Source organism: Leptospira neocaledonica, assembly GCF_002812205.1.
GTDB classification, from domain to species: domain Bacteria; phylum Spirochaetota; class Leptospiria; order Leptospirales; family Leptospiraceae; genus Leptospira_B; species Leptospira_B neocaledonica.
This window is the reverse complement of sequence record NZ_NPEA01000009.1, coordinates 115,343-170,802: the sequence shown is the minus strand read 5'-3', so window position 1 is coordinate 170,802 and position 55,460 is coordinate 115,343. Positions and strand designations below refer to the sequence as shown.

65 protein-coding genes (2 of these 65 running past the window's edge) are annotated in these 55,460 nt (G+C 41.1%); 15 read left to right on the top strand and 50 right to left on the bottom strand.

Annotation, left to right across the window (positions count from 1 at the left end):
* The 6 genes from CH365_RS16665 to CH365_RS16640 form a co-directional block, all read right to left on the bottom strand.
* Positions 1 to 436, bottom strand: partial view of a C40 family peptidase gene (locus CH365_RS16665; RefSeq protein WP_100769668.1) — the 5' portion only. The gene continues 119 nt to the left of window position 1, outside the view; the window shows 436 of its 555 coding nt (coding positions 1-436); its start codon is at positions 434 to 436; its stop codon lies off the left edge, out of view.
* Positions 437 to 505: 69 nt separating this feature from the next.
* The gene (locus tag CH365_RS16660; protein ID WP_100769667.1) at positions 506 to 1,450 is read right to left on the bottom strand and encodes an alpha/beta fold hydrolase; all 945 of its coding nucleotides are present in this window, start codon (positions 1,448 to 1,450) and stop codon (positions 506 to 508) included.
* A gap of 17 nt (positions 1,451 to 1,467) precedes the next feature.
* Positions 1,468 to 2,268 (bottom strand): SDR family NAD(P)-dependent oxidoreductase, encoded by an 801-nt coding sequence (locus tag CH365_RS16655; RefSeq protein ID WP_100769666.1) that lies wholly within the window; start codon positions 2,266 to 2,268, stop codon positions 1,468 to 1,470.
* The gene (locus CH365_RS16650) at positions 2,265 to 3,116 is read right to left on the bottom strand and encodes a metal-dependent hydrolase (protein WP_100769665.1); all 852 of its coding nucleotides are present in this window, start codon (positions 3,114 to 3,116) and stop codon (positions 2,265 to 2,267) included. The genes CH365_RS16655 and CH365_RS16650 overlap by 4 nt, the downstream gene beginning before the upstream one ends.
* Before the next feature lie 46 nt (positions 3,117 to 3,162).
* Positions 3,163 to 4,110, bottom strand: coding sequence for a M24 family metallopeptidase (locus CH365_RS16645; protein WP_100769716.1), 948 nt, complete (start codon positions 4,108 to 4,110; stop codon positions 3,163 to 3,165).
* A 77-nt stretch (positions 4,111 to 4,187) separates the two neighbouring features.
* Positions 4,188 to 5,282 carry an AraC family transcriptional regulator gene (locus CH365_RS16640; protein WP_100769664.1) on the bottom strand — a complete coding sequence of 365 codons (1,095 nt, stop codon included), beginning with the start codon at positions 5,280 to 5,282 and terminating at the stop codon, positions 4,188 to 4,190.
* Between the two features lie 127 nt (positions 5,283 to 5,409).
* On the opposite strand from CH365_RS16640, the gene CH365_RS16635 reads away from it, so the two are divergent.
* A complete protein-coding gene (locus CH365_RS16635; protein ID WP_100769663.1) occupies positions 5,410 to 6,693 on the top strand; it encodes a citrate/2-methylcitrate synthase in 1,284 nt (427 codons plus the stop codon).
* 464 nt (positions 6,694 to 7,157) lie between these two features.
* Entirely contained in the window at positions 7,158 to 7,565 is a 408-nt protein-coding gene (locus CH365_RS16630; RefSeq protein ID WP_100769662.1) for a hypothetical protein, read from the top strand.
* 153 nt (positions 7,566 to 7,718) lie between these two features.
* On the opposite strand, the gene CH365_RS16625 is transcribed toward CH365_RS16630, so the two are convergent.
* The 4 genes from CH365_RS16625 to dusA all read right to left on the bottom strand — a co-directional run bounded on the left by CH365_RS16625 (position 7,719) and on the right by dusA (position 12,816).
* The gene (locus CH365_RS16625) at positions 7,719 to 8,702 is read right to left on the bottom strand and encodes a cytochrome-c peroxidase (RefSeq protein ID WP_100769661.1); all 984 of its coding nucleotides are present in this window, start codon (positions 8,700 to 8,702) and stop codon (positions 7,719 to 7,721) included.
* Positions 8,703 to 8,811: 109 nt separating this feature from the next.
* Positions 8,812 to 10,521, bottom strand: a complete 1,710-nt coding sequence (locus CH365_RS16620; protein ID WP_100769715.1) for a 7TM-DISM domain-containing protein — start codon at positions 10,519 to 10,521, stop codon at positions 8,812 to 8,814.
* 258 nt (positions 10,522 to 10,779) lie between these two features.
* Positions 10,780 to 11,721 (bottom strand): MBL fold metallo-hydrolase, encoded by a 942-nt coding sequence (locus CH365_RS16615; RefSeq protein ID WP_100769660.1) that lies wholly within the window; start codon positions 11,719 to 11,721, stop codon positions 10,780 to 10,782.
* Positions 11,722 to 11,763: 42 nt separating this feature from the next.
* Positions 11,764 to 12,816 (bottom strand): tRNA dihydrouridine(20/20a) synthase DusA, encoded by a 1,053-nt coding sequence (gene dusA / locus CH365_RS16610; RefSeq protein ID WP_100769659.1) that lies wholly within the window; start codon positions 12,814 to 12,816, stop codon positions 11,764 to 11,766.
* Positions 12,817 to 12,916: 100 nt separating this feature from the next.
* Between dusA and CH365_RS16600 the strand changes: the two genes are divergently transcribed.
* The 4 genes from CH365_RS16600 (at position 12,917) to CH365_RS16585 (ending at position 18,584) form a co-directional block, all read left to right on the top strand.
* Positions 12,917 to 13,906: an LIC10647 family lipoprotein gene (locus CH365_RS16600; protein WP_244283247.1), complete on the top strand. Its 990-nt coding sequence runs from the start codon at positions 12,917 to 12,919 to the stop codon at positions 13,904 to 13,906.
* Positions 13,903 to 15,843, top strand: coding sequence for an FAD-dependent 5-carboxymethylaminomethyl-2-thiouridine(34) oxidoreductase MnmC1 (mnmC1, locus tag CH365_RS16595; protein ID WP_100769656.1), 1,941 nt, complete (start codon positions 13,903 to 13,905; stop codon positions 15,841 to 15,843). The genes CH365_RS16600 and mnmC1 overlap by 4 nt, the downstream gene beginning before the upstream one ends.
* Positions 15,844 to 15,858: 15 nt before the next feature.
* The gene (locus CH365_RS16590) at positions 15,859 to 17,724 is read left to right on the top strand and encodes a RecQ family ATP-dependent DNA helicase (RefSeq protein WP_100769655.1); all 1,866 of its coding nucleotides are present in this window, start codon (positions 15,859 to 15,861) and stop codon (positions 17,722 to 17,724) included.
* 107 nt (positions 17,725 to 17,831) lie between these two features.
* On the top strand, positions 17,832 to 18,584 hold the full coding sequence (locus tag CH365_RS16585; RefSeq protein WP_100769654.1) for a hypothetical protein: 753 nt from the start codon (positions 17,832 to 17,834) through the stop codon (positions 18,582 to 18,584).
* 35 nt (positions 18,585 to 18,619) lie between these two features.
* On the opposite strand, the gene dinB is transcribed toward CH365_RS16585, so the two are convergent.
* Both dinB and CH365_RS20100 read right to left on the bottom strand, forming a co-directional pair.
* The gene (gene dinB / locus CH365_RS16580; RefSeq protein ID WP_100769653.1) at positions 18,620 to 19,723 is read right to left on the bottom strand and encodes a DNA polymerase IV; all 1,104 of its coding nucleotides are present in this window, start codon (positions 19,721 to 19,723) and stop codon (positions 18,620 to 18,622) included.
* Positions 19,724 to 19,765: 42 nt separating this feature from the next.
* Positions 19,766 to 20,224 carry a ComF family protein gene (locus CH365_RS20100; RefSeq protein ID WP_244283245.1) on the bottom strand — a complete coding sequence of 153 codons (459 nt, stop codon included), beginning with the start codon at positions 20,222 to 20,224 and terminating at the stop codon, positions 19,766 to 19,768.
* Positions 20,225 to 20,680: 456 nt separating this feature from the next.
* Here CH365_RS20100 and CH365_RS16570 point away from each other — a divergent pair, with 456 nt between their 5' ends.
* Together CH365_RS16570 and CH365_RS16565 are read left to right on the top strand one after the other, a co-directional pair.
* A complete protein-coding gene (locus CH365_RS16570; RefSeq protein ID WP_425268568.1) occupies positions 20,681 to 21,988 on the top strand; it encodes an LA_0442/LA_0875 N-terminal domain-containing protein in 1,308 nt (435 codons plus the stop codon).
* A gap of 78 nt (positions 21,989 to 22,066) precedes the next feature.
* Complete coding sequence (locus CH365_RS16565) at positions 22,067 to 23,344, top strand: LA_0442/LA_0875 N-terminal domain-containing protein (RefSeq protein ID WP_100769651.1); 1,278 nt, start codon at positions 22,067 to 22,069, stop codon at positions 23,342 to 23,344.
* A gap of 19 nt (positions 23,345 to 23,363) precedes the next feature.
* Here CH365_RS16565 and CH365_RS16560 read toward each other — a convergent pair whose 3' ends face one another.
* Positions 23,364 to 24,026: a TetR/AcrR family transcriptional regulator gene (locus tag CH365_RS16560; protein ID WP_100769650.1), complete on the bottom strand. Its 663-nt coding sequence runs from the start codon at positions 24,024 to 24,026 to the stop codon at positions 23,364 to 23,366.
* Positions 24,027 to 24,175: 149 nt separating this feature from the next.
* Here CH365_RS16560 and CH365_RS16555 point away from each other — a divergent pair, with 149 nt between their 5' ends.
* The 3 genes from CH365_RS16555 to CH365_RS16545 are packed head-to-tail and all read left to right on the top strand — an operon-like array spanning position 24,176 to position 26,981.
* Positions 24,176 to 25,642, top strand: a complete 1,467-nt coding sequence (locus CH365_RS16555; RefSeq protein ID WP_100769649.1) for an aspartate aminotransferase family protein — start codon at positions 24,176 to 24,178, stop codon at positions 25,640 to 25,642.
* Between the two features lie 29 nt (positions 25,643 to 25,671).
* Positions 25,672 to 26,328, top strand: coding sequence for a class II aldolase/adducin family protein (locus CH365_RS16550; RefSeq protein WP_100769648.1), 657 nt, complete (start codon positions 25,672 to 25,674; stop codon positions 26,326 to 26,328).
* Positions 26,325 to 26,981: a class II aldolase/adducin family protein gene (locus tag CH365_RS16545; RefSeq protein WP_100769647.1), complete on the top strand. Its 657-nt coding sequence runs from the start codon at positions 26,325 to 26,327 to the stop codon at positions 26,979 to 26,981. The genes CH365_RS16550 and CH365_RS16545 overlap by 4 nt, the downstream gene beginning before the upstream one ends.
* A gap of 260 nt (positions 26,982 to 27,241) precedes the next feature.
* Here CH365_RS16545 and CH365_RS16540 read toward each other — a convergent pair whose 3' ends face one another.
* Complete coding sequence (locus tag CH365_RS16540) at positions 27,242 to 27,742, bottom strand: LIC10604 family protein (RefSeq protein ID WP_100769646.1); 501 nt, start codon at positions 27,740 to 27,742, stop codon at positions 27,242 to 27,244.
* Positions 27,743 to 27,932: 190 nt separating this feature from the next.
* Between CH365_RS16540 and CH365_RS16535 the strand changes: the two genes are divergently transcribed.
* On the top strand, positions 27,933 to 30,005 hold the full coding sequence (locus CH365_RS16535) for a glycoside hydrolase family 5 protein (RefSeq protein ID WP_100769645.1): 2,073 nt from the start codon (positions 27,933 to 27,935) through the stop codon (positions 30,003 to 30,005).
* 200 nt (positions 30,006 to 30,205) lie between these two features.
* The gene (locus CH365_RS16530; protein WP_100769644.1) at positions 30,206 to 32,191 is read left to right on the top strand and encodes a PP2C family protein-serine/threonine phosphatase; all 1,986 of its coding nucleotides are present in this window, start codon (positions 30,206 to 30,208) and stop codon (positions 32,189 to 32,191) included.
* A gap of 143 nt (positions 32,192 to 32,334) precedes the next feature.
* Here CH365_RS16530 and rplQ read toward each other — a convergent pair whose 3' ends face one another.
* From rplQ to CH365_RS16360, 34 genes are all read right to left on the bottom strand, one after another.
* On the bottom strand, positions 32,335 to 32,919 hold the full coding sequence (gene rplQ / locus CH365_RS16525; RefSeq protein ID WP_100769643.1) for a 50S ribosomal protein L17: 585 nt from the start codon (positions 32,917 to 32,919) through the stop codon (positions 32,335 to 32,337).
* 1 nt (position 32,920) lies between these two features.
* Positions 32,921 to 33,898 (bottom strand): DNA-directed RNA polymerase subunit alpha, encoded by a 978-nt coding sequence (locus CH365_RS16520; RefSeq protein WP_008593478.1) that lies wholly within the window; start codon positions 33,896 to 33,898, stop codon positions 32,921 to 32,923.
* Positions 33,899 to 33,920: 22 nt separating this feature from the next.
* Positions 33,921 to 34,544, bottom strand: coding sequence for a 30S ribosomal protein S4 (rpsD, locus tag CH365_RS16515; RefSeq protein ID WP_008595182.1), 624 nt, complete (start codon positions 34,542 to 34,544; stop codon positions 33,921 to 33,923).
* Between the two features lie 12 nt (positions 34,545 to 34,556).
* The gene (gene rpsK, locus CH365_RS16510) at positions 34,557 to 34,964 is read right to left on the bottom strand and encodes a 30S ribosomal protein S11 (RefSeq protein ID WP_016547062.1); all 408 of its coding nucleotides are present in this window, start codon (positions 34,962 to 34,964) and stop codon (positions 34,557 to 34,559) included.
* A 2-nt stretch (positions 34,965 to 34,966) separates the two neighbouring features.
* Positions 34,967 to 35,344 carry a 30S ribosomal protein S13 gene (gene rpsM / locus CH365_RS16505; protein WP_100769642.1) on the bottom strand — a complete coding sequence of 126 codons (378 nt, stop codon included), beginning with the start codon at positions 35,342 to 35,344 and terminating at the stop codon, positions 34,967 to 34,969.
* 2 nt (positions 35,345 to 35,346) lie between these two features.
* On the bottom strand, positions 35,347 to 35,460 hold the full coding sequence (gene rpmJ / locus CH365_RS16500; RefSeq protein ID WP_008594142.1) for a 50S ribosomal protein L36: 114 nt from the start codon (positions 35,458 to 35,460) through the stop codon (positions 35,347 to 35,349).
* An 8-nt stretch (positions 35,461 to 35,468) separates the two neighbouring features.
* The gene (gene infA, locus CH365_RS16495; protein WP_008595303.1) at positions 35,469 to 35,687 is read right to left on the bottom strand and encodes a translation initiation factor IF-1; all 219 of its coding nucleotides are present in this window, start codon (positions 35,685 to 35,687) and stop codon (positions 35,469 to 35,471) included.
* Position 35,688: 1 nt separating this feature from the next.
* A complete protein-coding gene (locus CH365_RS16490) occupies positions 35,689 to 36,252 on the bottom strand; it encodes an adenylate kinase (protein WP_086448212.1) in 564 nt (187 codons plus the stop codon).
* Positions 36,253 to 36,256: 4 nt separating this feature from the next.
* Entirely contained in the window at positions 36,257 to 37,639 is a 1,383-nt protein-coding gene (gene secY / locus CH365_RS16485) for a preprotein translocase subunit SecY (RefSeq protein ID WP_086448211.1), read from the bottom strand.
* A gap of 129 nt (positions 37,640 to 37,768) precedes the next feature.
* Positions 37,769 to 38,293 (bottom strand): 50S ribosomal protein L15, encoded by a 525-nt coding sequence (rplO, locus tag CH365_RS16480; RefSeq protein ID WP_100769641.1) that lies wholly within the window; start codon positions 38,291 to 38,293, stop codon positions 37,769 to 37,771.
* 13 nt (positions 38,294 to 38,306) lie between these two features.
* The gene (rpmD, locus tag CH365_RS16475; protein ID WP_008594182.1) at positions 38,307 to 38,486 is read right to left on the bottom strand and encodes a 50S ribosomal protein L30; all 180 of its coding nucleotides are present in this window, start codon (positions 38,484 to 38,486) and stop codon (positions 38,307 to 38,309) included.
* Between the two features lie 5 nt (positions 38,487 to 38,491).
* Positions 38,492 to 39,007 (bottom strand): 30S ribosomal protein S5, encoded by a 516-nt coding sequence (rpsE, locus tag CH365_RS16470; RefSeq protein WP_020770439.1) that lies wholly within the window; start codon positions 39,005 to 39,007, stop codon positions 38,492 to 38,494.
* Positions 39,008 to 39,009: 2 nt separating this feature from the next.
* Entirely contained in the window at positions 39,010 to 39,372 is a 363-nt protein-coding gene (gene rplR / locus CH365_RS16465; protein ID WP_100769640.1) for a 50S ribosomal protein L18, read from the bottom strand.
* 4 nt (positions 39,373 to 39,376) lie between these two features.
* Positions 39,377 to 39,916 carry a 50S ribosomal protein L6 gene (gene rplF, locus CH365_RS16460; protein WP_100769639.1) on the bottom strand — a complete coding sequence of 180 codons (540 nt, stop codon included), beginning with the start codon at positions 39,914 to 39,916 and terminating at the stop codon, positions 39,377 to 39,379.
* 30 nt (positions 39,917 to 39,946) lie between these two features.
* A complete protein-coding gene (rpsH, locus tag CH365_RS16455; RefSeq protein ID WP_100769638.1) occupies positions 39,947 to 40,345 on the bottom strand; it encodes a 30S ribosomal protein S8 in 399 nt (132 codons plus the stop codon).
* Positions 40,346 to 40,364: 19 nt separating this feature from the next.
* Positions 40,365 to 40,550: a type Z 30S ribosomal protein S14 gene (locus CH365_RS16450; protein WP_010513640.1), complete on the bottom strand. Its 186-nt coding sequence runs from the start codon at positions 40,548 to 40,550 to the stop codon at positions 40,365 to 40,367.
* Positions 40,551 to 40,563: 13 nt separating this feature from the next.
* A complete protein-coding gene (gene rplE / locus CH365_RS16445) occupies positions 40,564 to 41,115 on the bottom strand; it encodes a 50S ribosomal protein L5 (RefSeq protein ID WP_008594895.1) in 552 nt (183 codons plus the stop codon).
* A 3-nt stretch (positions 41,116 to 41,118) separates the two neighbouring features.
* Positions 41,119 to 41,472, bottom strand: coding sequence for a 50S ribosomal protein L24 (gene rplX / locus CH365_RS16440; protein WP_100769637.1), 354 nt, complete (start codon positions 41,470 to 41,472; stop codon positions 41,119 to 41,121).
* Positions 41,472 to 41,864 (bottom strand): 50S ribosomal protein L14, encoded by a 393-nt coding sequence (gene rplN, locus CH365_RS16435; RefSeq protein ID WP_100769636.1) that lies wholly within the window; start codon positions 41,862 to 41,864, stop codon positions 41,472 to 41,474. The genes rplX and rplN overlap by 1 nt, the downstream gene beginning before the upstream one ends.
* 1 nt (position 41,865) lies before the next feature.
* Positions 41,866 to 42,135 (bottom strand): 30S ribosomal protein S17, encoded by a 270-nt coding sequence (gene rpsQ / locus CH365_RS16430; RefSeq protein WP_008596401.1) that lies wholly within the window; start codon positions 42,133 to 42,135, stop codon positions 41,866 to 41,868.
* 2 nt (positions 42,136 to 42,137) lie between these two features.
* Positions 42,138 to 42,440, bottom strand: a complete 303-nt coding sequence (gene rpmC / locus CH365_RS16425; RefSeq protein ID WP_100710924.1) for a 50S ribosomal protein L29 — start codon at positions 42,438 to 42,440, stop codon at positions 42,138 to 42,140.
* On the bottom strand, positions 42,437 to 42,850 hold the full coding sequence (rplP, locus tag CH365_RS16420; RefSeq protein ID WP_008593851.1) for a 50S ribosomal protein L16: 414 nt from the start codon (positions 42,848 to 42,850) through the stop codon (positions 42,437 to 42,439). The genes rpmC and rplP overlap by 4 nt, the downstream gene beginning before the upstream one ends.
* Positions 42,851 to 42,880: 30 nt before the next feature.
* A complete protein-coding gene (gene rpsC / locus CH365_RS16415; RefSeq protein ID WP_100769635.1) occupies positions 42,881 to 43,558 on the bottom strand; it encodes a 30S ribosomal protein S3 in 678 nt (225 codons plus the stop codon).
* Between the two features lie 11 nt (positions 43,559 to 43,569).
* Entirely contained in the window at positions 43,570 to 43,902 is a 333-nt protein-coding gene (rplV, locus tag CH365_RS16410; protein WP_100710923.1) for a 50S ribosomal protein L22, read from the bottom strand.
* Positions 43,902 to 44,183: a 30S ribosomal protein S19 gene (gene rpsS / locus CH365_RS16405; protein ID WP_024863921.1), complete on the bottom strand. Its 282-nt coding sequence runs from the start codon at positions 44,181 to 44,183 to the stop codon at positions 43,902 to 43,904. Before rpsS ends, rplV begins: the two co-directional genes overlap by 1 nt.
* A gap of 2 nt (positions 44,184 to 44,185) precedes the next feature.
* Positions 44,186 to 45,025, bottom strand: a complete 840-nt coding sequence (gene rplB / locus CH365_RS16400) for a 50S ribosomal protein L2 (RefSeq protein ID WP_100769634.1) — start codon at positions 45,023 to 45,025, stop codon at positions 44,186 to 44,188.
* Positions 45,026 to 45,028: 3 nt separating this feature from the next.
* Positions 45,029 to 45,337, bottom strand: coding sequence for a 50S ribosomal protein L23 (locus CH365_RS16395; RefSeq protein ID WP_020770424.1), 309 nt, complete (start codon positions 45,335 to 45,337; stop codon positions 45,029 to 45,031).
* On the bottom strand, positions 45,334 to 45,969 hold the full coding sequence (gene rplD, locus CH365_RS16390) for a 50S ribosomal protein L4 (RefSeq protein WP_100769633.1): 636 nt from the start codon (positions 45,967 to 45,969) through the stop codon (positions 45,334 to 45,336). The genes CH365_RS16395 and rplD overlap by 4 nt, the downstream gene beginning before the upstream one ends.
* A gap of 15 nt (positions 45,970 to 45,984) precedes the next feature.
* Positions 45,985 to 46,605 (bottom strand): 50S ribosomal protein L3, encoded by a 621-nt coding sequence (gene rplC, locus CH365_RS16385; RefSeq protein ID WP_100769632.1) that lies wholly within the window; start codon positions 46,603 to 46,605, stop codon positions 45,985 to 45,987.
* Positions 46,606 to 46,616: 11 nt separating this feature from the next.
* Positions 46,617 to 46,925, bottom strand: coding sequence for a 30S ribosomal protein S10 (rpsJ, locus tag CH365_RS16380; RefSeq protein WP_008593919.1), 309 nt, complete (start codon positions 46,923 to 46,925; stop codon positions 46,617 to 46,619).
* A gap of 10 nt (positions 46,926 to 46,935) precedes the next feature.
* Positions 46,936 to 48,141 (bottom strand): elongation factor Tu, encoded by a 1,206-nt coding sequence (gene tuf / locus CH365_RS16375; RefSeq protein ID WP_100769631.1) that lies wholly within the window; start codon positions 48,139 to 48,141, stop codon positions 46,936 to 46,938.
* A 51-nt stretch (positions 48,142 to 48,192) separates the two neighbouring features.
* Positions 48,193 to 50,073, bottom strand: coding sequence for an elongation factor G-like protein (locus CH365_RS16370; protein WP_100769630.1), 1,881 nt, complete (start codon positions 50,071 to 50,073; stop codon positions 48,193 to 48,195).
* A 189-nt stretch (positions 50,074 to 50,262) separates the two neighbouring features.
* Positions 50,263 to 51,558, bottom strand: coding sequence for a glycoside hydrolase family 1 protein (locus CH365_RS16365; protein ID WP_100769629.1), 1,296 nt, complete (start codon positions 51,556 to 51,558; stop codon positions 50,263 to 50,265).
* Position 51,559: 1 nt separating this feature from the next.
* Positions 51,560 to 52,225 carry a TetR/AcrR family transcriptional regulator gene (locus tag CH365_RS16360; RefSeq protein WP_100769628.1) on the bottom strand — a complete coding sequence of 222 codons (666 nt, stop codon included), beginning with the start codon at positions 52,223 to 52,225 and terminating at the stop codon, positions 51,560 to 51,562.
* Positions 52,226 to 52,414: 189 nt separating this feature from the next.
* Here CH365_RS16360 and CH365_RS16355 point away from each other — a divergent pair, with 189 nt between their 5' ends.
* Together CH365_RS16355 and CH365_RS16350 are read left to right on the top strand one after the other, a co-directional pair.
* Complete coding sequence (locus CH365_RS16355) at positions 52,415 to 53,275, top strand: methylated-DNA--[protein]-cysteine S-methyltransferase (RefSeq protein ID WP_100769627.1); 861 nt, start codon at positions 52,415 to 52,417, stop codon at positions 53,273 to 53,275.
* Positions 53,272 to 53,874, top strand: coding sequence for an alpha-ketoglutarate-dependent dioxygenase AlkB family protein (locus tag CH365_RS16350; protein ID WP_100769626.1), 603 nt, complete (start codon positions 53,272 to 53,274; stop codon positions 53,872 to 53,874). The genes CH365_RS16355 and CH365_RS16350 overlap by 4 nt, the downstream gene beginning before the upstream one ends.
* Here the strand turns inward: CH365_RS16350 and CH365_RS16345 are convergent.
* Both CH365_RS16345 and CH365_RS16340 read right to left on the bottom strand, forming a co-directional pair.
* Positions 53,871 to 54,920, bottom strand: a complete 1,050-nt coding sequence (locus CH365_RS16345) for a questin oxidase family protein (RefSeq protein WP_100769625.1) — start codon at positions 54,918 to 54,920, stop codon at positions 53,871 to 53,873. The genes CH365_RS16350 and CH365_RS16345 overlap by 4 nt on opposite strands.
* 36 nt (positions 54,921 to 54,956) lie before the next feature.
* A protein-coding gene (locus CH365_RS16340; RefSeq protein ID WP_100769624.1) for an MBL fold metallo-hydrolase crosses the window boundary here: on the bottom strand, positions 54,957 to 55,460 show its 3' portion. Its footprint extends 516 nt past the window's final position; the window shows 504 of its 1,020 coding nt (coding positions 517-1,020); its start codon lies off the right edge, out of view; the stop codon is at positions 54,957 to 54,959.

Genomic DNA, 55,460 nt, shown 5'->3' with positions numbered 1-55,460 from the left:
TATGACTAATCTTCTCGCCGTATATATTAAAAAATACTAAATCACCCTCTTGCAGATCAGATTCGGAGATCTTTTTGACCTGCTTTGAAATACTTTCAGAAGAACCTGCAATCGTTTTGGAATATGCTTTTTGCACTAGCTTTGCAGCAAGACTAGAACAATCTATTCCTGATTCGTCTTTGCCATTATCTCGATGAGGTATGCCGATCCAATGTTGAGCTTCTTTGAACAATTCCAAATTATCTCTGGGATCGATCTCTAATTTCCAAGTTTCATAAAAATATTTATGAACTTCTTTATCTGAAAGAGATTTTGCCTGATCCGCAACTAAAACCAAGGCGAAAAAAGGTATGATCAAAAAAGAAAGTGCGCCCGAATTTGGAAGAACTTTCTCTTTCCATAAAACTAGAATTTTTTGAATTCCGTTCAAGATCATATGTATCTGACCCTTTTTGAACGGATATGGTTTCTTTTTTTTAGTTCTAAGTGATCACGTTTGAGTTTCTTAGCCGATCTCCCAGACAAACTCTCTGATCTTTTCGCTGACCGTATCGGGCATAGTTCTTTGGATCCAGTGATTGCTATCATATGTATATTCTCGATAGGAATCGCAGATCCTTTCATGAAGTCTGTACAACTCCGGTCGGATCGCAAAATCTTTCAAAGGGATTAAAACCTGGACCGGAGTCTTGATATGTTTTGGTTCCGGATACTTCTCCCCTCTTAAAAGTTCTCGATACAAATTCACATTTGAAACTGTAGTCGCAACAATTTCTTCTTTGGATTTATTTCTAAGAATATCATTCTTAGGAACTCCACCAGTGTTCATCGTATACTTCCAGAAAAACTTACTGAAAGTTTTCCATACCCATTCAGGTACGAAAGGAATTTGGAAATATAGAATGTACCAAGATCTTTTAAGTTGAGAAAGAGCTTTGTATAAAGAGATTGGATTTCCAGAAAAAGCCATTTGGAAAGCGCTCCGTTTTCCAAGCACAGGATGAGGCCCGCCCATCGCTGTATATGATTTTGCCCATACTGATTTTTGTTCGTCGGCAACGAATGCCCAACTGATCAAGGAGCCCCAATCATGCGCAACAATATGTACAGGCTTATCATTTCCTATAAATCGAATTACCGATTCAAGATCTTCGAATATTCTGCGAACGTTATATGCTTTTTGTTTTTTAGGTTTATCCGATTTTCCCGAACCTCTAAGATCTAGCGCGGCTACATTATAATCCTCTTTTAAGGACTCCATCTGGTAGGACCAAACTCTATGATCGTCAGGATATCCATGAACGAATAGGACTGTAGGTCTATTCGGTCTTTCCTTCGCAGTATGATTGTATTTTACATATAAAGAAACGTCGCCGTTATGGACGAAGGTTTCCTTGAAAACTTCCGTCTTTTCCTTTTTTACTCCGTTTTCCAGTTGGGTAGCCGCCATATTTTCCGCCTCTTAGTTTAAGAAAATTTTTGTCCTAGTCTTTCCATTCCTCTTAAAAAACCAGGAGACAGTCTGGTCAAGAAGCGCAATAACTTCGCGGTGAATCCAGGGAAGACATGCATCTTTCTTTTTTCAATTCCTCTTACTATGGCTCGAACAACCATCTGAGGACTGTCTACGATCAAAGAAGGAACTACTTTAGGTTTATCCGTTCCGAATTGTTGAGAATGTAGTATATTAGTATTCGCGAAGAAAGGATATATATTGGTCGTATAGATCCCTTGTTTTCTATAACCTGAATCTAATGCTTCGCCCAAGGCTCTGATCCCGAACTTAGAAACCGAATAATACACTAACTCTCCCGGAGCAGTGATCCCGGCACAGGAAGATAGATTTACAATCTGTCCGTATTTTCTTTCCAACATCGCAGGTAAGAATAAACGAGAAAGATAGATAGGAGCGTACAAATTTACGTCCAAGATCAATTTCCATTTGTCTGCAGGAACATCCAGCAGTCTTCCACCGAATGCCAAGCCCGCATTATTGACTAGGATATCGATCTTAGGTTGGATCTTAATCGTTTCTTTATAAGCTTTTTCGCAACCTGTTTCGCTACTTAAATCCGCCGCAAAACTTCCGAGTATTTTACCAGGAACCGTTTGTGAATTTTCCAAATAAAATTCGGATTTGGTTTCAGGTGCTTTCATATCCGTAAGTACAAGATTTGCACCTTTCTTTAAGAGTTGTTTGGTTAATTCTTTACCGAAACCACCGCTTGCTCCGGTGATTAAAACATTTTTCCCGCTTAATCTGCTCATGCAATTTCCTTATAATATCTATGCTCTGGCGATTCGAAGATTGTCCTACTCAACTCCAGATTATCTTCTTGTTCCGGATGAAAATTAGGACGGAAGTATCTGAAAAATGCACCCAGCGCATGAAAGAAAACCTTTTCGTCTATAAAGATAAAACGGAAAGCATCTTTTCTGGTTTTCCATTTAAAAGTAAGTCCCTCTTGCCAAAGAAGAATTTCCGCACCTATAAATGTCGCCGCCCAGAATACGATTGTCACTCCAAGGAAAGTGATCATTCTTCTGAAATAATTTCCGCTGATATCCAAGAATACATCGTAAGCCGCGGATTTATGTTCTATCTCTTCTGCCGCATGCCATTCCCAAAGACGTTTCATCTCCGATTCCGCCTGATCCAAGGCCTTGATTTGCAAACCGATTGTAGCCACAAGAGAAGTATAATGTTCCGCGCCTGCAGTCGCCGCCAAACAAGACTTAGCCGACATCATCTTTTCTACAAAATTTACGAAGAATGAATTCACAAAATCAGTGAATGTTTTGATCTTAAAACCCTGGTCTTCTAGGATTTTCCAGGTCTTTTTATGTTCTCCTGCATGCTGCGCTTCTTGGCCCATGAATGCCTTTGCGTTCCGAAGAACTCTTGGATCCTTGATGTTCGGCAGAAATTTCTGGATACTTCTGATAAAAAATCTTTCTCCATCCGGAAAGAATAGAGTCCAGGTATTCAGAATATGGGTTTTGTAAGCGGAACCGTCCATCCAGTGTTTACTGGTGCCATTCTCGCTGAATTCGAATTTAGGTTTCCTGACCGGATAAAAATGAAAATCCTTATCCTGTAATATTTCGCTGCTCATAATAAGCCTTCTAAATTTAATATTAAAATTATTGAATGTATCCTGTTTAAGCCGGAACTTTTTCTTTTTGTTTTTTGGCGCCTGACTTGCTCTTGTTCTTCTCCTTCCAAAGGCGAACATGAGGAAGATCCTCATCCAACCAGTATGCTGTGGAGTCCGTAACCACCAGGATCTCTTCCCATTTTGCTCCGAAAGATTCCGATTCTTTGGAGCCGTTATATATCTTACCGATATGAGGTTCTACAGCCCAGAGTCCAGGTTCAGCTCTAAAGTCGGAACCTTCTCCCCATAATGGTGAATGGCCCGAAACTCCTGGGATCAGATCTTTTATCATTTGAGGGAATAAATAGGCGAATGTTTGGAACGGAAATCCGTTCACTCTTCCACCAGGGAAATTATAAGCGGGAAGTCTTCCCACCTTATGACCTAAAACTCCCTGAGGATAGATGGAATGACAGTTAACGTATCCGGAAGCACGGATCCTTGCATCCACTTCCAAATAGATTTCAGCCAAGGTTCTTTCTTCTAGGACCCTTCTTAAGATCAACCCCCTGTATTCTTCTAGGTTTGCGAGTGCTTTGTCATGTTCCGGATTTTTACCGAATGAAAATGCATATCCCACATCTGCGGCTCTTCCTGCAAACGTAGGAGCTACGTCCAGGATCACTGCCATACCTTCTTCTAATCTGCGATTGGATGGTTGGAACTTTCCTCCAAAATGGGGAAGTAAACCTTCTCCTTTTTTTAAATAATTTAAGGAGAGTGGACGTTTGAATCCTCGGAATGCGGTTCTATCTCCGAACCATGCAAATCCATAATGAAAGAAAGATGTTCCTCCGGCATTTCGGATATAATCGTCGATTTTGCGGGCTGCTTCTTTTTCCGTGATCCCTGGGTATAATTCCTTGCGTACGGATTCCACCGCTTCGTATGCCAAGGCTTGCACTTTGCGGTAAGATTCTAGTTCTTCTTTAGGATATGTTTCTCGGGACATCGGTCTCTTCTCCTTCCTTGCGGAATCCAACAGGAAGGTTTTATCCTAACCGATATGTGAAAAACGATCGTCCGAACTTATAGTTTGCTACCTTTTTTTCTCCATTCTAGAGGAGTCATTCCTGTGATTTTCAAAAACTGTGCATTAAATGTGGACTTAGTATTAAATCCAACATCGTATGCGATCGAAAGAACAGTTCGTTCCAGGTCCTCTAATAGAAGAGTTTTGGCCTCTTCTACTCGAAATGAATTTAGGAATTCATTGAAGTTTTTGCCGTAGGTCTCGTTTAGAATGCGGGAAAGTTGGTGAGGAGATACCAATAGTTTTTCGGCGAAGTCTTGGATTTTCAGACTTTCTTCCTTATATATTTTATCCGCCTCGACCAGCTCCTTGATACGAGTATGAAGTTGGTCCAGATCCAATCCATTCAGTTGGGTCCTCTCGTATCTTTTCTGTTGGATCTCCGACTTCAAAGAAATGAAAAAATTCGGATATCTTGAGGAGAATAAAAATACAAGAACGATCCCCAGAGTTTGGAAACTAGAACCTGCAGCTAATAAAAATTGATTCTTCAAAAAATATCCGAACCAACAAAGTTGTATGGTGGTAAACACTACGATCAGGATCGTATATACTAAAGAAGAAAGCGGTATATCCGTTTCCTTGGATGCTTTTCTGAATAATACCCAAAGAAAAATGGAATAAACCGTTTGGTGGATGGAACCGAATATGGTGACTCCAGTCAGAACATCCACATTAGAACCGAACATCGCATTTCGAATATATTCTCTGATCTCTTCTGCAGGTAGAATCGTATAAGCTGTTAATTCTCCGAGTAAGAGTAAAATTGCCGGAATAAAATGTTTTCCAATCTGGATCTCTCTGTCCAAAGCAAATTGGACCATATTCCTAGAAACCAAAAGTAATGTGGGACCTACAGCCCAGACTGCAGGAAAGAATGCCGGCCAAAACCAGATATGATCCGCCGCCCATGGTAGCAGACCTAAGCCCAATCGACTCTCCACCAAGGCGAGAATGATAGCTAGATAGAAGATCCCACCCGGCATCGCATTTTCCTTTTTTTTAGCGAGTTCCATCGCCGCAAGAAGTAGGCAAAGTGCGGTTCCAAATTGGATCCAAAAATGAAGAAAAAAACCGGGCAGATGCTCCAAAACAAAATTCCTTCGAAACTTCGGGAGAGTAAATCTAAGGCGAAAGTTTTGTCCAGCCGAAAGGGAAAATTGCAGGGTACGCCAAGGAAGGTTTGACTCTTCTGCCCTTCCCCTGTTTCCTATCGGTATGAGCGATTTCGTAGAGTTGAAATTCGGAGACCAGGTCCACCGTCTTCCAGTAATCACCGGAACTGACGGTAATAAAGGAATCGATATTAGAGATTTGCATAATAAGACGGGACTTACTTCTTACGATCCCGGTTTTTTTAATACGGCGTACGCCCAAAGTAAAATTTCCAGAAGAGATCCTCTGACTGGAGATTTACAATACAGAGGTTACGACGTAGCAGAATTGGTGCATTATTCCACTTTCGTAGAGACCAGCTATTTGCTGATTTATGGAGATCTTCCAAACGAAAAGCAGTTAAAAGAATTCTCCAATAAACTTTCCAAACATAGTTTGATCCACGAAGATATGATCAATCTATTCGACGGATTCCCGGGAAGAGCTCACCCTCTTGCAGTCCTTTCCGTAATGGTTTCTTCCCTATCCAGCTATTACCAAGACGAGTACGAAGAATATCTGGACAGAGGGATCGACCAAGCAGCTCGACTCTTGGCAAAGATCAGGACAATCGCCGCGTTCTCTTATAAAAAAATGATAGGGCAACCTTTCGTTTATCCTGTGGATCGCCATCCGTATTGTACAAATTTCTTATATATGCTCTTCTCTATTCCGTCGGTAAAATACCAACCTTCGGAAGAGCATGATAGGATCCTGAACCAACTTTGGATCTTGTACGCGGACCATGAGCAGAATGTTTCCAATACTACTGTTCAGCTGATTGGTTCTACTCAGGCAAATATATTCGCATCCGTTTCTTCTGCGATCAACGCGCTTTGGGGTTCCAGAGAAGGTGGAAGACAGGTCGCTGCAGTAGAATTGATCGAAGATATTATAAAATCCAAACTTTCGGTTCCGGAATTTTTTGAAAGATTCAAAAAGGGAGAATCACAACTTCACTCCACATGTTTCGGTCACGACGCATACAAGGTGAAGAGTAAACGTTCTACCATCGCCCAAAAACTATTCTCTGAATTTTATAAGCAGAAGAAGTTGGATCCAATCGCAGAAATCGCTCTGCAAGTGGACGACTTCGTAAGTAAAGATTCTTTCTATTTAGAAAAAAATCTTTACCCTAATCTAGAATTTTATAGCGCGATCCTATTTCATAGTTTAGGAATTCCTAAAGAACTTTTCACTGCAATGCAGGCGATAGGTAAACTTCCCGGTTGGTTAGCACACTGGAGAGAGCAAAGGATCGGAGTGAATGCATCTCATAAGGTCCGTCCTCGTCAGATCTTTACAGGTGAGACTCACAGAAAGTACAGACAAATTCTGGAAAGATAATTCTAAATTTAAAACCCTCAGTTGCAATCGGACTGAGGGCGTACTAAAAACAGACAGGTCGCGAATTCTCCGAATGAAGCACCTGTTCGGAATATCTGATCACATATTGATTTGGACTGAATTTTCTTCTTGCCAAGGGACAGATCGTTTTTCCGTTATAATATTCTCTTGATCTACACGTTCGATTTCCTATGACGTAAAACAAATATTAAATTGGATGGAATATGAACCTACGTTATAACACATTTGTAAGTTTGTCACTACTCTCTTTTGTAATTTTATCAAATTGTGTATCGCCGGGAAGAGTCGAAATCACAAAGGATGAATTTAAGAACGGATATATTATAGAATTAGAACAGTCATTTGGTAATATTGAAGATGGCCGCACATACCTGTTAACCCTTATGTATAGTCGGGAATTTTTCGATCCCAAAGTGCAACCGCCAACAATCATTCGATTCATAGTGTCAACTCCCGAAAAAAGTTATGATTTGGAACCAAACGGTTTCTTAAAAATCTCAGAGAAAACATTCAACGTTAAGTTCGAAGGTCTTTATTCAAGTCTCAAATCCGAATCATATCACGGTACTAGAACGGATATGGCAACGGGGAAGGAAGTAAGCTATAGCGGAGTAAACACAAGCAAACAGTTGAAGGGCGTCCTTCAACTTACAAAGGAACAGGAAGCACTGATTTCAGAATCCCAATCCGTTACATTACGTATGTATTCCGGATCTTCTCCCTTTTCATTTGTTATCAAAGAAGAACGCTTAGGAAAGTTAAAGGAATTCTTAAAGACCAACCCACCAGAAGAAACCCAACCTGCTAACAGAGTAGTTCCGGAAACTAAAGATAGGAAAAAGTCACGTTAGTCTTTTTTTTGTAAGATCAAATACCATTACGGCGGCAAGGCGAGAGATTCATTTCAAAACCTTCCGTGTCTCCAAAGGCAAAAAAAAACCGTCTCCTTGCGGAGCCGGTCTGAATAGGTTTCAATTCTGTAAGTTCGTTGATCTTAGATCTAATTAATTAGACCGATTTTTATCCGATAATGCCTTCAAGAAAGATACTATCGAATCTACCTCTTCCGAGGAAAGCTCTTTTCCAAGCTGCAAATATGCCATTTTTTTCACCGCTTCCGGCAGGGTGGCCACCTTTCCATCGTGGAAATAAGGAGCGGTTAAGGCTATATTTCTAAGAGACGGAACTTTGAAGAAATACTTTTCAGCATCGTTCTTACTCACAGCAGATCTTCCAACATCGGTCGTATTTTCATAAGGGTTTTGCTGCCCTAACTTGCGGAAACTATTTCCGCCTAAAAGAGGCCCGTTATGGCATTGGATACATCCTACGCTCAGGAAGGTTTCCAGTCCCTTTTGCTCCTCAGAAGTCAAGGCCCTATGATTTCCGGCCTGAAACTCATCAAAACGGTCTCTGGTAATCAGGGTTCTTTCGAATGCAGCGATCGCTTCTGCCAAATTGTCATAAGTGATCTTTTTATCCTGGTCTGGGAATGCTTTCGCGAACAAGTCTACGTATTCAGAAATTTCAGAGAGTTTTTTCTCCACTGCGGCTTCCGAAGGCATTGCCATTTCCACTGGATTTAAGATCGGACCTTTTGCCTGAGCCTTTAGGTCAGCCGCTCTTCCATCCCAGAATTGAACGAAATGGAAACCTGCATTCAAAGAAGTAGGAGAATTTCGATCTCCATTTTTCCCAAGAGCGCCTGGAGAAGTAGGAAGATTATCCACTCCCGCGGTCGTTCCTAAGGTTCCGTGGCAGGAACTACAGGACTGTGAATCGTTGATAGAAAGACGTTTTTCGAAATAGAGTTTTTCGCCTAAAGCAATCTTAGCCGGAGTATCCTTTTCGGAACCTGGCATTTTTTCCGGAAGGATCCCGAAAGAAATCTTCGCGTCTTGCATGAGCTGTTTTGTTTTCTCGGATGGACCACATGCCGAGACCAGGACCAAAATTAGTCCCAAGTACAGTATTTGTGTTTTCTTCATTTTTCATCACCACAGATTAGAATCATTCTAATTGTGTGTAGGATTTCGCGAGGAGAATTAGGGACAACTCTTTTTCAGAAGAATCCGATTTCTCTGCCAAAAAATTGACTTAAGGATGTAATCTAAGTTCGAATTCGAATTTTCCGGGCTCGCTTAGCAGGAAAAATCTTGCTCCTAACTTTTCGGCTCTCAGTTTCAGGTCGGCTTCTAGAATGGAGGAAAGTTCTTCTTTGGTCTCTGGAGCTCCAGTTGTCTGTACCCTAAGTAATATGGAGTCTCCTTCTTTGCCCCAGAAAATTTTAGATTCACCGGACCTTCTCCCCCCTATTTTTAATGCATCCGAGAAGATCCTTTGCACCTGAAGGCACTCGTCTATTCTCAAAAACTGAGAGACCTTTTGGATCTCTGAATGAGAGAATAACGGATTTTTCAGAATAAACTTTCTCATCTCCTCTTCTACCAATTCCTCTTTTCCACCCTGATGATGCATCAAGTCCAAAATATCCCGGACACCTGAAAGAGTTTGGTTGAGTTCGTTTTTGAGTTTAGAAAGTGATTTGTCCGAACTTTCCTTCGACTCCAATTGATTGATGAGAGAATGAAATCCTTTATCCACGGATTGATCCACTAAAGTTGCAAACTTTGCTTTTTCCTCAGCGTTCAATCTGAGTTGTTCATTGTACTTAGATTGTAATTCAGCGAATGTCTCCGCCTTCTCCAAATCTTTAGTAAATCTTAATGATATAATATAAGAATTGAATGCGATAAATCCCACAAGTGCCGCCGGGAAACTATAAGGGATCAGAAAATAAACTTCGTATAGTCCCCAGACAACATCATTCACCATGGAGACAGCAAGTATGATCCCGGAAAGAAATACGGTTCTTGCCCTATCTTCTTTCTGCCACCAAGCGTATCCCAATGCTGCCAATAGAACCAAAGTGTAAAAAGGAGGAACATGCATGAAGAAGGAATACAGATATATGAGTTCTTCTTCTCCCAATACAAAAACGGATAAGATGAAGATAAGCATTGTGCCCATCAGTATCATCATCCACCTGGCTCCGAATTGTTTCGGATACATTGTTTTCAGGATCATGTAAACAGAGGGGACAAGACAAGCCTCACAAAAATATTCCATTCTGATCCGAAGATCCAAGCTTAGCTCAGGTGTAAGAAGATACTGAAGTCCGGAAGTTACGAAAGAATAGAAAGCTACTAAAAAACAAAATAATGCGAAGAATAACGGTACCAAATCTTTTCGATAAGATGCGAAGAAGATCAGGTGATACAAACCTACTGAAAAAATAATGGCAATTAAAAGTGTTTCCCAAATCAATTCCCGGACCGCTTTAGATTTTAAAGAGTCCAGATCCCCGATCAGGAATGGATTTCGGATTCCACCTTTTAGGAAATTCCCTCTGTAATTTGAAACATTTACGATCAGTTCTGTATCCAAGGAATCCAATAGGTAGATCTGCGCATTTGGATGTGCCAAAAATTCGGTATCCGATCTGCTTGTTCCATTGATTCCATTGGCAAAGATCATTCTTTTTCCGAAGTACACGGAATATATTCCCGGAATTCTGGGCACATAGATCCCTAAATTTTTTTGTTCCGGAGTTTTATGAATCTTTAATCTATAAGAACCATGCCCTTGCCAGGTAAATTCAGGAGAATAATCCCTCCAAATTCCCGGAACTGGAAAGTATTGCCCGCTCTCCACATAACCTGTATTAGGTGAATATAAATTTCCCCAACTGAATTCCCAGTCCCCTTTGAGAGGATAAACTTCTCCCCAAGGACTAACGGTGCTCATATCTATACTTCCTTTATAAAGTACAGGAACTTTTTCGGAAGTTTTTGTAGAACAAGAGATTAAAAGGAAGAAGGCACAGAGAAACAATACTAGATTTCTTTTCTTTTCGAATCCATCCGGAGATATGCCCACATGTATATTCAAAAAATTAGAAACGGGGAAAGCAAATGAAAAACTTCGCCTAAGTAGTACTAGACTATATGGTTTTCCTCTCTAATTTATCGAAGAACTATAAATAGATACTTAAGGGATGGGAAATTATTTCCTATTCTTTCTAGATCTCTCTATCTTAAACGCAATCCCTTGTGCGTTGATCTGGGAGTCGAAACCTATAAATTTTTCCTCTTTTTCTCCAAAAGGAAGATGTCGGATACGGATTTGATCTTCCAAATAAGAACGGACTCTACGTTCACAAAAAGCGACTAAGGATTCTCCTTCCAAACCTGTCTTTTCCGCAGAAATCAGAACGTTTTTCATAACGTTAAGACCTTCTTTCATTTGAGAAGCTCCTGAATGTATATCCTCCCAAACTCCGAAATGTGTGAGATAAGCTTTGTCTGCTCCCGTAGCAAGTATCTTGTCCACAGAAAATATCGCTTCTTCCGGATCAAAATCAGTCGGTGTTGTGGAAGGAAATAGTAAAGAATCCTTTCCCTTTCTAAATAATGTATAACCTATTCCGAAGGTATCTCCAGTGAAGATCCCGTTTGTCAATGAATCATAAATGCAAAAATGATGGTTCGCATGCCCTCTTGTATGCAAAAACTTGAATATTCTTTTCTGCCAGGATAATTCTTCTCCGTCGCTCATGGTTCGAACACGATCTTTTGGCACAGGAAGAATTTCACCATACAACTTATAATAATTTTCTTCTCCATATACCTGGATGGAACTTTTAATCAAACGAGTCGGATCTATTACATGAGGAGCTGCTTTGGGATGAGCAATTACAGTTGCATTTGGACAAAGAGAGATTAGTTTTCCTGTTCCTCCTGCATGATCCAAATGAACATGAGTGATGATAATGTAATCCACTGATTCAGGAGTAAGCCCTTCTTCCTTCAATACATCTAATAGAAGTGGGACCGCATAATTTGTGTTATTCTCTACGAATATGGCTCTGTCCCCGTCCACAATCAGATAAGCGCAGGCAAGCCCTGGTTCTACGTATCCGCAATCTATGGTTCGAATCTTATCCAAAAGTTTCTCCGCAAAATATTATGCAGTAGTTAGACGAGTATCCTATGCTGAAACCACCGGACGCGCGATCTCTTTGTCAATTTTTGGATTTCCTAATTTACGATCCAGATATTCATCGGGGATGGAAGCTAAGGATTCTAAAAGTAATCTAGGACCTGGGTTAGAATACATTTTTTCCGTGAGAATTCTACGATAAGATCGGGCGCCTCTGATCTCATGAAATGCTCCGAGTAAATGCCTTAAAATTCTACTCGGCTTTTCGCCTTCTGCCGTTTGAAAAGAAACATATTCCTGCATGGCCTCGAAGATTTCCCTGCGACTCAAGTTTAAAGGTTCTGCTCCAAAAAATTCAGAATCCACATCTGAGAATAAAAAAGGATTTTCGTAAGCTGCTCTTCCGATCATAACCCCATCCACCTTGTTTAAGTGAGAGTGTATGTCCGAAATAGATTTAACGCCTCCGTTCAATTCTATGATAAGATTCGGAAATCTTTTTTTAATAGAATACACATCCTCATAACGTAATGGAGGAACGGTTCTATTTTGAGCGGGGCTAAGCCCCTCTAATATTGCAATTCTTGCATGTATTGTGATTCTTCTCGCACCTGCGGTACTTACAGATCTTACAAACTCATGCAAATCTTCTAATGTTTCTTTTCCCCGAACGCCGATACGACATTTTACCGTGACAGGAATAGAAGTTTTAGAATCCATTTCGGAAATACAATCCGCTACACGGTTCGGGTCCTTCATCAAACAGGCTCCGAAATTTCCCTCTTGGACCTTATCGCTTGGACAACCTACATTCAGATTAATCTCTGAGTATCCGTATTCTTCTCCTATTTTTGCACATTCGGCAAGTTGAGAAGGATTGTCACCGCCTAGCTGCAAAGAAAGCGGAGATTCTTGTTTAGAAAAACGTAAGAACCTATGTTTGTCACCTCTAAGAATGGCTCCGGTTGTTACCATTTCCGTATAAAGCAGGGAATGTTTAGTGATCAGCCTTAAAAAAAAACGAAAATGCCTGTCCGTCCAGTCCATCATCGGGGCAACGGATACGGGGTATTGGATTGGCTGTTTTTTTTCGAAAGACATATACTTGGGCTAATACGATCCTCAGGTTTAGGTGTGAGCAGTCAAGCCCCATGAAATGGACTTGGTTTGATTTCTGGCCATTTCAATTTGGTTCTGGACGATGGATTCAAAGAGACTAAATCCGGATTTTTTCCCCAAGATTATAACCTGCTGCTTATTTCTGATCTTCTCTTCCTGTAAGAGTATTAGCGGGATTTTAGATTCAGTCATTATCAATGCAGGTGCGGAATATACAGCATTGGATTTTTTCACCCACCCTGCAAATGTCCAAGGTATCCCTGTTAGCAAGTTCAGTGCTCCAGGTTCAGATACGGATACAAGCGTAGTTAGTAGAGACTCTACGACGACTCGTGCATTCTACTCTATCGGGTCTGTTCCGAGTCGGATCCCCGGCACAAGAGATATCAAAGGATTTTTCTCTTTTTTAAGCGGTCTGGCTTGGTCCTTCAACCTGACTTCACCCAGAACCTATAGGGGAAATCTGATCAATTACCCTGACGATGGAAGACGTTATCTTGCATTTGATGAATATGTTTCCAATCAATTATTCCCTCTTCCTCCTCAACTAGGAAGAAATATGGAATACACCTACGAAGATTATCAGATGTATTTCACACTATATTTAGGATATTATGAAGGGAAGAATGTGAACTTCGGCGTAGGCCCTATATACGGACTCGCGGTTTACAGAATGGATATTATAGAAAAAGAGCAGAGGATCTCCAGCGTCAAAAACCAATTACAAGAATTAAAGGGCCTTCGTTTATTATTCGAATATAATATAGGACAATACTTTCCGGATACAATCCTTTATAATGCATATGTGTTTTTGGAAGTAACCAGCTTTGGGGATTTGGATGGAAAAGGTCTAAATATCAAAAACCAAGTAACAACTGCGAATGGGTTACCTGCCCCTTCTCTTTACATGAACATGACCACTTACAGAATGGGGGTCAGAAAAGAATTACAACTTTCTAAAGAACCACATAAAAAGGAAGAAGGACCGGCGTATCCACCGTTGCAGAACCTACCTTCCGCAGGGCTTCCACCTAAAGAAGATACTAAATCAGATTCGGAAAATCCCGGATGATAGACTGGAAAGAAAACGGCACCCCCGTTTCCAGAGAATTTAACGATATTTATTTTTCTCCAGAAAACGGATTAGAAGAAACGAAACATGTTTTCATCCAAGGAAACAAACTGGAAGATCGCCTAACTTCTTCCGAAGTATTTCACTCGTTTTCTATTTTAGAATTAGGATTTGGAACAGGTTTAAACTTTTTCGCAACGTGGCAGCTCTGGAGAAATTGTAAAAGTAAATCCAATATTCGAGTATTACGATTCACTTCTTTCGAAAAATATCCATTAGAGATAGATGATATTCGCAAAGCTATCTCCTCGTTCCCTGAACTAAACGATCTACTGGAATTATTTTTAGAAAAATATAAATCACTCATTCCAGGATGTAATACTTTCTTATTCGAAAAAGAAAATTTGGTTTTGGACTTATGGATAGGAGATGCGATCCAAAATCTTCCGGAAACTTCCGGGAAATTTGATACATTCTTCCTGGATGGATTTGCACCTTCTAAAAATCCCGAACTCTGGGGAGAGGATATTTCCACTCAGATCAAAAGACTTTCCAATAAGAATGCGACCTTTGCTACGTTCACAGTAGCAAGATCCGTTAAAGATTGTTTAAGTAACGCTGGCTTTACTCTTTCGAAAATCCGAGGTTATGGTAGAAAAAGAGAAATGTTAGTCGGAGTTTATGAATCCGAATCGGAGCCTGACTTAAATCAAATTCCTTTTTTGAGAAGGCAATATTCATTTGCCCAAATTCCTACGAAAGTTTCCGTGTTGGGAGGAGGACTCGCAGGAGCAAGTATCGCGAGAGCACTTGCCTGGAGAGGCGTTAAGGTAGAAGTTTGGGACGACCATGACGCATTACGCGCATCTTCTGTTCCCATGGCGATTTCCCATCCTCATATCACCAAAGAAGAAACACCTACAAGTTTATGGACTCTACGTTGTCTTGGGAATTCTATCCGTCGTTATTCGGATCTACTTCCAAAAGATTCATATCAAATCTGCGGTACTTTACAACTTTCCGGAGAAGATATTCCCTGGATCCGATTGGAAGAAGGAATAAAAATACATTCCTTAACCAAAGAATTAGCAGAGTTAAAACCGGAACTGGGCAAAAATTATCCTGAAAATGCAAAAGGTATTTTTTATCCTTCCGGTTTTTGGACAGATACCCCACTTCTCACTCAAAAACTTTTAGATCATCCGAACATTCTTCTGAAACAAGAGAAAGTTAGCTCGATCTCATTCGAGAAAGAAGAATGGACATTATTTTCCGAAAACAAAAAAACTTTGTGTAAAACGGAAGTTTTGATCTTAGCAAATTCTTTCGGGATAGAAAATCTACTGAAAGACTTATGGAAAGAGTCACCCTTCTCCCTTAGATCCGTGAGAGGACAATTAGAAATATTAGAAGATCCGAATATAGAATCGAAAAAAGATCCGATCCGAGTAGGAGATAAATATCTCACCCCTACTAAAAATGGAATCCGGGTTAATGGTTCTACATTTGATGAATTCGAATTAGATCCGAACCCAAGAACAAAGGACCAGGAAGAAATTTTGGGATATTCTCGAAAAACATTCTTAGGCATAAACTGGGAGCGAATCAAGGTTCGTTCCCAGTTTGTAGGGATCCGATCCCAAACGCCGGATCGGTTTCCGATTTTGGGGCCAATCCATTCTCCGGAACCTTTTCGAAAAATATACTCCGGTATGAGTTTACCTAAAAATCGAAAGAAAGAATTCCCTTTTTTAGAACCGCAAAAAAACCTGTTTGTGTTCGGCGGTTTGGGATCCAGGGGAGTTTTGTCTTCCCTATTGGGAGGGGAAATTTTGGCGGAGATTCTTTTAAACGAACCATTATCTATCGAAAATAGCTTGTACTCTTCTCTACATCCCTCAAGATTTCTATACCGCAAGATCCGAAATCTGGAATAAGGAAAAAGTTTCAACTTGTCTGCAAACACTGGAACAGTCTCCTCTTCGATAGAGGATTGGAAAAAGATCCTACACACTCATTTCGGGTTTTCCCAATTTAGGCAAGGCCAATGGGAAGCAGTCCAAGCATTATTAGGAAGAAAAGATGTACTCGCCATTCTGCCTACTGGCGGCGGAAAATCACTTATCTACCAATTACCTTCCTTCGCTGAGTCTAAATCTCTTACCGTAGTAATTTCTCCATTGATCGCCCTAATGAAGGATCAAGTGGACGGATTAAAAGCGAGAGGAATCCAAGCGGCTTATTGCAATTCCACTCAAGATGATCTGGAACAAATCAGAATTTTATCTTCCGCTGCTACAGGTAAGATTAGAATATTATACATTTCTCCTGAACGAGCAGTCTCTCGTTCTTTCTTGAATCTACTTCCAAAACTTCCGGTAAGTTTGATGGCAGTAGACGAAGCACATTGTGTTTCTCAATGGGGACATGATTTTCGCCCTGAATACAGAAAACTGCATACATTACGTTCTTATTTACAGGAAGGGACTCCCTGGGTGGCTCTCACCGCTACGGCAACGGATCGGGTCAAAAAAGATATTTCTGACAGTTTAGGATTAAAACTCCCATTATATGTGCAAGGCACCTACGTTAGAGAAAATCTAAAATTCTCAGTAGTATACCCAGATTCGGAAAGAGAAAAAGAAAATCTACTTTTGGAAATATTAGAAAAAGGTAATTTTCAAAAATCGGTCTCCGGAAAAGTTATTATTTACTGTTCTACTCGCGCAAAGGTGGATGAAATTTACGAACTTCTTCGCAAATCCGGATATAAAGTGGGCAAGTACCACGCAGGCAGAACAGATTCGAGCAGGGAGAAAACACAGGAAGGATATACATCCGGAAAAACAAATATACTTGTAGCCACAAACGCATTCGGGATGGGATTGGATAGTCCGAATGTACGTTTAGTCCTGCATTATCAGGTACCTTCTTCTTTGGAAAGTTATTATCAGGAAGCGGGAAGAGCCGGGAGAGACGGCAAAAATTCGGATTGTGTATTATTCTTTCTACCTGGCGATTTGAGTGTACAAAGTTTTCTTTTATCCAAAGAAGCAAATTATAAGGGAGGGGAAACATTACTCTCTCATGTAAAATCTTATGTAAGTTCTCCGGACTGTAGGCAAAAGATCTTATGCGATTATTTCGGAGAAGAAATTTCCAACTGCGGATCCTGTGATACTTGTGCTGACTCTGCATCCTCCCATTCAGCGAGACTTGCTTATACGGAAAGAGAAAGATTAAAAGCAGAAAAGAAGAAGGAGAAAGAATCCCATATCTTTGATGCGGACGAGATCAAATCGGTGGAAGGATTGATTTCGGAATATCCAGCTAAATTCGGAAAAAAAATCATCGCTGGAACATTAAGAGGGGCAAAATCGAAGGATATACTTCGTAGAAGATTAGATAAGTCCGAATATTATTCTTCTTTAAAACATGTGCCCGAAGAATCCATTCTTAAACTTCTCGAAGATTGGCAGAAGACCAAAAAACTTTCAGTCAAAGGAGATAAATATCCTAAAATTTATCTGACTGCATTCGGAAAACCTAAAGTATCTTCCGAAGATCCGGACAAACCTCGCAAAAAAGTACAACTTAGCGGAGACAGACTCATTCTAAACGAACTCAAAAATTTTCGGGACAGGATTGCTAGACGCAATAAATGGAAGAAGTTTATGGTGCTCCAAAATCCTGTACTCGTCAGGATCGTATCCCAAAAGCCGGAAAGCCTGGAAGACCTAATGGCAATCAAGGGCATGGGAGAAGCCAAAGTTAGACAATATGGGAAGGAAATTTTAGCTATTTTAGAGAAGTTTTAATCTTCTTATTATATTACGTTCTAAAAATCGCCTTGCATACAACCTAAAGTTTTTCTAATCTGACCAGCCAATCTGTTTCTTCCGATTTTATACATTAGGAAAACAATATGTTTCTGATCCGTCTTATTTTTCCGTATTTCAAGGTTTCTAAAACCAAAGCTTTAAACGAAGTAAATATCTGGCTTCAAAGTAAAGAGACAAAGGATTCCCTTCCTGCTACTGATTATATTCCTTTTATGGATAATTTAGCCTTCCAACAATACAAGGATAGGATCTCTAAGAAGATGGGGGTTCCGGAATCCGAATTGGAACTTTATAGATCAACGGAAAGGACTAAACTTTTATACAGACCGTTTTTTATACTATTCTTCATAGGGATGTTATATCTTGGGATCAATCTATTCTTAGAGATCCAACCTTATTTAGGAAAATCCAGATTGGAAAAACCGTTTATAGAAAATCTTCTCCCCTCCGGAAAAAAAGAATTAGTGGAGATGGACGGATCTTTTTGCAGGTACATGATCAATAATGCTTCCGAAATCGCAGAAGATTATTTTTATATTGGTTGGTATCTGTTCAGTATCGGATCCATCTGCACTTTTTTAGGATCAATCATGGATTCCAAACATCATGGAATTTTAAAGATCGCACTTCCATTCGTCGGTTTGTTTATATTAAGTATAGCCTGGAAAATATTCGATAATTCTAAATTAGCAGGACTCGCAGCAGGAAGATCCATGTTACATTATAACGAAGAGAAGGACTCTGACAAAAAATGTAGGCAAGAATGGGCTAATCTCAGGCAGGGAATTGCAAATTTAGTACCTTCGGGGATTGATTCGGGAGATACTTCCAAATAATCTATTTGTCCTACCCAGGCTTTTGTTGTGTGCTCTTAGAATAGAGAAGGAAATAGATCTTCTTCGTCTTCTAATTTAATCTGAGAATGTTTAGAAGAAGATTCCGGATGAGAAAGGCTTAGGCCCAAAAGACGGATCGGAAAAACTGCTTTACCAGATTCTAATATGAATTCTTCCAAAAGTTTTGATCCGATTCGATACAATTCGTTTTTATCCAGATACGAATAGTCTTCGGTGATACTTCTGGTTTTTTGAGTGAAGTCTGAAAATTTAACCTTCAAAGTGATTGTTTTTCCCGGAAATGGCTTTTGCAGTAATCTTCTCTCCAATTCTTCTGCAATATCCGATAGCTCTCTAAATATCTCGGAACTATTTTCTAGGTCTTTCGGAAAAGTAGATTCTGCTCCCAAAGATTTTCTTTCCCGATAAGGTTCTACCGGTCTATCATCCAAACCTCTACACACTGCGTAGAACCAACGACCCGATTTCCCGAAATTTTGGCCTAACATCTCCAAGCTTTTTTCCTTTAAGTCTTTTCCTTTTTTGATCCCGAGTGCATGCATTTTTTTTAATGTAACTTTTCCAATTCCTGGAAACACGGAAACATCCAAAGATTCTATGAATTGTTCTGCCTGTTCAGGGCGAACAATCGTCATCCCGTTAGGTTTGTTTTGATCCGTGGCAATCTTAGCTAGAAACTTATTAATGGAAACTCCTGCGGATGCCGTTAACTGAGTCTCTTCGAAAATTTTCTCTCTAATCTCTTTGGCAACCAAGCTTGCGTATGGAATATTTTTCTTATTTTGAGTGACGTCCAAAAATGCCTCGTCTAAGGAGAGCATTTCCACGAGGTCCGTGTATTCTAAAAATATCTGTCTAATCGTGGAGGATACTTTTCTGTATGCTTCGAAACGAGGTGTTACAAAGATCCCGGAAGGACAAAGCCTTGCTGCTTGGGAACAAGGCATTGCGGAACGAACTCCGAATTTTCTTGCCTCATAACTCGCAGCACATACTACCCCTCTGGAATCCGGAGGACCTCCAACAATGACCGGCTTGCCCCGATAACCCGGATTATCTCTTTGTTCTACGGATGCATAAAACGCGTCCATATCCACATGTAGAATTTTTCGAATCATCTTCTTCCATCTATACTAAACGGATATATAGAGTAGTCAAGTTTAATCCGAGACCCTTAGATACGTTAAAACATATACCGACTTTGTACCATTCTTCTTTAAGATCCTGCTTGCCTCGTTCACACTTGCACCGGTAGTAAAAACATCATCCAGTAATAATATCCGAGACGGACAACGATTCTTCCATTTTTCTTTGATTTCCCAAGCAGAATAAGCGTGGAAGAATCTTTCCGAAAAACTTTTACCCGCCTGCCTTTCCGGACTCGTTTTTATCAAGGGATCTATTAAAGGAATTCCTAATATTCTTTTCGATTCTTCATACAACCTTTTATTCGGAGAGAATGGCCTCATAACCGGATTGAAAATTTTGTTTTTAGAATAGCTAGGAAGAAGGATACAAGCATCAAGATCCAAAGTTTTAAGCCGCCTTAGAGTCCTTCTGATTCCCAAAGAAAGAAAAATGGACACAGGATATTCATGATTCGATTTTAGCTTGTTCAATAGTTCTCCGAGAAGATCATTTCTATCCCTAAGACTATACACTTTAGTGAAAAATATATTCCGAGAATCGCAGAATCCGCAAACCACAGATATATCTGATAATGGAGAAAAGCATACATTACATCTGGCAGAAGGTTTGGAAGTCCGGACAGCATTGGTGCATCTCTTGCAAAGACCGATTTTTAAGGAAAAGAAGTCTTCTCTGCCGCAAATTCCGCAAAGTAAAGGAAAGAAGAAATCCAAAACTCGAAGAAAGAATAATGATCTCATAAAATAGGCGGTTGTTAGATATGTCAAACCGCGCGTATTTTTTCTCAATGGAAAGATCTGAAAAACTTGATAGACACATGATATTGCTTTCCTATTCAAAGAATTGAAAAATTAGAACACCTTTTACTCAACTTCGCTTAATAAGTTATTGCCTATCGAATAAACATCCGTTCCAATAGGCACGTTATGGGAAGCTCCAACATAAGAATCTGCTTATTATTCCTTTTAGTATCTTCTCCCATAATCGAATTATTTTCAGAACAGCAAACGATTTACATGAGGAACGGGCAGATATTACGCGGAGAAGTCATCCAACAAACTGCGACAACAATGCAGATCAAAATGGAAGATGGTAAGGTTAAACAACTCAATAAAAAAGAGATCCAAAGAGTTAGCTACAAAGAACCTACAGCTCAAGAAAAGAAGGAATCGGAGGAAAAAATAAAACAGCAAAGTACAATTGTGGAAGAACCACCTCCACCAACACCTGAACCTACCAAAAAATCCGAACTTGAAGGTGACAAAGGAGCAAGCCCCTATACAATCGACCAAGCTAAAAGAAAGGATCTAGAGATCTATTTTGGAGCGGGACTTGGAACATATCGACCTGCTACAGAAAATTATTTAGATCATGTAAGTGCAAAAGCGGGCAATCTAACCGGTGCTACTCCTATGCAGGTAGACGATCCTGCATACAAGCGAGGTCTTGCTTATAGTCTGGGGGCAATCTATTATTGGAAAAAATTCGCATTCGGATTCGCTGCTAATCACTTCGCTGGAAAAACATCGGAAAGAATGACTGTGTATGGAGGAAATTCTATTCTTCAGGAATTTCATGGCACATTTCCAGAAAGACAAAATTCTTTGAAGTTAGATGTCTCTTATCTGGCTTTTAGTAATCAAAGATTGGATATAAGGCCTAGTTTCGGATATTCACAATTCTGGGGCAAAACGGTAGATAATAACACTACAGCTAACGAGTATTATGCGAACTCATTGGTTTCGGTAATGAAATTTAATTATGATTTTTTAGAGATTTTAAAGGGACCTTCGGTTGGGATAAAAGCGACAATTCGTTTCGGAGAAAGATGGGAGGATCGGGTTGAACTTCATTATTTATCTCTTACTGGGGCTCAGTACGTTGGCGCAGTCAACAATACTGCCACTACAGACGGCACTTACTTTGATTATTACCGATCCGATCTAACCACAACTTGGACGGCAAAAGGATTCAATTTTTCTAATAAACTATTCTATCGTTGGACCTATACGATTTCTTTTTGGGTGGGGATACAATTATTCGAATGGAAATATTCAATAAACTCTATGGGGCAAAGATTTCAAGGACTCGGAGATATAACATCACCTCCCACGTTAGACGTAGTCATTCTCAGCAATCTAATGTTACAAACCGTAGCAAAATCAACAGCTGCCGCAAATAGAGCATCTTCTTTAGAATTCGGAGTGATGAAAAGATTTGAGTTTTCTCAATAATCGAAATTTATCTGTGAAGCTAAATTAAGAACATTAAATTATTGCCTCAATCCCTTTGAGATACAGAATACGTCGAAAATGAAATTGTGTCGTTTCAGATCCCTTCTTATAATTATTTTCCTATTTCTACCCATCGTTTCCTTGTTCGCTGAAATGAAGACCATCTATTTAAAAAACGGTCAAATCATTCGTGCAGAAATATTACAGCAAACTGCAACAAGCATGTCGATCAAAACATCGGAAGGAAAAACGATCCAATTAAACAAGTCCGAGATTAATACTGTAAGTTTCAATGAGCCTGTTAAACCTCCCAAAGAGGAGGAAAAAAAACAGGCACAAATAGAACAAACGACTGCTCCTATAACTGCAGAAGCCCCAAAGCCAATCGTAAACTTTCATATAGACCAATTAAAACGAAACGATTTAGAAATCACCTTCGGCTTAGGAGCAGGAAGATATTCTCCTGAAACCCAGGAATTACCTGTGCAGATCCAAAGCAAAGTTGGATTAGCTTCCGGGACACTTCCTACAATAATCGATAAGCCAACACACTCTCCGAAATTATCCGAGACGTATGGAGCCATCTACACTTGGAAAAGATGGTCGGGAGGAATTACCGGATCATATCTAGGAAACAGAAGCACATACAATAGTCATTCTTATGCGAGCGGAATGATTTACAGTAATGGAAGTTTTCCGGAAAGACAAAGCTCTTTAAAAAACGAATTGTCTTTTCTTGCTTTTACAAATGATAGATTCGATTTAAGGCCTACAATCGGATACCAATACTTCTGGGGACAATCTCAAGATTCAAATTTATCCACATCTTATTATATAGATACAGGACTGTATTTATATTCTCAAGGTGCAATGAATTTTAGCGAAACACTTAAAGGATATACGATCGGATTAAAAGCCACCATTCGTTCGGGAGAAAGATGGGAAAATAGATTAGAATATCATAATCTAACCTTGTCCGGACACCAGGATGGAAGTATAGTATCTTTCCTTGTCCCTACAAATCTCTCACAGGTAGCATTTGTTAAACAAGGGCAGAATGTCTCTTGGGACGCACAAGGTTTCCAGCTTCTCTATAGATTGGTTTATCGAGTCACCCCTACAATTTCCGTTTACGCAGGATTTCAATTTTACGAGTGGAAATATAGTTTAAATTCTTATTCCCAAACTACCTTTTCTTCCAAGGACGGGTTGATAGGAGTTGATTTGAGTAATCCGGGCGCGTATCTAGTGCAGCAAAAGTTAATGGAAGCAGTCGGAAAAACGATCAATTCCGAAAGTAGATCTGCAATTTTGGAATTTGGCGTAATGAAAAGATTTGAGTTTGTGGCTCAGTAAGATTGTCTAATCAGCAGGACTACTTTTTCTCCAGTGCCCTGCGAATAAAAGACATCATACCTTTTACAACCTTCTCATCGTTATCAAAGTCTTTTCCCAAATAGACCTTCATTCTTTCACGATAATATTCAGTTGCATAAGAGAATTGAAGTATCATAAAAAGATTATCTATACAGAAGGCAAAAATTTTCTCATCCACTTCTTTGCCGACGGATCCGGACTTTTTTGCTTCTGCCAATAAGGAAGTATATACCTTGGCAGAAACACTTTCCATATCGGAGGAAAGTCCTCGGATCAACTCGGAATTTCCTTCCGCAGTGATCTCATTGTATAAACGAATTATATCTCGATTTTCTCTGGAATGTTTTTGAATAATTCTTAGGATTCTTTCGATCTTACCGAAAAGATCACTTTCTTCACTTAGGACTTCTTCAAGAGTTTTTTCGAGCTGATGAATCCCATAACCGACGGCTGTAAGAAAAAAATCCTCTTTTGTATCAAAGTATTTGTATAATGACCCAACGCTGATTCCGGCCTTCTTCGCGATAATATTAGTGTTCGCATTATTGAAACCTCGGTTTGCAAATTCTGCGATCGCTACGGAAAGTATCCTGGTTCTTTTTTCTTCCGGGATCTTATCAAAAGTATCTCTATTGTATTTTGAAGCGGTAAATTCAGCCACAGTACTTCCCTATATTTACTACCTGAGCGGTATCTTATCTCCGGAATACGGAAAATTTTCCCGGAAGTGTCTTTTCTGCATTTTCTAGTTGACAGTGAGTGAGTATTCACTCACTGTCAACCTATATTCCGTAAAAAAAGGAAAAAGATATGTCCACCGGCTTCGCAATTACCCAATACCCAGACGTAAAAGGGGTTTATAAACAACTTCATGACCTAATTCGCCAGCCAATTCGGTCCATTAAGAAGAATGAAATGGAGAAGTACCTTCAGGAATATTTCGAAAAAAAATGCTCTAAATCCAAAACTATGATCGCAGAAGCGTCAGAGTATATTCCTGGCGGAGTGCAGCATAATCTTGCTTTCAACTACCCCTTCCCTCTCGTTTTCACCAAAGCTTCTGGGGCACATTTATACGATTTGGACGGGAACAAATATATAGACTTCCTACAAGCTGGAGGACCAACCGTTTTAGGAAGTAACCCTTCTAATATTCGTAAGAAGGTTGTCCAACTTCTAGAAACCACAGGACCTGTGACCGGTTTATTCCATGAGTATGAGTTAAGACTTGCGGAGAAGATTGTGGAGCATATGCCTTCTGTGCAGATGTTCCGTATGTTGGGATCAGGAACAGAAGCTTGTATGGCTTCTATCCGAGTAGCAAGACTTGCCACTAAAAAGAAAAATATAGTGAAGATGGGCGGAGCGTATCATGGTTGGAGTGATCAGCTTGCTTACGGGCTTCGTCTGCCAGGCACCAGACATTTCGAGTCCCACGGAATTCCTAAACATGTTTTCAAATATACCCAAGAATTCTACCCGAATGATCTAAACGCATTAGAAAGAACCTTAAAGAGAAACCGCTGGAGAGGCGGTACTGCTGCAGTTATTCTAGAACCGATTGGCCCGGAAAGCGGAACCCGCCCTATTGATATGGACTTCAATAAAGGAGTCAGAGAGCTTTGCGACAAATATGGAGCATTAATGATTTTTGATGAAGTTGTTACTGCATTCCGTATCGGCCTAAGTGGTGCACAAGGTTATTACGGAGTTAGTCCAGATCTTACCGTATTCGGAAAAGTAGTTGCAGGTGGTTATCCTTCCGCAGGTGGATTGGGTGGAAAGAAAGAATACATGAAGTATCTTTCTGCAGGACTGCAAACCGGCGTAAAAAAGGCTCTCATCGGTGGAACCATGGCTGCCAACCCTCTCAGCTCTGCTGCGGGTTATTATACTCTGTTAGAAATCGAAAAGCAAAAGGCCTGCGAAAAAGCGGGAAGAGCGGGAGACAGGATCACTGCCGGTTTACAAAAGTTGATTAAGAAGTATAATCTACCTTTCGTAGCATTCAACCAAGGATCCATCTGCCATCTGGAAACAGTCGGGACCATGCTTTTAGAGATCGATATCAAAAAATTCTGGAAGATCAAGTCCACGATCAAAGAAGCTCATACTCGCAAAAAAGCGATGGAAGAAATGGGCGCAGCTTACATGGCAGAAGGTATCGTTACCTTGGCAGGAAGCCGTTTGTATACAAGTGCTGCTGACACCGATGCAGTGATCGACGACGCATTAAAAAGATTCGAAAGAGTTTTCCAAAAAGTCGAAGGTGTATAAACTTTAGGTCCGCCGAATAGGAGAAGAATATGGAAATAAATAAAGCCCAAAAAACCGTTCGAGATGCTGGAATCCGACTTCTTAAGTCGGGTCTAATCGCAAGGACTTGGGGAAATATCAGCCAACGTATCGATGAAAATTATTTCGCGATCACTCCGACTGGTAGGACTTATGATGATCTAACTCCGGAAGAGATCGTACAAGTGAACATTGATGATTTAACTCATATCGGAAAGATCAAACCTTCTTATGAGAAAGGACTTCACTCCGCCGCTTATAAACTTCGCCCAAATATCGGTGCAGTAATCCATACTCACCAATTACAAGCCGCAGTGGTAGCAGCCGCGAGAAAGGATGTTCCAGTTCTAAATCCGCAGATGAAAAAGATCATCGGAGGACCGGTGCTATGTACCGACTATTCTCTTCCAGGAACCAAAAAATTGATCCGTATGGCAATCCATGCTTTGGATAAATCAGGAAGTAAAGCTGTACTTCTCGCAAACCACGGAACACTTTGTGTAGGAAAAGATATGGAAGACGCATTTCAAGTTGCGCTCGAATTAGAAAGAGTCTGCCAACTATTCATCGAGAAAGAATTCTTAAAAGTTTCCGGTTACAAAAAAGGAGACAGAGATTCCATCCGCTCTTGGTATCTCAAAAATTATGGACTGGTGAAAACAGCATGAAAGCTCCGGATAGCCCGATAGATCTTCAAAAATTTCTGCCTCAATTAGTAAAGGAAGGAATCTTAGCAAAGAACGGATGTGCTAGCGTGAAAATCGGAAAAAGTATCTGGATCACTCCTAAAAAAGCGGATCTAAATACGATTGGTAAAAAAACAAAGAATGCTCTTCTTGAAATTCCTTTGGAAGGAAATCATACCTTTCCGAAGGACATTCCAGACGAAGCTGTTCAACATCTTTCTCTATATTTAGCAAGACCCGAATTCAGCGTTATCTTTCATTCCACTCAAGAGAATGTGATGACCTGCTCTATGGCGGGAGAAACTGTTCGCCCCTACTTGGATGATATGGCCCAAATCGTGGGACCTAATGCAAAAGTTGTCCCTAACTCAAGCGACGATAAAGGTCTGAAAAAAATTGTCTCCGCTATAGGAAGAAGGAACGCTGTATATCTTCAGAATGCGGGAGCCTTATGCGCTCATAAAAGTCTGGATGATGCTCATGCAGTCTGTATGGTTTTGGAAAAAGCAAGTAAGGCTTTCGTAGAATCTCGAATCCTAGGCGGTGGAAAACCAGTTCCTTGGTTAGAAGCAGAAGCAATCCGGTTTGTATATCAGAGAAAATATTCTAAACAAGCAGAGAAAAACCGAGGATAGAGAACCTTTTTTGTGTTCTTGTTCTAAGAGAGATCTACAGTAGATCTGGATTTGTTTGAGGATGGCCCCACCCTCTTTTGGGTGGGGGCCGGAGCGTAGCGGTGGAAATTTTTACACTCCCCATCCCCCTATCACAAAACAATATCTTCCGCAACTAAAATTCGCCATCTTCATCTTGTTGGAATTCCAACAAGCGAGGGGCTAAAATATTCATTTACAATCCAATCTTCATTCTTCTGATCACTCGCTCTCAGACTGTCTCACTTCCCAGACGACTCCAATCTCTTACTTAGATCTTCCAAATAAGTTTTCATAGTAGCGTCATGACCGAATACGAATTTAGAAAGTACTCTAAACAAAGGATTCGTCACAAAACCTTTTTCGGTAATTTTCAGTTTAGTATTCGAACCATCCGGACTAATCTCGAATTCCCAACCTCCACCAAAAGGGAGGTCTTCGTTTAGAATTTTCGTCTTTAAATAATTCGGAGAACGTTCTTCTATAATTCCAAAACGGATATTATTTCCATGAGAATCTGATTCTGTCCAAATCATATTGGATTCAATTTCCACAGATTTCAGACCGCTTCTCCAACCCTGATATTCATGAACATTACGAATGATCTTGTATATACTTTCAGAAGAAGAAGAAAAATTTTTCTCCACACTTGCAACATGATCCTTCGGAAGTAAATATCCAGAAAGCACAAGTAAAACTATTAAACAGATCACACTCAGTAGAATGATCCCCGCGATTTTCATTTACCATCTCCCTCCATTTTGATTAAGTGAAATATAAGTATCTATAAACTTCTTTAATTATAAAACAATTTCAAAAAACTTAATTTGAGCACAGTTATTTCTTGTTACAGAAAATATAGAAAGTCCATAAATTTCCATTCTATCAAATAATACTTGGAACTCCGGATGAGAATAACTATCTTGCTCGCCCATGAAGAGAATACAAAAATATATAATTGGCCTCGGTGCTATCTGCATTTTCGCCTGCAGTCCGGAAAAAAATATATCTCCGGAACTGATCGGCCTACTTGGAGATCAACCGAATCCGAATTCTGGATCTGCATATTCCATTTTGGAATCAAATCACACTATTTCTAATACCCATAGCTTGGATTATACATACAACGAATTGGAAAGGAAGATTTTAGTTGGAGACAAAACTTATAACGGAGTCACTGATAAAATTTTCTTGGATGGTTTAGGGAGAGAAGTTTCCTTCCGCGGGTTCAATATCTCAGGAAATGTAAAACTTGTTCAACACGGTTTCAAACCTTTTGCAAACGATTCGGATGCGGAGATTGCGTTTAATAGATTGGGTAAGACCACCGGATCCAATATGATCCGATTCACGATTGCTTGGGAAGGAACTCATCCTTCTGTGAACACGATCAATTATTCTTATTTGGATGCTGTCATTTCTCAAATGAGAAAAGCTATTTCAAAAAAGATGTATATCCTGTTAGATTATCACCAGGATCTTTATTCCAGGCATTTATTTAATAAAAACTCCTGGCATACCGGAAATGGTGCCCCTTCTTGGATTATCTCCGGGAGTTCTTATCCTTCCGAATATTGCGGGATTATCTGCGCGACTTGGAGTCAGAACAATCTTACAAACGAGGCGGTCCGCAAAGGTTTCCGTAATTTCTGGAACAACACAGCCATTTCAACTTCATCCGGAACAAGATATGTGCAGACAGAATATCTCTGGCAAATTGGAAAGACAACCGCGTATATTAAAGAAAAATTAAGTTCTGAAGAATTCGACTATATAGTTGGATTAGATCCTTTTAACGAACCTGTAGATGGAGGAATGGAAGGTTTAAGTCCCGCCCAATGGGACAATCAAAAACTTTGGCCTTTTTATAGAAAAGTAAGGGAAACTCTTACTCAAAATGGATGGCAGAATAAACTAGTATTCGCGGAACCTTTGGTATTTTGGAACACAAATGTAGGTGTAGTAGCTCCTGCAACGGGTGGAGGACATTTGACAACGTTGCCGGGAGAGGGATTCGCATTCAATTCTCACTTTTATGATGCTGGAAGAATGGGAACAGATCTGACCGGTATAGACAATGCCACATATTTCAAATACTTGGACGAGATTCGAAAAGAGGCAAGGTTTTTGAATATTCCATCCTTCTTAAGTGAATTCGGGATGTGGTTAAAAGGTGTTGGAGCAAAAGATACGCCGAGAATGATCAATGCTGTCTACCAAGCCATGGAAATTTCAGATAAGACCCAATCGACCAAGACTAGATTCGCAGACTTTTACAACCCTATCATATCCGGAACACAATGGCATTGGGATTATTATTATGATAAACATAATGAATATATGAACGGGAACAGTTCGAATCTGATCACTACCAAGGATGCTTGGAATAATGAAGACTTCTCTGTAATCGGAAATTACGGAACAAACTTCAATATGGATTATCATGTGATCCAAAGAGCCTATGTAAGGAAGATCCAAGGGCGAGCAATCAGTTCACATTATAATGCGATCGGATTCGATACTTGGAATAATATATTTGCTTGGGCTGCTATCAAAACCGTTCAGAATGGAACAAGATACTTCGGAGATAAAAGATTTATCTTAGTAGTTTGGAAAGGAAGGAATTCGGACGCTCCTACTGAAATTTACTTACCCCCTCATTTTAATAGAAACGATATTGTTCTAATCACTGAAAAACGTATCTATAATAAGCAGATCCCAGGAACCTTCTTACAAGAATCGAACGAAGCTATCTTAACAGATGATAGAAATAGAGAAAGTGGATCAGGAAATCTGGCATTGATTTGGGATGATCCCGATCCGGATGAAGATATGAATGAAACAATACATTATGCACTTTTGGTAGATGGATTAGGTACTACGTTTGATATCCAAGCATTACAGACTATACAAGCTGGTCTGAATATTCGGATCCAAAACGAAAAGAAGAGTCCGATTTACTTTACTGGTAAAATGACTTATGGTGGTTATCCGGCCGAACAATAAAATAAAGTAATAAATTGCGAGATTGTTTTTAAAGAGGCCACTTACTTTTCTCTTATTTTTTTCCGTCTTAAGTATTTGGAAGCGGGATTATATTTTTACAAGTATTCTACATTCTGTAAAAAATTTGTAGATGATACGTTCAAAAATATATTCACTAATCCAAATACTAGAAGGCGATATCCAGAAGAGGCCGATTAGGGATGGAAGAAAAAAAGGAACTCATCACGGAGAGAATTATAGCCTCCGGTCCACTGACAATCAATCGGATCCGATTCGGCTTAGCAGGATTATTTCTGCTTTCCCTCGCCGCTGCATGGACCCAGAGCTCTGCGGTTCAAAATGCCGCATATCTCCTGGGAACAGGCTCCATGCTGGGCTATGCGTTCTATAATTTTTACTGCTACAAAAAATTCGGCAAAATACCTCCCATGGTCGGTAAGGTTTCCGTACTCGCAGACATAGTCGTTTTGTCTGTGGTCATGTTCGTAGCGTCCTGGACAGATCGAAACATGGCTTCCGGAGTAATCCGCCAGATCATTTTATACGCGATCAATATGATCTTCATCGTGTATTCCGTATTATTATTATCACCTACGGTCGCAAAACTTTCAGGAATTTTCAGTGTAGTCGGACAAGGGCTCGTGATCCTAAATACAATCTTCAGAGGAGTTGAATTCACTGAGGATGAACTTAAAGTAATTTCTCCCGGATATGCATCTATATCGGAACAATCCTTAAAGTTAGTATTTTTAGCGGTTGTATCATATATTACCCGAAGTGTTATCCTGATCTTCCGCAAGATAGGTGCGGTAGAAGAAGAATACGCGAACACATTAGAGCAAAAAGTCGACGAAAGAACGATAGAAGTCACTAAGAGAATGGAAGAAATCCAAGCTCTGAAGGTCCAGCAGGACGGAGATTATTATCTCACTTCTCTCTTGAGTAAACCGCTCATGACAAACTGGAATACTTCCCAAGATGTGAGCACTATCTTTTACATAGAACAAAAGAAGAAGTTCACTTTCAAAAATAGAGAATCCGAACTAGGCGGGGATATTTGTATTAGTGGAAATCTTCTGTTCGGATCTGAGAGAGAAAAATGGACCTTCTTCTTAAATGGAGATGCAATGGGAAAATCCCTCCAAGGAGCGGGTGGAGCGATCGTCCTCGGAACTGCAGTGAATAATATTCTCACCCGTTCCGCGAGCCATGGAAAGGTCATAGAGGCAGACCCACAGACCTGGATGTTACAAACGCATAGAGAACTGGATGAAATATTCAGAACATTCGACGGGACCATGATGGCTTCCGCAATCTTCGGATTGATTCATGATAAGACCGGAAAAATACTCATACTGAACGCCGAACATCCTTGGCCCGTGTTATTCAGAGACGATCGATCTTCTTTCTTGGCTCCTGAACTTTCTGCATGGAAATTAGGATCTCCGTTCGGAGCGAATATTAAAATTCATGAATCTTATCTGCAACCAGGCGACGTTCTATTCTTAGGTTCAGACGGAAGAGACGATATCAATATCAGTGCAGATGGAATCAACTGGAGAATGAATGAGGACGAGCACCTATTCGTTCGTATCGTAGAAGATTCCAAAGGAGATCTGGATACGATTGCAGGCAAATTACACGGAGTAGGGGTAATTGCGGATGACCTTTCTCTTATGCGTATCGGTTATAAAGAATTGATAGATCCGGAACATCCCAAATATAACGATGCAGTAGCAAAGTACAACCAAGCGAAACAACATTTAGCGAAAAAAGAAGTACCTATCGCCCTAGAACTTCTAGAATTATCTTGGAACTTGGCTCCAAATTTTAAAGAATCCGCGAGACTAATTGGCCAGATCTATTACGATAAAAAAGAATTTTCCAAAGCATCTAAATGGTTGGAACGATATCTGAACTTGGATTCTGAATCCCATAATATCTGGTTCTTATTATCCTTATGTTATAAACATATGAAGGAATTCCAACGTGCTGCAGACGCAGCGGAGAAGGTCAGGCAAACTCAACCTCACCGTTTAGCCAATCTAATAAATCTTTCAGACAATTATAGACTTTTGAATAAATTCAAAGACGCAAGATCGGTATTAGAAAAAGCAAAAGAATTAGACGGAGAAAGTGCACTCGTAGGTAAGCTGGACGAGTTTTTGAAATCAAAAGGTTTCTGAAAAATCTTAAACGCAAACAACAAACACACGACTTAGATCTTTAAAATCACGATTATCCCCTTTGCCTCTAAAAAGAAAAAACCCCGATGCTGTTTCCAACACCGGGGCCCACATATCTCCCATCTCTTCGGGGATTGTATATATTATTTTTTCTTCTTAGGAGCGGCTTTTTTAACCGCTTTTTTTGGAGCCGCAGGCTTCTTAGCTGCTTTAGCTTTAGGAGCTGCTTCTTTTTTAGGAGCTTTTTCCTTTTTAGCCGGAGCAGGTGCTGCCGCTTTTTCCTTTTTAGAGTCGGAAATAGCCTCTCTCTTATCTTTGATTTCTTTGATAAGAGTCGGACGATCCTTTCTGTTAGTGAGTTCTAAAATTCCTACTTCGGAATTGTCAGAAGCTCTGTTGATCATTTTTAGAATTCTAGTGTATCCGCCGTTAGTATTTGCATAACGAACTGCGATATCTTCGAAAAGTTTCGTAACGATATTACGATCCTTTACTCTTTTTAAAACTTCACGTTTATTGTGAAGTGCAACCGCAGGAGCGATATCAGTCGCAAGATTTCTTTTCGCTCTGGTGATGATCTTTTCAGCGTGAGAACGAACCACTTTCAATTTTGCTTGAGTAGATTCAATTCTCTCGTACTTGAAAAGACTAGTGATCATGTTATTGATCAAAGCGTCTCTATGACCTTTTTCGCGGTTGAGATGTTTTACTTTATTTCTTTTGTTCATGTTAGAAATCTCTCATTCCGAACGAAAGTCCTAAACCAGCAAGTTTAGACTTAAGTTCTGCGAGACCTTGCTCGCTATAATGTTTGGATTTGGACATCTCTTCTTCGGATCTTTTTACTAGATCTCCAACGAAGTCGATTTCCAAACTGCGAAGAACGTTTAGGGAACGTACAGAAAGTTCGAGCTCTTCCACGTGTTTGGAAAGGGAAGCTTTCAACTTCTCGTCCGCTTCGTCTAACTCGTCTTCTTCTTCCTCTAATTCTTCTTCGAAGTTGATGAATACTGTAAGGTGTTCTTTTAGGATTTTAGCTGCTTGAGCGACTGCATCCTCAGGAGAAATGGATCCGTCTGTCCAAACTTCCAGAGTCAGTTTTTCATAATCGGATCTCTGAGCCACACGGGTCTCGGAAATTTCGAAAATTACTTTTTGAACTGGAGAGAAGATAGAGTCGATAGGGATAGTTCCAAGAACTTCTATATCCTTCTTCTTATCTTCTGCTGGAACGTATCCTCTTCCTCTTTGGATTTCCAGATCCAATACAAGGTTCGCATCTTCATTCAAAGTTGCGATATGTAGATCTGGGTTCATGATTTCGATGGAAGAATCCACAGCCAGGTCTCCAGCTCTGAAATATCCTGCACCTTTCAATTCCAAATGGATAACTTTACTTTGGTCCTTGTCCTCAGGCTCGTATTTGATACGAACTTGTTTGAGGTTTAGGATGATACGAGTAACGTCTTCAGCGACTCCTTCGATATAAGAGAACTCATGGTTCACACCTTCGATACGAAGAGCGGAAATTGCCGCTCCTTCGATGGAAGACATGAGAGTTCTACGAAGAGAGTTTCCGATTGTGGTCGCAAAACCGCGCTCGAAAGGCTCCGCTACGAATTTTCCGTAGTTCGGAGTATTCGCTTCCGTAGTAAATTCGATCTTTTTGGGACGTTTAAATCCTTTGAGTAAACTTTTTAGAGACACTTAGAAACCCTTCCCAATAAAATTACTTGGAGTACAACTCCACGATCACCTGCTCTTTCACTGGAATGTCGATATGATGACGTTCCGGCAAAGACAGAATTTCTCCTGAAAACTGAATGAAATCAGAAGACACCCAAGAAGGAATATTATTCAGAGATTGAGCCAATTGGATATTCTGGGTAATAAAACCAGAAGTTCTAAATTTAGGTTTGATCTCGATCTTATCGCCTACTTTCAAACGGAAAGATGGAATATCCACTTTCTCTCCATTTACCAGAATATGGTTGTGAGCGATAAAATTTCTCGCCTGACGTCTAGTCACTGCGAAACCTAAACGATATACAACGTTATCTAATCTTCTTTCCAAAAGTTGGAGAAGAATCTCACCGGTTACACCGTGAGCGTGAGACGCTTCTTCGTAAAGGCTACGGAATTGTTTTTCTAAAAGTCCGTAAGCTCTTTTCAACTTCTGTTTTTCACGAAGCTGAGAACCGTACTCGGAAACTTTCGGTTTCCTTTTTGGTTGCATTCCAGGAGGTCCCTTTTTGTGGAACTTATCTCTGTTGAAAGTAAAACTGGATTTGAGGTAAAGGTTAACACCTTCTCTCCTCATTAGTTTAACGACAGGTCCTCTATATCTTGCCATATTATTCCTACCTTAAACCCTTCTTCTTTTGCGGGGACGACAACCGTTATGCGGTAAAGGTGTAACGTCTTTGATCATTTTAATAGAAAGTCCACGAGCTACTAAGGAACGGATCGCAGATTCGCGTCCGATACCTGGGCCGGAAACCAGAACGTCTACTTCAGCCAAACCGGTAGAATCGATCGCCTTCTCAGCTGCATTCCCCGCAGCGATCTGAGCCGCATACGGAGTAGATTTTTTGGATCCACGGAAACCCATAGCACCAGCGGTTGACCAAGCCAGAGTGTTTCCTGCCAAGTCGGTGATGGTGATAATGGTATTGTTAAAAGAAGCGGTGATATAGACCTTTCCGCGAGGAACGACCTTTTTCTCCTTCTTCTTAACCTTTTTCTCTTTTTTGCCTTTTTTATCTTCAGCCATGATTACTTAGTCACCTTCTTCTTATTGGCAACGGTCTTCTTAACACCCTTACGAGTACGGGCATTCGTTCTGGTTCTTTGACCACGAACAGGAAGACCTCTTCTATGACGCAGGCCTCTGTAACATCCGATATCCATCAATCTTTTGATATTGAGTTGATTTTCGGAACGAAGATCACCTTCTACCTTGATACTTTCTTCGATCGCTTTTCTGAGAGCAGCCTCTTGAGTGTCGGTTAGATCCTTCACTCTGATTGCCTCGTCTACCCCCGCCTTAGCGAGAAGTTTGCGAGAAGTGGATCGGCCGATTCCGTAAATATACGTCAGACCAACAACGATTCTTTTTTCTCTTGGAAGATCGATACCTGCGATACGAGCCATGATTATGCTTGCCTTTGCTTGTGTTTAGGGTTGGTGCAAATCACTCTGATCACACCTTTTCTTCTGATAACTTTGCAGCTAGTGCAGATTTTTTTTACGGAAGTTCTTACTTTCATAACGGTTCCTATTTTTTGCGGTAGGTAATTCTACCCTTGGTCAAATCGTAAGGAGAGAGTTCCACGGTGACTTTGTCGCCCGGAAGGATCCTGATATAATGCATTCTCATTTTGCCGGAAATATGAGCCAAAACTTTATGACCATTTTCCAGCTCCACGCGGAACATAGCGTTTGGGAGAGGTTCCAAAACGGTACCGTCCACGGTGATTGCATCTTCTTTCGCCAAGTTAAGCTAACTCCTTCTCGATGAGTTTTGTGACTGTATCCAAGTTACCTACTCCGTTTACACGAGAGAGGTTTCCTTTTGCAGCATAGTAGTCCAATAACGGAAGAGTCTTTTTGTTATAAGTTTCCAAACGACTCTTGATCGTTGTTTCGTTGTCGTCTGAGCGACCTTCAATTTCCGCACGTTTTAATAAACGTTCCAGAAGTTCTTGATCAGGAACTTCTAGATTGATCGCTCTCTTGATTTTCAAACCTTCTGTGCTTAGGATTTTATCCAAAGCATCTGCTTGCTCTACAGTTCTTGGAAATCCATCCAATAAGAATCCGTTTTTGCAATCAGGCTCTACAAGACGATCTTTGATAATGCCAATAACTACTGAATCCGGAACTAAATCTCCGGCATCCATATATCTCTTTGCCTCCAATCCCATTTGGGTTCCGTTTTTAACGGCAGCTCTCAGAATATCTCCTGTAGAGATCTGAGGAATTCCCAAAGTGTCGCAAAGTATCTTTGCTTGGGTGCCTTTACCAGCACCCGGAGGGCCCATGAAAATGATAGAATTCATTTTCTTAAGACCTTCCCTTGATCTTAGTTTTTTTCAAGAAACCGTCGTAGTTTCTCATCAGCAATTGGGACTCTAATTGTTTCAGAGTTTCCAAAGCCACCCCTACCATGATCAATAGAGAAGTTCCTCCGAAGGTGTAAACCAAAGATCCACCACCGGAGTTAGTTCCTAAATTCAAGAAACGAATAATAATATAAGGAGCTAATGCAAGTCCTGCTAAGAAAACTGCACCAGGAAGAGTGATCCTATTTAGGACCTTCTCAATATATTCCTTAGTATGAGAACCTGGACGAATTCCAGGAATGAATCCATTATACTTACGAAGATTCTCCGCAAGTTCTCCCGGATTGAATTGGATCGCAGTATAAAAATATGCGAAGAACACGATGAGTGCTATATACACAAAGAAGTAGAACGCAGCGTGATACCAAGTCTGAGAGAATGGGTTCAGATAATCCAATAGAAGAACCCAGCCCGCCCAATTAGGAAGCTCGGAGATCTGTTGGATGATCGTTTGAGGAAAAAGTAATAAAGAAGAAGCGAATATGATCGGCATTACGCTCGCGCCATTCACTTTGAAAGGAATGCTTTGAGACTTAGCTTGGACCATTTTTCTTCCCACCATTTGTTTTCCATACTGCAAAGGCACCTTACGGACACCTTGAGTAAGAAGAACAGTTAACGCGATGAGTAGAATGAATAAAAGAAGAAGAATGATAATATTCAGTCCGTCTACGAAGTTCTCACGGAACAACTGAGCTACGGAAACTGGAAGACGTCCTACGATACCAGCGAAGATCAAAAGAGAAATACCGTTACCGATCCCTCTCTCAGTGATTTGTTCACCGAGCCAGATTAAAAGAACTGTTCCAGTAGTGATGGATAATAGAGCGATAAAGAAGAACCAAGATTCAACAGACGAGTGGATCAGACCCGGGTGAAGAGCAGGTGCATTGTCTGCTCCATAAGACCAACGTTGAGCCAAACGGATAACTGCTAAAGACTGCACTCCGCAAAGCAGAATGGTTCCGTATTTGGTGTACTGACTGATCTTCTTACGACCTTCTTCTCCTTCTTTTTGAAGTTTTTGTAAAGAAGGCACAAGCACCATCACTAACTGCATAATGATGGAAGAAGAAATATAAGGCATGATCCCTAATGCAAAGATGGAGAAGTTTAGAAGAGCTCCTCCCGCGAACATATCGAACATTCCTACAAGTCCTTCGGCTGCATTTGCATCCAAAGCGATTGCGGAAACTACCTTAGGATCGATACCAGGAATAGTAATATGAGTTCCGAGACGGAAGAGTAAGAGCATGCCAAGAGTAAAGAAAACCTTGTTTCTCAATTCTGGAATTTTGAAGATATTTGCGATCGAAGTCAGCATATTGCTTTGTTCTCTTTCCTTATTTCCTGGTCATTACCCTTTCGGGCAAAAGGGACTCAAAGGTTTCCCCGAGTCCCTTCTTAAACATTAAAGATTCGTTTCAGCCAAACGGTCAAACAGACGCTGGAATTAAGCTTCTTTAGAAGCTAATTCGGAACGAAGTTTTACAGAACCGCCCGCTTTCTCTATCTTTGCTTTGGCAGAAGCGGAAAAACCATCCGCTACTATATGAACCGCTTTTGTGATCTCACCGGTTCCCAAAATCTTGAAAAGAGTGCCCTCATTATCAAGAATCTTCGATTCAACCATAATTTTGGCATCTATGTTGCCGGTCAACCCGCTTTTCTCTATATCTCTCAGGTTGATTGGGAAGAAATCCTTATGAAATATGGAAGTAAACCCGCGTTTCGGAAGTCTTCTGTGGATAGGCATCTGCCCACCTTCGAATCCTCTACGAACAGTATTACGAGCGTACTGTCCTTTAGAACCACGTCCTCCCGTTTTACCAGTTTTGGAACCGATACCACGGCCTAAACGTTTTTTATTCTTAGTAGAACCTGCAGGTACTGGAATAATGTTTCCTGCCGGCTTGTCTCCCTTCTCAGTGCGCTCTTTTCCGAACGCGAGGGCCGCCTTTATTCTTTCTTTACTCATTTCCCTTACCTAATTACGCCTTTTCGACTCGGACCAGGTGTTGAACGTCATTGATCATTCCTTTCACCTGCGGAGTTAGAGTATGTTTTCTTTGTTGCCCGGTTTTACGGAGTCCCAAAGCGGCCAGAGTTAGCTTCTGGCCTTTTTTAATCCCGATATTACTTTTAATCTGAGTAACGATTACGGTTTCCATGTTTATTATCCTACGTCGTTTCCGAAAAGACGAGCCAGGGTGATTCCTCTTTTACGAGCCGCCAATACCGGAGTCTCCAATTGTTGAAGAGCGTCCAGAGTCGCCTTTACGATGTTTACTGGATTCGAAGAACCCCAGGATTTGCTGAGAATATCTTGGATTCCAACCTTCTCCACTACGGAACGAACGGATCCTCCGGCGATAATTCCAGTTCCCGCAGTAGACGGTTTCAGGATTACTCTTGCCGATTTGAATTTTCCGATCACTTCGTGAGGAATGGTATGTCCTCTGAATTGGATTTTCACCAAATTTTTCTTAGCGGACTCGATAGATTTACGGATCGCGTCCGGAACCTCATTCGCTTTACCGAATCCGATTCCTACTTTTCCTTTTGCATCTCCGACTACTGTCAGAGCGTTGAAGGAGAAACGACGTCCCCCTTTCACAACTTTAGCAACGCGATCGATCTTTACGACCTTCTCGTTAAACTCTTTCTGTTCTTGATCTTGTTCGTATGCCATTATTAGAACTCCAAACCTGCGGTTCTAGCCGCATCCGCGAAAGCCGCGATTCTTCCGTGATAGATCATTCCGGAACGATCCAGCATGACTATTTTCAGACCTTTAGAAGCAGCTCTTTCTCCGATCGCTTTTCCTAGTGCCTTTGCAGCCTCTACATCTTTGCGGCTTTTACCAGCAAATGTAGCTTCCAGAGTGGAAGCGGCTACTAAGGTTGTACCTTGAGCATCATCCACGATCTGGCAGGAAAGATAACGATTGGATTTATTGAATACCAATCTAGGGCGAGAGCTAGATTGTCTCAGTTTGAATCTGGAACGCTCTGCTCTTCTGCGTTTGGCTGCGATTTTTTTCAGTTTATTAATCATGGCCTTACTTCTTACCGGTTTTTCCGGCCTTTCTCTTAATAAATTCGTCGTTGTACTTGATTCCTTTACCTTTGTAAGGCTCAGGAGGTCTCTTAGAACGGATATCTGCCGCAACTTGTCCGACTAGTTGTTTGTCGATCCCGGAAATTTTGATCTTCACTTGCTCAATGACTTCGATCTTAATTCCTTTTGGAGCCTTGTAAACAACCTCGTGGGAATATCCAAGGTTCATCACCAGATCTTCACCGCGCTTAGCAGCACGATAACCGACCCCTGTGATCTCCAGGTTTTTTTCCCAACCAGCGGTCACACCCTTTACGCTATTCATAAGAAGAGCGCGGGTCAATCCGTGAAGAGCTACTACGTTTTGCTCTTCGCTGGATCTTTCTAATTTTACAGTCCCGCCCTCGCTTTTCAGAGAGATTCCTGCAAAAATAGGAGTTTGTAACTCGCCTAAAGGACCTTTCACTTTAATTACGGTGCTGTCCTGTTTTACTTCCACTTTATCCGGAAGTTTAATTTCTGCTTTTCCAATCCTGGACATAGGTCTTTATAAGTTTTCCTTAAACTACTCTTAAGAGAGTTTACAGATCACCTCTCCTCCTACGCGTAATTTCCGAGCTTTTTTCCCGGTCATAATTCCTTTGGAAGTAGAAAGAATCATAGTTCCCATATTGTTTTTATACGGGCGAATCTCTTCACTTTTCATATAAACTCTACGACCAGGCTTAGACACACGAACTAACTCGCGGATCACAGGCTTTTTCGTAAGATCGTATTTCAAAGCTACTTTGAAATCTTCGAAACTTCCGTTAGTCACCGGCTCATAGCCGTTGATAAATCCTTCTTCTTTTAATAATTCCAAGATAGAACGTTTGATCTTACTTCCTGGAATCACACAACTTTCATGTTTCGCACGACCAGCGTTACGAATGCGGGTCAGCATATCGCCGATTGGATCAGATAAACTCATAATAATTAATCCTCCTCCCTTACCAAGATGCCTTAACTACTCCCGGGATTTGAGCTTGGCTAGCAAGCTTCCGGAAGCAAATTCTGCACATGTCGAATCTTCTTAGATAACCGCGAGGGCGTCCGCAAAGTGGGCAACGGTTGTGAACCCGTACTTTGAATTTCTTTTTTTTCTTGTGTCTTTCGATTAAAGAGGTCTTAGCCATGATTACGGGCTCCTTATCTCAGGTTCCGGAACGGCATACCGAAAGCAGCGAGAAGGCTATAAGCTTCTGCGTCTACCTTGGTGTTCGTTACGAAGGTCAGGTTCATCCCGTAGAGAGTGTTGATCTTATCCACTTTGATCTCTGGGAAAATGATTTGTTCTTTGATGCTGAAGTTATAGTTTCCGCGGCCGTCGAAACCTTTTTCGGAAACTCCTTTAAAGTCACGCACCCTTGGTAGAGCCACGTTCACCAAACGATCCAGAAACTCATACATATAGTTTCCACGTAAGGTAACTGTGGTACCAAGACTCATACCTTCGCGGAGTTTGAATCCCGCGATAGATTTTTTAGCCTTGGTTTTAACCGGGCGTTGTCCGGTAATCAATGCGAGTTCTTCAACAGCTGCTTCCAATGCTTTAGGGTTGGTATGAGCCTCGCCCATTCCCACGTTCAGAACAATTTTTTCCAAACGAGGAACTTGCATAATGGACTTGAAGTTATATTGTTTCTGTAGAGCGGGAACGATTTCTTTCCCGTATTTATCTCTCAATCTAGCTGCTGCCATGACTTAGATCTCTTTCCCGTCCGGCTTAGAAACACGGACTTTTTTACCTTTATTCTCTTGGTAGCCCAGACGAACTCCCTTCTTCTTTTTGGAATCGTAGAACATTACGTTGGAAATGTGCATTGGAGCTTCCACTTCTACGATACCACCTTGAGGGTTTTCTTGGGTAGGTCTTAAGAAACGTTTACGTTTGTTTAAGCCTTCTACTACTACACGATCCCTTTTCTTATCGATAACTAGGATCTTGCCTCTTTTGCCTTTCTCTTTTCCTGCGATGACAACTACCTCGTCATCTTTGTGCAGGCGAACGGACTTGAATTTTGTATATTCGGATCCCCGATACGTGAGCTTAGACATTATAAAACCTCCGGCGCTAGGGAGATGATCTTAGCGTATTTTTTATCGCGAAGTTCGCGAGCTACTGGCCCGAAAATACGGGTACCTTTCGGGTTACCTTTGTCGTCGATAATTGCGACTGCGTTATCGTCGAAACGAATATAAGATCCGTCTGGACGACGGATTTCTTTTTTAGTTCTAACGACAACTGCGCGTTGGACGGCCTTGTTATGGACCTTCTTCCCCGTGGAATCTTTTAACCCATAACCTGGTTGTGCGTCTTTAACAGCGACGATAATCTCGTCTCCTACGGAGGCGTAACGTTTCTTAGAGCCTCCTAAGACTTTAATACACATAACTCTTTTAACTCCGGAGTTATCGGCGACTTGGAGGATGGTTTCCTGTTGGATCATCTTACTTTGCCTTTTCTACGATCTTAAATAAACGGTGACGCTTTTCACGGGATAGAGGTCTGGTTTCGATCGCCAGAATTCTATCTCCTACTTGGCATTCATTTTTTTCGTCATGAACCTTCATTTTAACGGTTCTACGAACGATCTTCTTAAACTTAGGGTGAGTCTTACGAGCTTCTACAAGCATCACCAGGGTTTTATCCATGGCAGTGCTCACGACTTTACCTTCGCTCAGAAGTGATTTTTTTATATGCTTCTTTGCAGTTTCCATAATCAGTTCGTTCCCTTAGCAGCTTTCTTAGCAGAAGCATTAGATTTTGCTAAAGCTTGCGTCTTGCGAGTAGCTCTCGAATAACGTCTAGCTTTAGTAGTGCCAGACTTCGCAGCCAACTCTCTGTTCTTTTGAATAGTTAAAAGGCGTGCGATTTTTTTCTTCGCATTAGTGATCACCTTCGGGTTCTCTAAAGAACGAGCGACTCCGTATTGGAAACGTGCTGTACGAATGATTTTGTAAGCATCTTCCAATTGTGCTAAAATTTCTGCGTCTTTCAACTCTGCGAGTTTGATCTTTTTCACAGCGTAGACCTCTTCACGAATTCAGTTTGAACAGGCAGTTTATAAGCAGCCAGATCCAAAGCTTTTTTAGCGGTAGCTTCATCGATCCCGCTCATTTCGAATAAAACTCTACCAGGTCTGATCTCTGCGATCCAGAACTCAGGGTTACCTTTACCTTTACCCATACGAGTTTCCGCTGGTTTTTTAGTAATAGGTAGATGAGGGAAGATCCTAATCCAAAGTTTCCCGCCTCTTTTTACCTGACGGTTGATAGTGATCCTTGCCGCTTCAATCTGTCTTGCAGTCAAACGTCCGGAAGTAACGGCTTTCAAACCGAACTCTCCGAAGGACACTTTGGAACCACGCTCGTCGTTTCCTTTCAAGCGGCCCCTTTGTCTTTTTCTGAACTTAACTCTTTTAGGTGATAACATCGTTTTTTACCTTTGGATCATCAAAGACGATCAGTTGGTCCTTCTCTTAACGGCGTATTTATCTTCTTCGGATTCTTCTTTATTATTGATGAAGTCCCCGGTATAAGTCCAAACCTTCACTCCGATTTGTCCGAAAGTGGTGCTGGCTTCACGGAATCCTAGATCGATTTTCGCTCTAAGTGTATGAAGAGGAATTCTTCCTTCACGATAACCTTCGCGACGAGCCATGTCCGCTCCGTTCAAACGTCCGGAGATAAGAATCTTAATTCCTTCTACCCCACCTCTCATTGCACGACGAAGTTCTTGTTTCATCACACGACGGAACGGTTGACGCTCTTGGATTTGGATCGCGATAGACTCAGCGATACATTGTGCGATCGTTTCCGGTTTTTTGACCTCGATAATGTTGAGGTTCAAAGGTTTTTCGGTCATAGTCTTAAGGACTTTTTTAACGGCTTCGATATTCGCTCCGTTTTTACCGATTACCACACCAGGTTTAGCAGTGTGAAGGTTAACGTTGATCTTCTCAGGAAAACGCTCCACTACAACTTTTACAACGCCTGCTTCTTTGAAACGGCCTTGGATAAATCTACGAATTCTAATATCTTCGTGCAGGTTCTTTTTGTAGTCGGCTTGCGAGAACCAAATAGAATCCCATCCGCGGGTAATTCCGATACGAAGTCCGATTGGGTTAACTTTCTGTCCCATGATTTCCCCTATTAATCCGAGATTACCACAGTAACGTGGCTGGTTCTCTTACGGATCCTTGCAGCTCTACCACGAGCACGAGGACGGAAGCGTTTAAGAATTGGGCCTTCGTCCACTAGGATCTTTTTAATGAACATTTTGCCTGGATCAGCATTATCACTTTTCACAACTGCGTTTGCAGAAGCGGATTTGATAAGTTTGAAGATAGGCTCGATGGCTCTTTTATTCGTATATTTCAGAATATCCAAAGCTTCAGTAACTTCGTATCCGCGGATCTCATCCGCAACAAGACGAAGTTTACGAGGGGACATTCTAACAAATCTTGCGATTGCTACGGCTTCCATTATTTCTTAGCCGCCTTTTTATCAGTGTTTCCATGACCACGATAAGTACGAGTTGGAGCGAATTCTCCCAACTTGTGGCCTACCATGTTATCATTGATGAAAACAGGGATAAATTTGTTTCCGTTATGAACCATGATGGTGTGACCGATCATGTCTGGGAAAATCGTACTTCTACGAGACCAGGTTTTAAACGGTTTCTTTTGGTTTTCAGAGTTCAGCTTGATCACCTTGCTCATGAGGTGACTGTCGATGAACGGACCTTTTTTAGAAGATCTCATGATGATTACCTGCTCCTATTTCCCTTTCTCTTCTGGATAATGAACTTGTCAGAAGGTTTCGCCCTACGACGAGTTTTGTATCCTTTGGTTGGAATACCCCAAGGAGTCACTGGGTGACGTCCTCCGGAAGTACGTCCCTCACCACCACCATGTGGGTGATCAACCGGGTTCATTACAACCCCTCTGACCTTAGGGCGTTTTCCCAACCATCTGTTTCTACCAGCTTTACCGATGGAAACAAGGTTATGATCTCTATTGCTGCAAATTCCTACAGTTGCGTAGCAGTTCTGGTGAACTTTACGAACTTCGGAGCTCGGAAGTTTTAGAAGAACGTATTCTCCGTCTCTACCTGCGATAGTAGCGAAGGATCCTGCAGTTCTTGCAATTTGTCCGCCTCTTCCAATTTTCAATTCCACGTTATGCACGTTAGTGCCTGGAGGAATTTTTCCGAGTGGAAGTGCGTTTCCAACTTTGATTTCCGCTCCTTCTCCATTGGAAACTTTGTCTCCAACTTTCATGCCTTCAGCATTTAGGATATAAGCGTATTCTCCGTCAGAATAACTAACGAGAGAAATAAACGCCGAACGGTACGGATCGTATTCTACAGTTTTAACTGTAGCAGTAATCCCTACTTTGCGACGTTTGAAGTCGATGATACGATATTTGCGTTTTACTCTTCCGCCTTTTCTGCGAACCGCAATTTTACCACCTTCTCCGCGACCTGCTTTGTAATTTAAGCTGATCGTTAAAGGGCGATACGGTTCTGTTTCGGTAATTTCCTCGAAGGTTAATACCGATTTAAAACGGCTGGCGGAAGTAACGGGTTTAAACTTTTTAATTCCCATTTCTTATGCTTCCTTTCCGAAGTCGATGCTCGCTCCGTCTTGGAAAGTCACGATTGCTTTTTTCCAATGAGCTTTTGGAGCGGGTAGATGACGGAATCTTTTTACTTTTCCGCGATACACTTGGATGTTTACTGCAGAAGGTACTACGTTGTAAATTTTGCGGAAAGCTTCCTTCACTAGAGTTTTGTTCGCTCTAGGGTGGATTTCCACAGTGTATTTTACGGTTCTTTTACCGGCTTTTTCACCGATAGTTTCCAGATCTTGGGACTTCTCGGTAATGATCGGAGATAAGATCACTTCGTTAAGATTCATTTTCCTTCTCCGTAATGTTTGAGAATTTCTCCCAAAGCTGCTTCGGTGATCACAAGATTTCTATTATATAGAATGTCGCGAACCGCGATACGTTTGGAGTTGATGTATTTCACAGTAGGGATATTACGAACGGACTTTTTAAGGAAGTCGTTCTCTCCACCCACTAAGAATCCGATCACTCCGGTGTTCTTTAGTCCGATATTGCTGAATAAGGCAGCAAAAGCTTTCGTGCTGAATTCTTTTGGATCCAGATCTTCTACTACTTTAATGACCGCGTCTTGAGCTTTCTTATTCAAAACGGAAAGGACCGCTCTGCGTTTCACTTTTGGAGAAACGTTATATGAATAATCTCTCTTACGAGGTCCGTGAACAGTACCACCACCTACCCAGTGAGGAGCACGAATAGAACCCTGACGAGCTCTACCAGTTCCTTTTTGGGACCAAGGCTTTTTACCACCCCCGGAAACTTCCGAGCGGGTTTTGGTATGATGATTCCCGGAACGGAGGTTAGCATTCTCCGCTTTGATGGCGTCGTAAATTGCGCCACTGCTGTATTTGGATTCGAACAACGCTGCAGGAAGTTCGATTTCCGAGAGCAGTTTTCCTTCTTTTGAGTACTTCTGTGCTTTCATGACTAACCGCGGTCTTTATATCTTCTCAATAGTGATGATGGAGTTTGCAGGTCCCGGAACGGATCCGCTTACAAAAACCAAATTTTCTGCTTCGTGAATACGAACCACTTTCAGGTTCAATACAGTTTTTGTATCAAAACCCATACGGCCCGGTAATTTACGACCTTTGAATACTCTTCCTGGAGTGGTGTTGGATCCCATGGATCCTGGGTGCCTATGAAAACGAGAACCGTGAGCGCCTGGTCCACCATGGTGTCCGTATCTTTTGATAACACCTTGGAAACCTTTACCTTTGCTGGTTCCTGTAACTTTTACAGTATCCGAAACCGCAAACACGTCTTGTGCTTTTATCTCAGCTCCGGCAGCCGGCTCTTCGCCAAAATTCCGGAATTCCTTCAACACTCTCTTAGGAGTAAGGCCTGCTTTTGCCAAATGCTTTATCTCGCTTTTGGTCAGGTGTTTTTCTTTATCATCCTGAAAAGCTAATTGTATCGCGTCGTAACCGTCCGTAGCTGCGGACTTGACTTGGGAAACTGCGCAGGGACCTACCTCTAAGACGGTCACAGGAATCATGTTTCCTTGCTCGTCGAAGATTTGGGACATCCCTATCTTTTTACCGATTAATCCCTTTGCCATTTCTTCTTCCCTTAGGATTTAATATCCACTGAAACACCTGCTGGAAGTTGTAGCTTCATTAAAGCTTCAACTGTGTCTTCGTTGGTGTCCAGAATGTCGATGAGCCTTTTGTGAGTTTTCATCTCAAACTGCTCTCTTGATTTTTTATTTACGTGTGGAGAACGGAGGACTGTGTATATTTCCTTCTTCGTTGGAAGAGGAATCGGACCGGAGACAGTAGCTCCGGTCCTTTTGGCAGTCGCAACGATCTCGTAAGTTGATTGGTCGATCAACTTATGATCGAAAGCTTTAAGCTTTACTCTGATCTTTTGGCCAGCCATTTCCTTTCTCTTACTCGGTGATCTCAGCCACTACGCCAGAACCGATAGTCTTTCCACCTTCGCGAATCGCGAATTTAAGACCTTTGTCCATAGCGATCGGGTGAATCAACTCGATGCTCATCGTAACGTTGTCACCAGGCATTACCATTTCCATACCGTTAGGTAGGTTACAAACGCCAGTGATGTCGGTAGTTCTAAAATAGAACTGTGGACGGTAGTTATTGAAGAATGGAGTGTGACGTCCACCTTCGTCCTTAGTAAGAACGTAAACTTCCGCGTTGAATTTTTTGTGAGGAGTGATTGATCCTGGCTTAGCAAGAACCTGTCCTCTCTCGATGTCCTCTTTTTTGGTTCCACGAAGAAGAGCACCGATATTGTCTCCAGCTTCTGCGGAATCTAAAAGTTTACGGAACATTTCGATACCAGTAACAACTGTTTTAGTAGTAGGACGAACACCAACGATTTCAACTTCGTCGTTGATTTTCAAAGTTCCTTGTTCTACTCTTCCAGTCGCAACAGTTCCACGACCAGTAATAGAGAATACGTCCTCTACCGGCATTAGGAATGGTTTGTCAACGATACGTTTTGGATTCGGAACGTAAGTGTCCAGAGCTTCCATTAGTTTAACTACAGATGGAGCTCCTAACTCAGACTCGTCGCCTTCAAGAGCCTTAAGAGCGGATCCGTAAATGATTGGGGTCTCATCACCAGGGAAGCTGTACTTGTTTAACAAGTCACGAACGTCCATCTCAACCATTTGAATCATCTCTTCACGCTCATCAGCAGCAAGCATATCAGCTTTGTTGATGAATACGATGATGTAAGGAACGCCTACCTGACGAGCGAGCAGGATATGCTCTTTCGTTTGTGGCATTGGTCCGTCAGTTGCAGAAACAACTAGGATCGCAGCGTCCATCTGGGCAGCACCTGTGATCATGTTTTTAACATAGTCAGCGTGACCTGGGCAGTCAACGTGTGCATAGTGGCGGTTCGCAGTCTCATACTCTTGGTGAGAAGTAGCGATGGTGATACCACGAGCTTTTTCCTCAGGTGCGTTATCGATTTGGTCGTATGCTACGGCTTTGTTTTTTCCACCCAATACTTTTGCAAGCGTAGTGGTGATTGCTGCCGTTAGCGTGGTTTTTCCATGGTCAACGTGTCCAATAGTACCAACGTTTAAGTGTGGTTTGGACCTGTCGAATTTCTCCTTAGCCATAGCGTTTTTAACTCCTTACTTTATTAACAAATCTGAATTCAGACTTGTTTGTTAAAACAATACAGAATGGTTATCAAAGTCGAAAAGGGTGTCCAAAGATAGGACGCCCCTTCCCTGTGCCATATTTCTAAGGACACCGCTAAAGCCAAGCAAGTTTTGCGTAGAAGCGCTTGCCTGAATCAAATGACGCCCTTCGGTCAACTCAGTGACCTTACGAATCTTCGCGTCCCTCTTAGCCAAACTGGCCAATATATCTCCGAGATATTGATTCGGTGTAAGAATCTCTAACTCGGAAAGGGGACCAATGAAATCCGAATGATTCGGAATTATGTCCTTTAAACCTTTGATGACAGCTACTTTGATCAGGGAAGAGAGATCGAAAGATTTTGTCTCACCTGGAGACTCGTAACCTTCGACAATCATTTGAAGACCGAGAACTTCTTCTCCGTCTATTCCCCGGGCGGTGACCTCCGTAAACGCGGATGAAATCGCCTCTTTGATTGGATCAGCTAGCTGAACATTAAACCGCACTCCCTTAGAAAAGTTGTTAGAACTTTCCAAGGACGCGAGCACCTGTCCGCTCGAGATTTTTTGATCGAACGCGGTATGCTGAAATGCGACCTTTTGAACCAAATTTTTCCATAGAGCAAATCTTGCAACCTTGATTCCGCTCGTTTGAAAGCTTTTCGCAAAAGATTCCTTCAAACGAGAAAGAGAAATCTCTAAATGCAACTCTCCAGTGCCTGATAAACGAAATTGCCCTGTCTCTGAGAGAATATCTACGCTTACTGCTTCATCCAACCAAGCCAGATCTTGCAAACGGTCCCAAAGCTCTTGTCGATCTTCTTCTTTTTCTGGTTCTATTAAGATCTGAAATTGTTTTCTGATCGGAGAGAGTAGAGTTTTCGCAGTGCCGTCTTTATTATGTCTCGAAAGAATTTCTCCTGGGATCCAGTTCAGAAGTGAGGTGGTTGCAAGAAGTTCTCCTGTTTCTCCCTTGGAAACTTCTTCATAGTCTCTTGCAGAAATCTGGTATAAATTCTCTATCTTGTGTTTGGTTCCTCCATGTAGGAAGAAGTCCCCGACTTTGATAGGCGCTAATGTTTGGAAATGAAGAAGTTTTCCAAGTTCAGGATGGATCTCTCTTTTGAATGCAACCCCTGCATGTTCTTTAGAAGAAGGTTGATCAGGTTTTCCTTTTGCGAAGAGTTCCAAAAGAGCAAGTAACTCTTTTACGCCGATGCCTTGGAGCGCAGAGCCACCAAGCACAGGAAAAATTTTACCTTCCCAGAATCCTTTCACCAAGCCTAGGAGGGCAAGCTTAGGAAGAAGGTCATGGTTCTTTAAATATTCTTCTGAAAGTCCATGGTCCCATTCTATTAACGGTAGAAACTCAGACTCCTGGCCTTCCCCCTTTAATACCGGAATTGTTCCGTCTTCTTTAAATAGAAGAATGGGTTCCTTTCCTAAGGCAACCTCCAGGTCCACGAGTGGAGAAAGTATATCCGCTCCAGGACGATCCAGTTTATTTAGAAAAAATAATATTGGTTTTCCGGATTTTCGAAGAGCCTCCACGTTCTGGAAGGTTTGGGATTTTAAGCCCTCGAAAGAATCAATTAAAACTAGACCAAAATCGGAAACGAGCAAAGAAGCATTTGCCTGGGACTGAAAATCCAAATGCCCAGGATTGTCCACGAACTGCAAAATGACCCTGGGCTTTTCCGGATCCGGATAAGGGATCCTGGCCACAGTGGATTGAATAGAAATTCCTCTTTCTATTTCTTCAGGGAGATAATCAGACTCTGTAGTACCTTCTTCAATTCTGCCCGGCGCAGAAATTTTGCCGGTCTCGAATAAGATCCTCTCTAAGAGTGTGGTTTTCCCCGCATCAATATGTGCGAATATTCCTGGATTTAAGAATGGTACTGACATGAGAGAAGACCGCTTGCGAAATCCATTCGCTCTTTTGCGAGACTCTAAGTCAATTCGGAAGACACAAAGCAAAAAGAGGCGCTAAGTAAGGGCACACAGAGCCCACAAAGTCACGGAGGGTTCAATAAATCCTAATGTCTCTGCGGCTTGGTGCCTCTGTGTGAAAATAAACTTTGTGTCTCTTCTTTCTTAGCGCTTCTCTACTCTCTTAGTCCGACAAATCTCCGCGTAACGAAGTGCGCTAAGACGAGGTTTTCTTTTCATAGTGGCGTAATCCACTTCTACCAAACCGAAACGAGGTCCATAACCGTCGTTCCATTCTAAATTATCTAGAAAAGACCAATGATAATAACGTTCTACCTTTACTCCTTCGTCCAAAAGTAGTTTGATCTGATAGAGATGGTCCACGATATATTTTTCTCTCTTCTCATCTTTCTCGTCTGGGATTCCATTCTCGGTGATATAAATAGGAAGTTTGTATTTGTCCCAAGCTCTATGGCAAACTTTGTGGATACCTTCCGGATAAATTTCCCAACCAAGATCATTTTTCTCTGAATCTGAAACACTAGGATCCACCAATGGAGTGGCGAAAAGATTTCCTGGATTATAACTGGCTTTGAATAGATGTCTGGAATAATAATTGATCCCAATAAAATCGCAGAAGATCCCCTTGCCTTCCGGATAGCCAAAGCCTACAGGAAAGCAAAGTTTACCTTCCACAAAACCTTTCATATGGATTTCGTGAAAAAGATAATCGCTTAAGAAACAACCTAATTTAGCAAGAGGATGAGAATTAAAAGGTTCGAATATAGCAAGATGATGTGCAAATCCTACTTTTGTTTCTCCTTCGAAACCTTTTTCTTTGCGGATCTTGTGAATAAGCTTATATGATTTTAAATGTACGAGAATCAGATTTTTAGTAACCTTCATGTAAGCTGCAATATCACCGTGACTTCCTGGAGGATATTTTCCATCCATATAACTATCATTTGCGAATACATTCGGCTCGTTGATGGTACACCATTCTGAAACCAGATCTCCAAAATTTTTAATGGAGAAGTCCACAAATCTCATGAAGTCGTCTACTGCATTCTTGGAGAGCCATCCTCCTTTTTCCTGGAACCATTGAGGACAAGAAAAATGATGAAGAGTAACAAGAGGTTTGATGCCGGCTTGTATCAGTCTTTGGAACTCGTCTCTATAATGCTCCACTCCTTCTGCAGACCATTCTCCTTGTCGTGGTTCGATTCGACTCCACTCGATACTCATTCTATAACATTCTTGGTGAAGTTGAGAAAGAAGTTCTATATCTTCCACATATCTACGATAATGATCCGCTCCTGTGATGGAGGATTCTCCATTACCGACTTTTCCAATGAGAGACCAAGCATACCAATTATTATAGATATCTCCTCCTTCTATTTGAGTGGCTGCCGTTGCAGAACCCAATAAAAAATCCTTAGGAAGTTCGAAACTTTTAGACATGTTAATTCTCCTTCTTTTCTCCGGGACCTTCTTTCGTTTCTAAAGCAAGGACCAATAAATCTATTTGTGTTTGCACGAGTTCCATGCCGTTCACACCGAATTCTCTTGGGATCAAAGTTTCTCTAAGAGCGACTCTCTGTCCGAGCCCCCAAAGAACCGTTGTAATTGTAGGAACTAGTATTGCTAAGGAAGAAGGGATTCTAAGACTTCCATCCCCTTCTCCCTTTTCTAAAATTTGTATGATCAGTTTTTCAGTGAATTGGAACTCTGCGAATAAGGACTCTTCGGAAGAAACATCCAATTGAAAACTACTACGTTCTCTGAATACAAAATCAAACTCCGCAGTGAAACGAAGTAGAGGTTTATGAGTTTCCAAATACCTAGCTAAAGTTTTGAGAAAGGAGACCAGCTCTTCCTTTCCGGAGAGACCAGAACTTCTAAGCTGCTCAAATGTTTGGAGCTGGAAATCATTCCAAGGAGAGAGAAGTTTTCTAAGAACTTCAATGCTGAGTGCTTCTTTCGTATCAAAATAGCGATATAGATTTCGCCTAGTGCAAGATGCCTTGGCAGCAATCTCTTCCATAGAAACTTCGAGAAGCCCTTTGGCCAAAAAGAGGGATTCTGCGGCTTCTAAGACAAGTTCTCGAGTCTCTTCCCTTGTTCCCACATCCCCTCTTTTAAAATGTCACATGTTGTGACATTTTTCAGAAAATAGGCCGGAAAGGAAGAATCGTCAAGTCTTGTTTTCTCTAAAATTAGGAAAGAAGAAGGGCCATTTTTAAATAGTTGGAATTTCTAGTATAAATAGCAAGTATCGGGTTTCGAGTTACTTCTTTCTTGCCTATACTTTAAAACCATGAAAGGACAACAAAATACCGACTTCGATAGAATTGCAGACGCGATCTTTTATCTTCGTAAAAATTTTAAAACACAACCAAGCCTAGATGATGTGGCAGGTAAACTTAGGCTAAGTCCTCATCATTTCCAGAGAATGTTCACTGATTGGGCAGGAGTAAGCCCGAAAAAATTCCTGCAATACACCACTTTAGAATACGCAAAAGGTTTATTGAAAGAGACTGGATCCTCCCTATTGGATGCGGCTCTCGATTCAGGACTTTCCGGAACAGGAAGACTGCATGATCTGTTTATCAATATAGAAGGGATGACTCCAGGCGAATACAAGAATGGAGGAAAAGATCTTTCGATTAATTACAGTTATGCGGAATGCCCCTTTGGCAAATTGCTCGTCGCTTCTACTCCAAAAGGAATTTGTTATATTTCCTTTTTTGAAAATGACAAGAAGGTATTCCAAGAATTAAAATCTATTTTTCCAAATGCGACTTATAATCAGACTGTAGACATGATACAGCAAAACGCTTTGTTCATATTCACTCATGATTGGAGCCAATTAAGTAAGATCAAATTACATTTAAAAGGTACAGATTTCCAACTCAAGGTCTGGGAAACTCTTTTAAAAGTCCCAATGGGAAAACTTTCTACCTATGGACAGATAGGAGAACAAATGGGAAATCCTAAGGCAACCAGAGCCATAGGTACTGCGATCGGAAATAATCCTGTGGCATTTTTGATCCCTTGTCACAGGGTGATTCGTTCTTCCGGCGAATTCGGCGAATACCATTGGGGAGACTCACGTAAGGTAGCGATGATCGGCTGGGAAGCTGCTAAAACGGATCTGGTCAATAGGAACGATCTATGAAATTGTTCCAAGAAGAAACGGACCGAAATCTTTTACCTTACGAAGGGATCGTACAATATTTCGGCCCCGTTCTTTCTATATCTGCTGCGAATGATTATCTAAAAATTCTTCTGAAAGATATTCCTTGGAAAAATGATGAGGCCATTATTTTCGGGAAACATATCATTACAAAAAGAATGGTGGCCTGGTATGGAGATGCTGATTATCAATATACGTATTCTAATACAACCAAGAAGGCACTCTCTTGGACAAAAGAACTTTCAGAACTTAAAAATTTAACGGAAAAAATCACAGGAACCAAATTTAATTCCTGCTTACTCAATTTGTATAATAATGGAGAAGAAGGAATGGCCTGGCATAGCGACGACGAAAAGGCTTTGGGAAAAAATTCCACTATCGCTTCCTTATCCTTCGGAGCAGAAAGAAAATTCTATTTTAAACATAAGGATACAAAAGAGCAGATTTCCTTAATATTGGAACATGGAAGTTTATTGATTATGAAAGGAGAAACTCAAGAATCGTGGCTTCATAGTCTACCCAAAACAAAATCGGTCAAACAACCCAGAATAAATCTTACTTTTAGAACAATGCTCTATTAAGACAAGGGTTCTAAAAATTTACGAGCCAAACGAGCGGCAGCATAGTATGCGGGAGAAGGATTAAATTCATATTCTTTCAAACAAACTTCCGTAAATTTGATCGCATGCTCGTCTCCATGCTCGATTGCCCTTTCAATCATTTCTTCTCTGGATTCATTTTCCAATTTTTCAGGAAGTTCCAAATTTAATTTTTTACCGAATGTGGAAAATAATGCCGCTCCGGATTGCCAAGAATATCTTAATACGGATTTTTTTTCGTGTTCATTCAAAAAAGGCAATATACTTCGAAGAGCGGAAACACTAGTGACGGAATGAATAAAAACGATCGCCGAAAGATTATCTTCCACATTATTCAACACCACTCTGGAAAATCCTTCCGATAAGCCTGAGATAATCTCTTCAGGTTGTTGAGATACGCTCAAATATCCGATCACTGGAGAAAAATTTTCATAGTCTCCCAGTCCTTGTAGAGAAGAAACAATCGTGCCCGAAAAGTTTTTGGACTCTTCCGGAACAAAGTCCACTTTTTGTATGGCATCTTCCGGTTGTAAGCCCAACAAAGAATCGAAAGAAGTAGGCAATTCTAAATAAGCGGAAGCCCAAACAGCCAATCCGGAAGCAAGTTCCCTTTTCCTACGTTTTGATTCTTTTCTAGTTAAACTTCGGACTGCATGCCCAGTGCGAATGACTCCGTGAGTTGCATCCGCACAAATTCCGGGAGCAAGTTTAACCGCCCACTCAGCTAGAGTTTTTTGCCAGGGACCTTCTTCTAACTCGGTATTAAAAAAGTTTTCCCACTCGGGATAAGTGTCCGGAACTCCTAAGAAGTCTTTCCAGTTACTGCTATAAATTTTATTTCTAGGTTTCTTTTTTTCTAAGAATTGATTTCCATATCTTTCCAACCAAGGAAAAATACTTTCTCTTTTCCCCATTGTGATCAATGCTTCGCAGGCCATAGGAGCATGATTACTTAGTCCGTTTTTTAAATCCGGACCAAAAGGTTCCAAATATTCCAAAACTTTTTCCATGGTATCCTCATCTTCCATATAGCCTAGCCGCCTCCATACTCACAAACCAGTATATTAAAATAACAGAATGCTTTCGAAACCTCTTAAGATCTTAAATTGGATCCCATCCTGAGAAGTTTTTTGTATTATATATTCCATTCCGGTTTTGACATCGTCACCCAGACTCAGATTAGGCTCCAGGGGTTCTGTCAATGGTTTGAAAAAATTATCCCAATGTACCGGGATCACAATTTTGGGAGAAGTTTTACTAACGGTCTCTTCGTAGTATTTAGCCTTAAATCCTTCTTCTTGTTTGCCAAGCATCGCGATTCCTAAGAACAGAACATCCGCCTTCAAACCTTCCCAAGCATTCTCTATATAATTTGTACTACCTTTGATCAAGATGGAATGTTTCCCATGTTCTACTAAAAAGTCGTAAGTTCCACCTTCTATATAATCCTCAGCCTTAGCTGGTTGAGACAACACTTCCGTCAAATCCGGTCTATTCGGGTCTGCTGCATTCGTTTTTCCTAAAATTTTAAAAGGAGGAGTATGTTTTGAATTTAAAACTGTAATCCT

What these genes read in the sequence shown, in the direction of transcription:
- CH365_RS16660 (WP_100769667.1), bottom strand. Translation starts at nt 1,450, where the DNA reads ATGGCGGCTACCCAACTGGAAAACGGAGTAAAAAAGGAAAAGACGGAA.
- CH365_RS16655 (WP_100769666.1), bottom strand. Translation starts at nt 2,268, where the DNA reads ATGAGCAGATTAAGCGGGAAAAATGTTTTAATCACCGGAGCAAGCGGT.
- CH365_RS16650 (WP_100769665.1), bottom strand. Translation starts at nt 3,116, where the DNA reads ATGAGCAGCGAAATATTACAGGATAAGGATTTTCATTTTTATCCGGTC.
- CH365_RS16645 (WP_100769716.1), bottom strand. Translation starts at nt 4,110, where the DNA reads ATGTCCCGAGAAACATATCCTAAAGAAGAACTAGAATCTTACCGCAAA.
- CH365_RS16635 (WP_100769663.1), top strand. Translation starts at nt 5,410, where the DNA reads ATGAGCGATTTCGTAGAGTTGAAATTCGGAGACCAGGTCCACCGTCTT.
- CH365_RS16625 (WP_100769661.1), bottom strand. Translation starts at nt 8,702, where the DNA reads ATGAAGAAAACACAAATACTGTACTTGGGACTAATTTTGGTCCTGGTC.
- CH365_RS16620 (WP_100769715.1), bottom strand. Translation starts at nt 10,521, where the DNA reads ATGAGCACCGTTAGTCCTTGGGGAGAAGTTTATCCTCTCAAAGGGGAC.
- dusA (WP_100769659.1), bottom strand. Translation starts at nt 12,816, where the DNA reads ATGTCTTTCGAAAAAAAACAGCCAATCCAATACCCCGTATCCGTTGCC.
- CH365_RS16600 (WP_244283247.1), top strand. Translation starts at nt 12,917, where the DNA reads ATGGATTCAAAGAGACTAAATCCGGATTTTTTCCCCAAGATTATAACC.
- mnmC1 (WP_100769656.1), top strand. Translation starts at nt 13,903, where the DNA reads ATGATAGACTGGAAAGAAAACGGCACCCCCGTTTCCAGAGAATTTAAC.
- CH365_RS16585 (WP_100769654.1), top strand. Translation starts at nt 17,832, where the DNA reads ATGTTTCTGATCCGTCTTATTTTTCCGTATTTCAAGGTTTCTAAAACC.
- dinB (WP_100769653.1), bottom strand. Translation starts at nt 19,723, where the DNA reads ATGATTCGAAAAATTCTACATGTGGATATGGACGCGTTTTATGCATCC.
- CH365_RS16570 (WP_425268568.1), top strand. Translation starts at nt 20,681, where the DNA reads ATGGGAAGCTCCAACATAAGAATCTGCTTATTATTCCTTTTAGTATCT.
- CH365_RS16565 (WP_100769651.1), top strand. Translation starts at nt 22,067, where the DNA reads ATGAAATTGTGTCGTTTCAGATCCCTTCTTATAATTATTTTCCTATTT.
- CH365_RS16555 (WP_100769649.1), top strand. Translation starts at nt 24,176, where the DNA reads ATGTCCACCGGCTTCGCAATTACCCAATACCCAGACGTAAAAGGGGTT.
- CH365_RS16550 (WP_100769648.1), top strand. Translation starts at nt 25,672, where the DNA reads ATGGAAATAAATAAAGCCCAAAAAACCGTTCGAGATGCTGGAATCCGA.
- CH365_RS16545 (WP_100769647.1), top strand. Translation starts at nt 26,325, where the DNA reads ATGAAAGCTCCGGATAGCCCGATAGATCTTCAAAAATTTCTGCCTCAA.
- CH365_RS16540 (WP_100769646.1), bottom strand. Translation starts at nt 27,742, where the DNA reads ATGAAAATCGCGGGGATCATTCTACTGAGTGTGATCTGTTTAATAGTT.
- CH365_RS16535 (WP_100769645.1), top strand. Translation starts at nt 27,933, where the DNA reads ATGAAGAGAATACAAAAATATATAATTGGCCTCGGTGCTATCTGCATT.
- CH365_RS16530 (WP_100769644.1), top strand. Translation starts at nt 30,206, where the DNA reads ATGGAAGAAAAAAAGGAACTCATCACGGAGAGAATTATAGCCTCCGGT.
- rplQ (WP_100769643.1), bottom strand. Translation starts at nt 32,919, where the DNA reads ATGAACAAAAGAAATAAAGTAAAACATCTCAACCGCGAAAAAGGTCAT.
- rpsD (WP_008595182.1), bottom strand. Translation starts at nt 34,544, where the DNA reads ATGGCAAGATATAGAGGACCTGTCGTTAAACTAATGAGGAGAGAAGGT.
- rpsK (WP_016547062.1), bottom strand. Translation starts at nt 34,964, where the DNA reads ATGGCTGAAGATAAAAAAGGCAAAAAAGAGAAAAAGGTTAAGAAGAAG.
- rpsM (WP_100769642.1), bottom strand. Translation starts at nt 35,344, where the DNA reads ATGGCTCGTATCGCAGGTATCGATCTTCCAAGAGAAAAAAGAATCGTT.
- rpmJ (WP_008594142.1), bottom strand. Translation starts at nt 35,460, where the DNA reads ATGAAAGTAAGAACTTCCGTAAAAAAAATCTGCACTAGCTGCAAAGTT.
- CH365_RS16490 (WP_086448212.1), bottom strand. Translation starts at nt 36,252, where the DNA reads ATGAATTCTATCATTTTCATGGGCCCTCCGGGTGCTGGTAAAGGCACC.
- secY (WP_086448211.1), bottom strand. Translation starts at nt 37,639, where the DNA reads ATGCTGACTTCGATCGCAAATATCTTCAAAATTCCAGAATTGAGAAAC.
- rplO (WP_100769641.1), bottom strand. Translation starts at nt 38,293, where the DNA reads ATGAGTAAAGAAAGAATAAAGGCGGCCCTCGCGTTCGGAAAAGAGCGC.
- rpmD (WP_008594182.1), bottom strand. Translation starts at nt 38,486, where the DNA reads ATGGAAACCGTAATCGTTACTCAGATTAAAAGTAATATCGGGATTAAA.
- rpsE (WP_020770439.1), bottom strand. Translation starts at nt 39,007, where the DNA reads ATGGCATACGAACAAGATCAAGAACAGAAAGAGTTTAACGAGAAGGTC.
- rplR (WP_100769640.1), bottom strand. Translation starts at nt 39,372, where the DNA reads ATGATTAATAAACTGAAAAAAATCGCAGCCAAACGCAGAAGAGCAGAG.
- rplF (WP_100769639.1), bottom strand. Translation starts at nt 39,916, where the DNA reads ATGTCCAGGATTGGAAAAGCAGAAATTAAACTTCCGGATAAAGTGGAA.
- rpsH (WP_100769638.1), bottom strand. Translation starts at nt 40,345, where the DNA reads ATGAGTTTATCTGATCCAATCGGCGATATGCTGACCCGCATTCGTAAC.
- CH365_RS16450 (WP_010513640.1), bottom strand. Translation starts at nt 40,550, where the DNA reads ATGGCTAAGACCTCTTTAATCGAAAGACACAAGAAAAAAAAGAAATTC.
- rplE (WP_008594895.1), bottom strand. Translation starts at nt 41,115, where the DNA reads ATGGCAGCAGCTAGATTGAGAGATAAATACGGGAAAGAAATCGTTCCC.
- rplX (WP_100769637.1), bottom strand. Translation starts at nt 41,472, where the DNA reads ATGTCTAAGCTCACGTATCGGGGATCCGAATATACAAAATTCAAGTCC.
- rplN (WP_100769636.1), bottom strand. Translation starts at nt 41,864, where the DNA reads ATGATCCAACAGGAAACCATCCTCCAAGTCGCCGATAACTCCGGAGTT.
- rpsQ (WP_008596401.1), bottom strand. Translation starts at nt 42,135, where the DNA reads ATGGAAACTGCAAAGAAGCATATAAAAAAATCACTTCTGAGCGAAGGT.
- rplP (WP_008593851.1), bottom strand. Translation starts at nt 42,850, where the DNA reads ATGTTATCACCTAAAAGAGTTAAGTTCAGAAAAAGACAAAGGGGCCGC.
- rpsC (WP_100769635.1), bottom strand. Translation starts at nt 43,558, where the DNA reads ATGGGACAGAAAGTTAACCCAATCGGACTTCGTATCGGAATTACCCGC.
- rplV (WP_100710923.1), bottom strand. Translation starts at nt 43,902, where the DNA reads ATGGAAGCCGTAGCAATCGCAAGATTTGTTAGAATGTCCCCTCGTAAA.
- rplB (WP_100769634.1), bottom strand. Translation starts at nt 45,025, where the DNA reads ATGGGAATTAAAAAGTTTAAACCCGTTACTTCCGCCAGCCGTTTTAAA.
- CH365_RS16395 (WP_020770424.1), bottom strand. Translation starts at nt 45,337, where the DNA reads ATGAATCTTAACGAAGTGATCTTATCTCCGATCATTACCGAGAAGTCC.
- rplD (WP_100769633.1), bottom strand. Translation starts at nt 45,969, where the DNA reads ATGAAAGCACAGAAGTACTCAAAAGAAGGAAAACTGCTCTCGGAAATC.
- rplC (WP_100769632.1), bottom strand. Translation starts at nt 46,605, where the DNA reads ATGGCAAAGGGATTAATCGGTAAAAAGATAGGGATGTCCCAAATCTTC.
- rpsJ (WP_008593919.1), bottom strand. Translation starts at nt 46,925, where the DNA reads ATGGCTGGCCAAAAGATCAGAGTAAAGCTTAAAGCTTTCGATCATAAG.
- tuf (WP_100769631.1), bottom strand. Translation starts at nt 48,141, where the DNA reads ATGGCTAAGGAGAAATTCGACAGGTCCAAACCACACTTAAACGTTGGT.
- CH365_RS16370 (WP_100769630.1), bottom strand. Translation starts at nt 50,073, where the DNA reads ATGTCAGTACCATTCTTAAATCCAGGAATATTCGCACATATTGATGCG.
- CH365_RS16365 (WP_100769629.1), bottom strand. Translation starts at nt 51,558, where the DNA reads ATGTCTAAAAGTTTCGAACTTCCTAAGGATTTTTTATTGGGTTCTGCA.
- CH365_RS16355 (WP_100769627.1), top strand. Translation starts at nt 52,415, where the DNA reads ATGAAAGGACAACAAAATACCGACTTCGATAGAATTGCAGACGCGATC.
- CH365_RS16350 (WP_100769626.1), top strand. Translation starts at nt 53,272, where the DNA reads ATGAAATTGTTCCAAGAAGAAACGGACCGAAATCTTTTACCTTACGAA.
- CH365_RS16345 (WP_100769625.1), bottom strand. Translation starts at nt 54,920, where the DNA reads ATGGAAGATGAGGATACCATGGAAAAAGTTTTGGAATATTTGGAACCT.